The sequence below is a fragment of the Streptomyces resistomycificus genome (genome assembly GCF_001514265.1).
Lineage (GTDB): Bacteria > Actinomycetota > Actinomycetes > Streptomycetales > Streptomycetaceae > Streptomyces > Streptomyces resistomycificus.
This window is the reverse complement of record NZ_KQ949004.1, coordinates 114305-169901: the sequence shown is the minus strand read 5'-3', so window position 1 is coordinate 169901 and position 55597 is coordinate 114305. Positions and strand designations below refer to the sequence as shown.

General features: G+C 72.4%; 51 protein-coding genes and 1 tRNA gene (2 of these 52 cut by a window edge). 25 read left to right on the top strand and 27 right to left on the bottom strand.

The window, feature by feature from the left end; all coding sequences use genetic code 11:
* Positions 1 to 139, bottom strand: the 5' portion of a protein-coding gene (locus AQJ84_RS36610; RefSeq protein WP_030044610.1) for a hypothetical protein. 650 nt of this gene lie to the left of the window's left edge; the window shows 139 of its 789 coding nt (coding positions 1-139); the start codon lies at positions 137 to 139; its stop codon lies off the left edge, out of view.
* Positions 140 to 377: 238 nt separating this feature from the next.
* Positions 378 to 1433 carry an LLM class F420-dependent oxidoreductase gene (locus AQJ84_RS36605; protein WP_030044611.1) on the bottom strand — a complete coding sequence of 352 codons (1056 nt, stop codon included), beginning with the start codon at positions 1431 to 1433 and terminating at the stop codon, positions 378 to 380.
* A gap of 392 nt (positions 1434 to 1825) precedes the next feature.
* On the opposite strand from AQJ84_RS36605, the gene AQJ84_RS36600 reads away from it, so the two are divergent.
* Both AQJ84_RS36600 and AQJ84_RS36595 read left to right on the top strand, forming a co-directional pair.
* Positions 1826 to 2809 carry an aldo/keto reductase gene (locus tag AQJ84_RS36600; protein WP_030044612.1) on the top strand — a complete coding sequence of 328 codons (984 nt, stop codon included), beginning with the start codon at positions 1826 to 1828 and terminating at the stop codon, positions 2807 to 2809.
* A complete protein-coding gene (locus tag AQJ84_RS36595) occupies positions 2806 to 4938 on the top strand; it encodes a helix-hairpin-helix domain-containing protein (RefSeq protein WP_053193064.1) in 2133 nt (710 codons plus the stop codon). Before AQJ84_RS36600 ends, AQJ84_RS36595 begins: the two co-directional genes overlap by 4 nt.
* Positions 4939 to 5043: 105 nt before the next feature.
* Here AQJ84_RS36595 and AQJ84_RS36590 read toward each other — a convergent pair whose 3' ends face one another.
* Positions 5044 to 5751: a hypothetical protein gene (locus tag AQJ84_RS36590; RefSeq protein WP_030044613.1), complete on the bottom strand. Its 708-nt coding sequence runs from the start codon at positions 5749 to 5751 to the stop codon at positions 5044 to 5046.
* Positions 5752 to 5798: 47 nt separating this feature from the next.
* Between AQJ84_RS36590 and AQJ84_RS36585 the strand changes: the two genes are divergently transcribed.
* The gene (locus tag AQJ84_RS36585; protein WP_005485166.1) at positions 5799 to 5987 is read left to right on the top strand and encodes a DUF5703 family protein; all 189 of its coding nucleotides are present in this window, start codon (positions 5799 to 5801) and stop codon (positions 5985 to 5987) included.
* Between the two features lie 69 nt (positions 5988 to 6056).
* On the opposite strand, the gene AQJ84_RS45020 is transcribed toward AQJ84_RS36585, so the two are convergent.
* The 3 genes from AQJ84_RS45020 to AQJ84_RS36570 all read right to left on the bottom strand — a co-directional run bounded on the left by AQJ84_RS45020 (position 6057) and on the right by AQJ84_RS36570 (position 8773).
* Entirely contained in the window at positions 6057 to 6830 is a 774-nt protein-coding gene (locus tag AQJ84_RS45020) for a chaplin (protein ID WP_030044614.1), read from the bottom strand.
* 227 nt (positions 6831 to 7057) lie between these two features.
* On the bottom strand, positions 7058 to 7291 hold the full coding sequence (gene chpH / locus AQJ84_RS36575; protein WP_053193065.1) for a chaplin ChpH: 234 nt from the start codon (positions 7289 to 7291) through the stop codon (positions 7058 to 7060).
* Positions 7292 to 7447: 156 nt separating this feature from the next.
* The gene (locus tag AQJ84_RS36570; RefSeq protein WP_030044616.1) at positions 7448 to 8773 is read right to left on the bottom strand and encodes a M20/M25/M40 family metallo-hydrolase; all 1326 of its coding nucleotides are present in this window, start codon (positions 8771 to 8773) and stop codon (positions 7448 to 7450) included.
* Positions 8774 to 8973: 200 nt separating this feature from the next.
* Between AQJ84_RS36570 and AQJ84_RS36565 the strand changes: the two genes are divergently transcribed.
* From AQJ84_RS36565 to AQJ84_RS36550, 4 genes are all read left to right on the top strand, one after another.
* Positions 8974 to 9058 (top strand) — tRNA-Leu (locus AQJ84_RS36565).
* A 271-nt stretch (positions 9059 to 9329) separates the two neighbouring features.
* Positions 9330 to 13202, top strand: coding sequence for a Pls/PosA family non-ribosomal peptide synthetase (locus AQJ84_RS36560; protein WP_053193066.1), 3873 nt, complete (start codon positions 9330 to 9332; stop codon positions 13200 to 13202).
* A gap of 68 nt (positions 13203 to 13270) precedes the next feature.
* Positions 13271 to 14614: a M1 family metallopeptidase gene (locus AQJ84_RS36555; RefSeq protein WP_053193068.1), complete on the top strand. Its 1344-nt coding sequence runs from the start codon at positions 13271 to 13273 to the stop codon at positions 14612 to 14614.
* Positions 14615 to 14627: 13 nt separating this feature from the next.
* A complete protein-coding gene (locus AQJ84_RS36550) occupies positions 14628 to 15002 on the top strand; it encodes a YchJ family protein (protein WP_030044620.1) in 375 nt (124 codons plus the stop codon).
* 3 nt (positions 15003 to 15005) lie between these two features.
* On the opposite strand, the gene AQJ84_RS36545 is transcribed toward AQJ84_RS36550, so the two are convergent.
* Positions 15006 to 15707 carry a FadR/GntR family transcriptional regulator gene (locus tag AQJ84_RS36545; protein ID WP_030044621.1) on the bottom strand — a complete coding sequence of 234 codons (702 nt, stop codon included), beginning with the start codon at positions 15705 to 15707 and terminating at the stop codon, positions 15006 to 15008.
* A 143-nt stretch (positions 15708 to 15850) separates the two neighbouring features.
* Between AQJ84_RS36545 and AQJ84_RS36540 the strand changes: the two genes are divergently transcribed.
* Together AQJ84_RS36540 and AQJ84_RS36535 are read left to right on the top strand one after the other, a co-directional pair.
* A complete protein-coding gene (locus tag AQJ84_RS36540) occupies positions 15851 to 16369 on the top strand; it encodes a gluconokinase (RefSeq protein ID WP_030044622.1) in 519 nt (172 codons plus the stop codon).
* Positions 16370 to 16427: 58 nt separating this feature from the next.
* Complete coding sequence (locus AQJ84_RS36535; RefSeq protein ID WP_030044623.1) at positions 16428 to 17825, top strand: GntP family permease; 1398 nt, start codon at positions 16428 to 16430, stop codon at positions 17823 to 17825.
* A 33-nt stretch (positions 17826 to 17858) separates the two neighbouring features.
* Here AQJ84_RS36535 and AQJ84_RS36530 read toward each other — a convergent pair whose 3' ends face one another.
* The 4 genes from AQJ84_RS36530 to AQJ84_RS36515 form a co-directional block, all read right to left on the bottom strand.
* Positions 17859 to 18479, bottom strand: coding sequence for a cytochrome b/b6 domain-containing protein (locus AQJ84_RS36530; protein ID WP_030044624.1), 621 nt, complete (start codon positions 18477 to 18479; stop codon positions 17859 to 17861).
* Positions 18463 to 19239 carry a molybdopterin-dependent oxidoreductase gene (locus tag AQJ84_RS36525; RefSeq protein WP_030044625.1) on the bottom strand — a complete coding sequence of 259 codons (777 nt, stop codon included), beginning with the start codon at positions 19237 to 19239 and terminating at the stop codon, positions 18463 to 18465. Before AQJ84_RS36525 ends, AQJ84_RS36530 begins: the two co-directional genes overlap by 17 nt.
* A gap of 157 nt (positions 19240 to 19396) precedes the next feature.
* Positions 19397 to 20938, bottom strand: a complete 1542-nt coding sequence (locus tag AQJ84_RS36520) for an APC family permease (RefSeq protein ID WP_030044626.1) — start codon at positions 20936 to 20938, stop codon at positions 19397 to 19399.
* A 27-nt stretch (positions 20939 to 20965) separates the two neighbouring features.
* Complete coding sequence (locus tag AQJ84_RS36515) at positions 20966 to 21910, bottom strand: hypothetical protein (RefSeq protein ID WP_030044627.1); 945 nt, start codon at positions 21908 to 21910, stop codon at positions 20966 to 20968.
* Positions 21911 to 22798: 888 nt separating this feature from the next.
* Here AQJ84_RS36515 and AQJ84_RS36505 point away from each other — a divergent pair.
* The 7 genes from AQJ84_RS36505 (at position 22799) to AQJ84_RS36475 (ending at position 28737) form a co-directional block, all read left to right on the top strand.
* A complete protein-coding gene (locus tag AQJ84_RS36505) occupies positions 22799 to 23686 on the top strand; it encodes a DMT family transporter (RefSeq protein ID WP_030045176.1) in 888 nt (295 codons plus the stop codon).
* Positions 23687 to 23719: 33 nt separating this feature from the next.
* Positions 23720 to 24235, top strand: a complete 516-nt coding sequence (locus tag AQJ84_RS36500; RefSeq protein ID WP_030045175.1) for an NUDIX hydrolase — start codon at positions 23720 to 23722, stop codon at positions 24233 to 24235.
* Positions 24236 to 24539: 304 nt separating this feature from the next.
* On the top strand, positions 24540 to 24932 hold the full coding sequence (locus AQJ84_RS36495; RefSeq protein ID WP_030045174.1) for a YidH family protein: 393 nt from the start codon (positions 24540 to 24542) through the stop codon (positions 24930 to 24932).
* A complete protein-coding gene (locus AQJ84_RS36490; protein WP_030045173.1) occupies positions 24929 to 25261 on the top strand; it encodes a DUF202 domain-containing protein in 333 nt (110 codons plus the stop codon). The genes AQJ84_RS36495 and AQJ84_RS36490 overlap by 4 nt, the downstream gene beginning before the upstream one ends.
* Positions 25262 to 25906: 645 nt before the next feature.
* Positions 25907 to 26203 carry a hypothetical protein gene (locus AQJ84_RS36485; RefSeq protein WP_030045172.1) on the top strand — a complete coding sequence of 99 codons (297 nt, stop codon included), beginning with the start codon at positions 25907 to 25909 and terminating at the stop codon, positions 26201 to 26203.
* 281 nt (positions 26204 to 26484) lie between these two features.
* Positions 26485 to 27507, top strand: a complete 1023-nt coding sequence (locus tag AQJ84_RS36480) for a phosphotransferase family protein (protein WP_030045171.1) — start codon at positions 26485 to 26487, stop codon at positions 27505 to 27507.
* A 6-nt stretch (positions 27508 to 27513) separates the two neighbouring features.
* Positions 27514 to 28737, top strand: a complete 1224-nt coding sequence (locus AQJ84_RS36475; protein WP_053190158.1) for an acyl-CoA dehydrogenase family protein — start codon at positions 27514 to 27516, stop codon at positions 28735 to 28737.
* A gap of 52 nt (positions 28738 to 28789) precedes the next feature.
* Here the strand turns inward: AQJ84_RS36475 and AQJ84_RS36470 are convergent, their stop codons facing one another.
* Genes AQJ84_RS36470 through AQJ84_RS36460 form a run of 3 tightly spaced genes read right to left on the bottom strand, consistent with a single transcriptional unit; the run spans position 28790 to position 31842 of the window.
* On the bottom strand, positions 28790 to 29383 hold the full coding sequence (locus AQJ84_RS36470; protein WP_053190192.1) for a TetR/AcrR family transcriptional regulator: 594 nt from the start codon (positions 29381 to 29383) through the stop codon (positions 28790 to 28792).
* 24 nt (positions 29384 to 29407) lie between these two features.
* Positions 29408 to 31072 (bottom strand): class I adenylate-forming enzyme family protein, encoded by a 1665-nt coding sequence (locus tag AQJ84_RS36465; protein WP_053190193.1) that lies wholly within the window; start codon positions 31070 to 31072, stop codon positions 29408 to 29410.
* Positions 31069 to 31842: an SDR family oxidoreductase gene (locus AQJ84_RS36460; protein ID WP_053190159.1), complete on the bottom strand. Its 774-nt coding sequence runs from the start codon at positions 31840 to 31842 to the stop codon at positions 31069 to 31071. Before AQJ84_RS36460 ends, AQJ84_RS36465 begins: the two co-directional genes overlap by 4 nt.
* 172 nt (positions 31843 to 32014) lie before the next feature.
* Between AQJ84_RS36460 and AQJ84_RS36455 the strand changes: the two genes are divergently transcribed.
* Positions 32015 to 33256 carry an exo-beta-N-acetylmuramidase NamZ family protein gene (locus AQJ84_RS36455; protein ID WP_053190160.1) on the top strand — a complete coding sequence of 414 codons (1242 nt, stop codon included), beginning with the start codon at positions 32015 to 32017 and terminating at the stop codon, positions 33254 to 33256.
* A gap of 102 nt (positions 33257 to 33358) precedes the next feature.
* The gene (locus AQJ84_RS36450; RefSeq protein ID WP_030045164.1) at positions 33359 to 34702 is read left to right on the top strand and encodes a hypothetical protein; all 1344 of its coding nucleotides are present in this window, start codon (positions 33359 to 33361) and stop codon (positions 34700 to 34702) included.
* Between the two features lie 18 nt (positions 34703 to 34720).
* Here the strand turns inward: AQJ84_RS36450 and AQJ84_RS36445 are convergent, their stop codons facing one another.
* A complete protein-coding gene (locus tag AQJ84_RS36445) occupies positions 34721 to 37519 on the bottom strand; it encodes a penicillin acylase family protein (protein ID WP_030045163.1) in 2799 nt (932 codons plus the stop codon).
* A 220-nt stretch (positions 37520 to 37739) separates the two neighbouring features.
* On the opposite strand from AQJ84_RS36445, the gene AQJ84_RS36440 reads away from it, so the two are divergent.
* Both AQJ84_RS36440 and AQJ84_RS36435 read left to right on the top strand, forming a co-directional pair.
* Positions 37740 to 38342: a hypothetical protein gene (locus tag AQJ84_RS36440; protein ID WP_030045162.1), complete on the top strand. Its 603-nt coding sequence runs from the start codon at positions 37740 to 37742 to the stop codon at positions 38340 to 38342.
* Between the two features lie 162 nt (positions 38343 to 38504).
* Positions 38505 to 39230 carry a 3-keto-5-aminohexanoate cleavage protein gene (locus AQJ84_RS36435; protein WP_030045161.1) on the top strand — a complete coding sequence of 242 codons (726 nt, stop codon included), beginning with the start codon at positions 38505 to 38507 and terminating at the stop codon, positions 39228 to 39230.
* Here the strand turns inward: AQJ84_RS36435 and AQJ84_RS36430 are convergent.
* Positions 39188 to 39913 carry a hypothetical protein gene (locus AQJ84_RS36430; RefSeq protein WP_053190161.1) on the bottom strand — a complete coding sequence of 242 codons (726 nt, stop codon included), beginning with the start codon at positions 39911 to 39913 and terminating at the stop codon, positions 39188 to 39190. The genes AQJ84_RS36435 and AQJ84_RS36430 overlap by 43 nt on opposite strands.
* Before the next feature lie 148 nt (positions 39914 to 40061).
* On the opposite strand from AQJ84_RS36430, the gene AQJ84_RS36425 reads away from it, so the two are divergent.
* Positions 40062 to 41138 (top strand): RNA ligase (ATP), encoded by a 1077-nt coding sequence (locus AQJ84_RS36425; protein ID WP_030045159.1) that lies wholly within the window; start codon positions 40062 to 40064, stop codon positions 41136 to 41138.
* Positions 41139 to 41268: 130 nt separating this feature from the next.
* Here AQJ84_RS36425 and soxR read toward each other — a convergent pair whose 3' ends face one another.
* Entirely contained in the window at positions 41269 to 41742 is a 474-nt protein-coding gene (gene soxR / locus AQJ84_RS36420) for a redox-sensitive transcriptional activator SoxR (RefSeq protein ID WP_053190162.1), read from the bottom strand.
* Positions 41743 to 41845: 103 nt separating this feature from the next.
* Here soxR and AQJ84_RS36415 point away from each other — a divergent pair, with 103 nt between their 5' ends.
* Positions 41846 to 42307, top strand: coding sequence for a MaoC family dehydratase (locus AQJ84_RS36415; protein ID WP_030045157.1), 462 nt, complete (start codon positions 41846 to 41848; stop codon positions 42305 to 42307).
* Positions 42308 to 42352: 45 nt separating this feature from the next.
* On the opposite strand, the gene AQJ84_RS36410 is transcribed toward AQJ84_RS36415, so the two are convergent.
* From AQJ84_RS36410 to AQJ84_RS36400, 3 genes are all read right to left on the bottom strand, one after another.
* Positions 42353 to 42976 carry a TetR/AcrR family transcriptional regulator gene (locus tag AQJ84_RS36410; protein WP_030045156.1) on the bottom strand — a complete coding sequence of 208 codons (624 nt, stop codon included), beginning with the start codon at positions 42974 to 42976 and terminating at the stop codon, positions 42353 to 42355.
* A 106-nt stretch (positions 42977 to 43082) separates the two neighbouring features.
* Positions 43083 to 43370, bottom strand: a complete 288-nt coding sequence (locus AQJ84_RS36405) for a YiaA/YiaB family inner membrane protein (protein WP_030045155.1) — start codon at positions 43368 to 43370, stop codon at positions 43083 to 43085.
* Positions 43371 to 43430: 60 nt separating this feature from the next.
* Positions 43431 to 44582, bottom strand: a complete 1152-nt coding sequence (locus AQJ84_RS36400; protein WP_030045154.1) for an acyl-CoA dehydrogenase family protein — start codon at positions 44580 to 44582, stop codon at positions 43431 to 43433.
* A gap of 77 nt (positions 44583 to 44659) precedes the next feature.
* Here AQJ84_RS36400 and AQJ84_RS36395 point away from each other — a divergent pair, with 77 nt between their 5' ends.
* From AQJ84_RS36395 to AQJ84_RS36385, 3 genes are all read left to right on the top strand, one after another.
* The gene (locus tag AQJ84_RS36395; RefSeq protein ID WP_053190163.1) at positions 44660 to 45301 is read left to right on the top strand and encodes a TetR/AcrR family transcriptional regulator; all 642 of its coding nucleotides are present in this window, start codon (positions 44660 to 44662) and stop codon (positions 45299 to 45301) included.
* Between the two features lie 46 nt (positions 45302 to 45347).
* The gene (locus AQJ84_RS36390) at positions 45348 to 46058 is read left to right on the top strand and encodes an ArsR/SmtB family transcription factor (RefSeq protein ID WP_037804740.1); all 711 of its coding nucleotides are present in this window, start codon (positions 45348 to 45350) and stop codon (positions 46056 to 46058) included.
* Positions 46059 to 46134: 76 nt separating this feature from the next.
* Positions 46135 to 47091, top strand: coding sequence for a DMT family transporter (locus tag AQJ84_RS36385; RefSeq protein WP_030045151.1), 957 nt, complete (start codon positions 46135 to 46137; stop codon positions 47089 to 47091).
* Here AQJ84_RS36385 and AQJ84_RS36380 read toward each other — a convergent pair.
* The 7 genes from AQJ84_RS36380 to AQJ84_RS36350 all read right to left on the bottom strand — a co-directional run.
* Positions 47083 to 48405 (bottom strand): MFS transporter, encoded by a 1323-nt coding sequence (locus AQJ84_RS36380; protein WP_030045150.1) that lies wholly within the window; start codon positions 48403 to 48405, stop codon positions 47083 to 47085. The genes AQJ84_RS36385 and AQJ84_RS36380 overlap by 9 nt on opposite strands.
* Positions 48406 to 48530: 125 nt before the next feature.
* On the bottom strand, positions 48531 to 49610 hold the full coding sequence (locus tag AQJ84_RS36375; protein WP_030045149.1) for a Zn-dependent alcohol dehydrogenase: 1080 nt from the start codon (positions 49608 to 49610) through the stop codon (positions 48531 to 48533).
* An 11-nt stretch (positions 49611 to 49621) separates the two neighbouring features.
* A complete protein-coding gene (locus AQJ84_RS36370; protein WP_030045148.1) occupies positions 49622 to 51010 on the bottom strand; it encodes an aldehyde dehydrogenase family protein in 1389 nt (462 codons plus the stop codon).
* Positions 51011 to 51158: 148 nt separating this feature from the next.
* Complete coding sequence (locus AQJ84_RS36365; RefSeq protein ID WP_030045147.1) at positions 51159 to 52499, bottom strand: ABC transporter ATP-binding protein; 1341 nt, start codon at positions 52497 to 52499, stop codon at positions 51159 to 51161.
* A gap of 174 nt (positions 52500 to 52673) precedes the next feature.
* The gene (locus tag AQJ84_RS45180; protein ID WP_079022585.1) at positions 52674 to 53807 is read right to left on the bottom strand and encodes a class F sortase; all 1134 of its coding nucleotides are present in this window, start codon (positions 53805 to 53807) and stop codon (positions 52674 to 52676) included.
* Positions 53794 to 54378 (bottom strand): hypothetical protein, encoded by a 585-nt coding sequence (locus AQJ84_RS36355; protein WP_053190164.1) that lies wholly within the window; start codon positions 54376 to 54378, stop codon positions 53794 to 53796. Before AQJ84_RS36355 ends, AQJ84_RS45180 begins: the two co-directional genes overlap by 14 nt.
* A 100-nt stretch (positions 54379 to 54478) precedes the next feature.
* On the bottom strand, positions 54479 to 55597 hold the 3' portion of the coding sequence (locus AQJ84_RS36350) for an MFS transporter (protein WP_030045144.1). The gene runs 120 nt beyond the window's last position; 1119 of the gene's 1239 nt are visible here — the last part of the coding sequence; its start codon lies off the right edge, out of view; it ends in the stop codon at positions 54479 to 54481.

The window sequence follows — 55597 nt, the reverse complement described above, 5'->3', positions numbered from 1 at the left end:
CGCCCGCGGGGACGAGCGCGGCGATGCGGGCGTTCTCCCAGCCGCCCTGGGACTCCCCACTGGCCGCGATGGAGCAGAACAGCCGGAACGACTCGTCGTTGTCGAGGATCTCCTGGAACAGACTCTTGGCCGAAAGCATCGTGAGCACCTCTCTGCAGGACTCTCCGCAGGATCCGCAAAGAACGAGTCAAATGCGGCGCGAGGGGTGCTGCAACAGCTGTGTCGGACAACTCCGCCAAAAGGAGGACGCCCGGAGTCACTCCTGAGGCGTAACCGTGCGGGCTCGGGCGCGTTGTTCTGTGTGACGGCCGTGGCGGGGAAGACCCCCGAGCCCCCACCACGGCCGCGGAACCCTCCGGTGGTCGAACCGGTTGCTCCTATGCGAGGCCGGCGCGCTCCATGGCCTCCGTGCCGGCGCGGAGCGAGGCGATCCGCTCGTCGAGCGTGAAGCCCGCGGGGGCGAGGGTGAGGGTGGTGACACCGACCGCCGCGTAGGCCTTCATCCGGTCCGCGATGCGGTCGACGGAGCCCAGGAGCGTCGTCTTGTCGATGAGGTCGTGCGGTACGGCGGCCGCCGCGCCCTGCTTGTCGCCGGACAGGTACCTGTCCTGGATCTCGGCGGCCTCCTGCTCGTATCCCATGCGCTGGGCGAGCTGGTTGTAGAAGTTCTGCTTCCGGCTGCCCATGCCGCCGACGTACAGCGCGGTGTACGGGCGGAAGGTGTCGGCGAGGGTGGTCACGTCCTTGTCGTCGCCGACGGCCAGGGGCAGGGTCGGGCAGACGTCGAAGCCGTCCAGGGTCTTGCCGGCCTTCTCCCGGCCCGCGCGCAGGTACTTGATCGCGGTGTCCTCGATGTGGTCGGCGGACGGGAAGATCAGCAGGGCGCCGTCGGCGATCTCACCGGTCTGTTCGAGGTTCTTCGGGCCGATGGCGGCGATGTACAGCGGGATGTGCTCGCGCTCCGGGTGCACGGTGAGCTTGATGGGCTTGCCGGGGCCGCCGGGGAGGGGGAGGGTCCAGTGTTCGCCCTCGAAGGAGAGGCGTTCGCGGGTCATCGCCTTGCGGACGATCTCCACGTACTCGCGGGTGCGGGAGAGGGGCTTGTCGAACTTGACGCCGTACCAGCCTTCGGAGACCTGGGGGCCGGAGACGCCGAGGCCCAGGCGGAAGCGGCCGCCGGAGAGGGAGTCGAGGGTGGCCGCGGTCATCGCGGTCATGGCCGGCTGGCGGGCCGGGATCTGGAAGATGGCCGAGCCGACGTCGATGCGTTCGGTCTGGGCGGCGACCCAGGTGAGTACGGTGGCCGCGTCGGAGCCGTAGGCCTCGGCGGCCCAGCAGACGGCGTATCCGAGGCGGTCGGCCTCCTGGGCGACGGCCAGATTGTCCGCGTCCATGCCGGCACCCCAGTAGCCGAGGTTGATCCCGAGCTGCATGCCGTTCCCCTTACCGATCAGTAACGTCCCTTGTGCGGAGACCATAGCGTGTGGGTGCCTGCGGCGGCCTGTGCGGGTGGACGGGGTGCGCGTAGCGGCTCGGGTTCGAGGGTGGCTCGGGGCCGCGTCGTGGGTCGGCGCCGCGTCGGGGGGGCCGCCCTCGGAACGTCGCGGAATCGGCTATCTCCCCACGCGGCCGTGTTGACGCGAACCCGCTGCGGGCGGACACCCCCCGACACGTCCCCTGCTCGTCGTACGCGAGTGCGGGACCCTTGTGGCGTCGGTCTGCGTCTTCAGCCTGTCCTCGTCTGCGGCAACGGCCCTGGTGCCGGCGGAAACTGGTTATCCACAGGCCCCCACACCGCAGGTTCTGGCCAGTAATCTCGGCGTTCATGGAGCAGAGGCATCTCGGCCGCACCGGCCTGCGTGTGTCCCGGATCGGGCTCGGCACTCTCACTTGGGGCCGGGACACCGACGAGCACGACGCGGCGGACCTCTTGAAGACGTTCTGGGAAGCGGGTGGGAGCCTCGTCGACACCGCGGACGTGTACGGGGACGGGGAGGCCGAGTACCTGCTCGGACGTCTCGTGGAAGGCCTCGTGCCGCGCCGCGACCTGGTCATCTCGACGAAGGCCGGCAGCGTGCCGGATCCGGATCGGCGGTTCGACGGGTCACGCGGGCATCTGCTCTCGGCGCTGGACGCCTCCCTGTCCCGGCTCGGCACGGACTACGTCGACGTGTGGCACATCCACGCCTTCGACCCGGACACCCCGCTGGAGGAGACCCTGCAGGCGCTGGACCTGGCGGTCAGCAGCGGACGGGCCCGGTATGCCGGGGTCTCGAACTTCTGCGGGTGGCAGCTCGCCAAGGCCGCCACCTGGCAGATCGCGGCGCCTGGCACCCGGACCCGGTTGGCCAGCACGCAGTTGGAGTACTCGCTGCTGCAGCGCGGAGTCGAGCGGGAGGTACTGCCGGCGGCGCTGGATCTGGGCATAGGCATGCTTCCCTCGTCGCCACTCGGACGCGGGGTGCTCACCGGCAAGTACCGGCACTCGACGCCCTCGGACTCCCGGGGCGCCTCGGATCATCTGGCGCCGTTCGTCGCCCCGTACCTCGACGACACCGCGACCCGCATCGTGGACGCCGTGACGACGGCGGCGGACGGGCTCGCGGTGACTCCGCTCCAGGTGGCCCTCGCATGGGTGCGCGACCGTCCGGGTGTGGCCGCGCCGATCGTCGGCGCGCGCAACTCGCAGCAGCTCACGGCGGCATTGTCAGTGGAGACCCTTAGTCTTCCTGACGAGATCTGCCGGGCGCTCGACGATGTGTCGGCGCCCGTGCACCGCTATCCCGATCACGACTGGAGCACGCTGTGAGCACGGAGCCGGAGCCCGCCGAGGACGCAGAGGCCGCCGAACCGGGGACGCCGGACGTCGCGGCGGAGGGCGGTCCAGGGGTGGAAGCGGCGCAGGGCGACTCCGAAGCCGCGGCGAAGCAGTCCGAGGCCGAGGCCGAGTTGGCCGCGCAGCGGCTGGAGCGGGAGCGGATCGAGAGGCGGAAGGCCGAGAAGCAGGGGCCCATCGCGGCCGGGACCAAACTCAGCGGGACCGCCGCCGACCTCCTCGCGGCCGTCCGGGCCGTGGAGAGCGGCGAGAAGCCCGTGGCCGCCGTCTTCGCCGAGCCCGGTCCCGCACCTCGCCGGCCGGCACCCGCGGCGAGGCCACAACCGGTGGCCGCCTCCCCGGTGGCCGTGGCCGCCGACGCGGAGACCGTCGAGGCCGCGCGGCGGGTGCTGACCGAGGGTGGTGCGCCGGACACCCTCGCGTCCCAGGTCGTCGCGGCCCTGGGCGAGGGGGCCGACGAACGGCTGCGGGACGACCCCTGGCAGTTGTTGCGGGTCACCGGTGTGCGGCCCGAGCAGGCCGACGGGTTCGCGCGGGCGCTCCTCGGTGACCAGTGCGCCCCGGACGACGAGCGCCGCGGTCGCGCGGTCACCGTGTGGCTGCTGGAGCAGGCCGCCCTCGCCGGGCACACCGCTCTGGAGATGGCCGCGCTCGTCTCCGCGCTCGGCCGCCAGGGCGTGCCGGATCCGGACGCGGCCGTTCAGGACACGATCGCCGAGGGCGACGCCCTGGTCTTCCAGGACGCCCTGGAGGAGTCCGGAGTGCCGGAGCATCGCGGCGAGGCGGAGGGGGACGGGGAGGACGGGGAGCGGCCGGTTCGGGTGCTGGTCGGGCTGGAGCGGTACGCCCTCGCGGAGGAGAGCCTCGCCGACGGCCTGGCCCGGCTGATCAACTCCGTGCCGAAGGAGGACGGTTCGGCCGCGGACTGGGAGCGGGCCGCCGCCTCGGCCGGGAGCTCCACCGCCGAGCTGATCCGGGCGGTCGCGGGCCATGGTCTGGTTCTGCACACGGGCGGAGAGGCCTCGCTCGCCGAACCGGCCGCGCTGCTGGGCGCTGCTCGGGAGCTGGGACTGCGTGCGTGGGCCGCCTTCCACGGTCCGGTCGGCCGCGACCGCTTCGCCGCTCGGGCGGCGGAAGGCGCCGGTTCCGGCGTCACCACCGTCGGCGGGCTGCTGTCCGGCCTCGAAGGGCCCGGCCGGGACGCCGACGGAGCACTGGATCTCGATGTGTTGGTGGTGCTGGACGCGCCGCAGCTGGACGTCGAGACGGCGGCGCTGCTCACCGAGTCGTTGCCGGACGGCGCCCGGCTGGTGCTGGCCGGTGATCCGGCGGTGCTGTGGTCCGTGGGGCCCGGCCGGGTGTTCGCGGATCTGCTGGCCGCCCGGATCTGCCCCCTGGTCACCTCCCGGCGTCCGGACCCGGGCCCGCTGGGCGAGCTGGTCTCCGGCGTCGGCATCGGCGAGCTCAACCAGGTCGAGGCCCCCGGCAAGGAGGTCGTGATCGTGCCGGTGCGGGACGCGGGCGAGGCCGTCCACCGGACCGTGCAGCTGGTCGCGGACTCGGTGCCCCGGGCGATCGGGATTCCTGCCGAGGAGACGCAGGTGATCACGCCGGGCCACGGCGGCGCGGCCGGCACCCGCGCGCTGAACGCGGCCCTCAAGGAGCGGCTGAACCCCGGCCCCGGCCGCTTCGGCGGTTTCGACCCCGGCGACCGCGTCGCCTACTCCCCCGCGCCGGGCCGAACGCTGCCGGGCCGCGTGGTCAAGGCCGACGCCGAGGGGCTGCACCTGTCGTGTGCGGGCGAGGCCGTCGTCGTACCGAAGGAGCGGGTGGAGCAGTCCGTACGGCACGGGTGGGCGCTGACCGCTCACCAGGCGCTGGGGGCCCGGTGGCCCGCGGTGGTCGTGGTGCTGCCCGGCGACGCCGTGCAGGCGCTCAGCCGGCCGTGGGTGTACACGGCGTTCGGCCGGGCGGACCGACACCTGTCCGTGGTCCACGGCGCTGACCAGGCGCTGGCGCGTGCCGTGGCCGAGATCCCGGCGAAGCCGCGCACGACCCGCCTGCCGGCGCTGCTCGCTCCGCAGGTCCCGGCCGGCGGCTGACCGAGACGCCGTCGCACGGGAACGGCGGCGGTCCCGGAGGGCCGATCCGGCCTCCGAGACCGCCGCCGCCACCGTGGTTCGGTTGGTGTCGCGGTGGGCGTTCGCTCAGCGATCCGTGTCCAGCCGCGCCGCCTCCGCTGTTTCCTCTGTCTCTTCCTCGTCATCGTCGATCTCGTCGAGGTCGTCCGTGTCCTCGTCGTCGATGTCGTCGGCTTCGTCGTCGTCGAAGACCGCGCTGACGTCGAAGCGGCACACCACCCGCTGCGCGTCGGCCTGCTCGAACGGGGCCTCCAGCCACTCACCGGGTTCGGCCGGTTCGTCGGCGGCCGTCACCCAGAGCGTGGAGTCGCCCTCCTCCAGGCCGAACTCCTTGTGCCGGGAGGCGATCTCGTCGGCCTCGAACTCGCCGAACAGGACGCCGAGCGCCCCGTGCACCGTGCCGGAGGCCTCGCCGCCCTCGTCGTCCGCCGCCTCGATCCGCTGTGCCTGTGCCAGCAGCCGCTGGGGCTCCGCCACGGCGTAGTCACGGCGGATCAGCACGCTGAGCGCGTTCGGCTCCTCGGGGCCGGTGTACGGCGGCAGCGAGTCCTCCGCGCCGGGGATCTCGAAGGGCGTGACCTCGTCGTAGCGGTCGTAGAGCAGCTCGTCGTACACCTCGGCGGCCGCGGCCAGCTGGTTGAACGCCTCGTAGACGGCAGGGTCGTCCTCCCCGGACCGGCGTTCGACCGCCGCCAGGTGGCGGTCGAGCGCGGTCTTGACCGCCTCGGCGGCGGCGCGTACCTCGGCAGCGGTGGGCTGCGCAGCATCAGACATAGTGCAGACGCTATCCGTACCAGGCCCCAGACCGCACAATAGATGCGATGCCGGAATACGAATTTGTCGACGTGTACGTGCCACGCGGGGTCTCCCGCAAGGACGCCACACGCCTGCTGACGGACCATGCCGAGTACGGACACTGGGAGTTGGACCGCCTGAGCCTGCTGCGTGACGGCAGCCGCAGGGTGCGGCTGCGTCGGCGGATCATCCGCCAGGTTCGCGCCACCTGGTGAGCTGAGGCGACGGAAACGGAGCGGGCCCCACCGAGGCAGGGCCCGCTCCGTTGCGCGTGTGCGCGTCCTCTACGCCGAGGCGCGCGCCTTGCGGTAGAGCAGCGAGCCCGCCAGCAGCGCCCCCGCGCCCACCGGGAGCGCCAGACCCATCGGCAGGTCACTGCCGGTGTGCGCGAGCTGCGCGGCACCCTTGGGCTGGGTGACGGTCTGGGTACCCGGCTGGTTGGGGTGCGAGTCGCCCGGCGGCGTGTTCGGGGCACCGGGAAGACCGGGCTCCACCGGGCTGCCGGGGTTGCCCGGCTGCTCGGGGCTGCCGGGCGGGGTCTCCTGGCCGCCTCCCGGAGGCACGCTCCCGCCGAAACCGTCTCCGTCGGAGCAGCCGTTGCCCGAGGTGGCGTTGCCGATCCCGATGATGTCGACGCTGTTGCCGCAGACGTTGACCGGCGCGTCGACGGGCACCTCGACATGGTTGCCCGAGCCGACGCCCGGGGAGCCTGCGGTGTGTCCGTCCGCCGACGAGCCCGAGCCGCCGGAGCCCCCGTGGCCTCCGTGCCCGCCGGAGTCGCCGTACCCACCGGGTGAGCCCTTGCCGCCGCTCTCGACGCCGGTGTTGACGCACTTGTTGCCCATCGCCGGGTTGAGGACCCCGACGACGTTGACCGTGTTGCCGCAGACGTTCACCGGCGCGTGCACCGGAGCCTGCACCGAGTTGCCCGACAGTACGCCGGGCGAGTTCGCGCTCGATCCGCTCGCGCCCGAGTCCGCGTGCGCGGCGCCGCCTGCGGCGATCACGCCGGTGGCGGCGGCCACGGTCATCAGGCCCTTGCGGGTGACCTGTCGCATTACTGAATCCCTGCCTTCGACCTTGTCCCGAATTCCCGAAGTTCGCATTCTCGACGTTCGAGATCTCGAGGATCAAGTTCTCGAAGTCCGCGTTCCTGCGTTCGAGTTCTGAGTTCGAGTCCTCGACACCGGAAAAGAACCGTTCCGAAAAGGCCGGTCGGCCCCGGAGCGCATGGCGCGCACTCCGGAGCCGACCGGCTCAGCCCTTCACGGGGCGAGGCACAACGTCAGTTGTTGATGCAGGTGTTGCCGAAGGCGGGGTTCAGCAGCCCGATCACGGAGACCGTGTTGCCGCAGACGTTCACCGGGACGTGAACGGGCACCTGGACCACGTTGCCGGAAAGAACGCCCGGGGAGTGCACGGCGGCACCCTGCGCACCCGAGTCGGCGACGGCCATGCCCGCGCCCGCGAGAACCAGACCGCCAGTGGCAGCCGCAGCGGCGACGACCTTCTTGATCATTATTCCTCCTAGTTGGCAATGCGATCCCAAGTAGCGGATCGCATCACCTGTAACGAGGAGGGAGTAATGGAGCTACGAGCTTATCGTCGCATTCACTCTTCCCAGTCGGTTCCGTACATTCGAGCGAATAGTGGAGTGTCGTTTCAGTGTGGCAATTCAGGACGCCTCGATGAACCGGTCCAGGACCCGCACGCCGAAACGCAGCCCCTCCACCGGCACCCGCTCGTCGACACCGTGGAACATCCCGGCGAAGTCCAGCTCCGGCGGCAGCTTGAGCGGCGCGAAGCCGAAGCCCCGGATGCCGAGGTCGTCGAAGGACTTGGCGTCGGTGCCGCCGGAGAGCATGTAGGGGATGGCCTTCGCGGTCGGGTCCTCGGCGATGAGCGCCGACTGCATCGCCGCCACGAGCGCCCCGTCGAAGGAGGTCTCCAGCGCCTTGTCGGAGTGCACGTCCTCGCGTCGCACCTTCGGGCCGAGGATCCGGTCGAGGTCGGCGAGGAACTCCTCCTCGTGCCCGGGCAGGAAGCGCCCGTCGACGTGCGCGGTGGCCTCGCCGGGGATCACGTTGACCTTGTAACCGGCGCCCAGCTGCGTGGGGTTGGCGGTGTTGTGCAGGGTCGCGCCGATCAGCTTGGCGATACCGCCCAGCCGGGCCAGGGTCGACTCCATGTCCTCCGGGTCGAGCTCGGTGCCGAGCGCGTCGCCGAGTTCGTCGAGGAAGGCCCGGGTGGTCTTGGTGACCCGCACCGGGAACGTGTGCCGGCCGAGCCGCGCGACGGCCTCCGACAGCTCGGTGATGGCGTTGTCCCGGTGGATCATCGATCCGTGTCCGGCGGTGCCGGCCACGGTCAGCTTCATCCAGTGCATGCCCTTCTCGGCCGTCTGGATCAGATAGAGCCGCCGCTCCTCGCTCACCGTGAACGAGAACCCGCCCACCTCGCTGATGGCCTCGGTGACGCCCTCGAAGAGATCGGGGTGGTTCTTGACGAGATGCTTGGCGCCGTACGTGCCGCCCGCCTCCTCGTCGGCGAGGAAGGCCAGGACGATGTCCCGGGGCGGCTTGCGCCCGCTGCGCAGCCGGTCCCGGACGACCGCGAGGGTCATCGCGTCCATGTCCTTCATGTCGACCGCGCCACGGCCCCACACGCAGCCGTCCGCGATCTCGCCGGAGAAGGGGTGGTGGGTCCAGTCGACCGCGTTGGCCGGCACCACGTCGGTGTGACCGTGGATGAGCAGCGCCGGCCGGGACGGGTCCTCCCCCTCGATGCGGGCCACGGTGGACGCGCGCCCCGGGTGCGACTCGAAGATCTGCGGTTCGAGCCCCACCTCGGCGAGCTTCTCGGCGACGTACTCGGCCGCCTTGCGCTCGCCTGGGCCCGAGTGGTCGCCGTAGTTGCTGGTGTCGATCTGGATCAGCTCACGGCAGAGGTCCACGACCTCGTCCTCGCCGGTGACGCCCCTGGCCCTGTCCGACTCGCTCACGCTGCTTCCTCCCGCGCCGTCACTGCTGGTGGTTCCCCTCATCCTCCCCCTCCCGGGGCTCCCACCCCAAGACCGGTCCCGGCCCGTCACACGTCGTTCACGCACGACCGGGGCGCTTCGGGGGGTGATCGGGGGGCACTCGAAAGCCTGGTAATGTTTCCTTCGTCGCCGCGGGGGCAACCCCGCACGACAGACACCTTGTCCGGGTGGCGGAATGGCAGACGCGCTAGCTTGAGGTGCTAGTGCCCTTTATCGGGCGTGGGGGTTCAAGTCCCCCCTCGGACACACGAGATGAGCGAGGGCCGCGATCACTGGATCGCGGCCCTCGCTCGTTGTGTGGGGCATCTCTCCCGAGCGTGAAGATCACCAGGTCAGCGCCCCGGCGCCGGTGCGCCGAACACCCCGAACGGCCTTGCCGGGTGGCTGACAGAAGGGGGCGAGCCTAGCGTCGTACTAAAATTTCCGGCTTGTTACGGGCTGGAGCCGGACAACCCCAGGCAGACCTGCGGGCCCCGCCAGCGCCCCGGAGGCTCCGGGATGGAGACGCGAGGACCCGATGGCAGCCATACACGAGAGCAGCGCTCTCGGTCTGCTCGACGAAGAGATCCGCGAACGGTTCGGCGATACGGCACGTTTCTCCGGGGGGCCGGCCGCCTCGCCGCGCACCCTCGTCGACGTCTTCGACGCCTCCGTACGGTCGTATCCCGACGAACTCGCCCTGGACGACGGGACGACACGGCTCACCTACCGGCAGCTCGCCGCCGAGGTGGAGGTCCTGCGGCGGACGCTCGACGCCGCCGGGGTCGGGCTGGGCGACCGGGTGGGCGTGCGGGTGCCGTCCGGCACCAACGAGCTGTACGTGGCGATCCTCGCCGTACTGGCCGCCGGGGCCGCCTACGTGCCGGTGGACGCCGAGGATCCCGACGAGCGGGCCGAGCTGGTGTTCGGGGAGGCGGAGGTGCGGGCCGTCGTCGGGGACGGGCTCGAGATCGCCGTCGTCTCCGAGAGCGGCCTTCCCGCGGCCCGGCCGGGCGTGGAGCACGACGCGTGGATCATCTTCACCTCCGGTTCCACCGGGAAGCCCAAGGGCGTCGCCGTCAGCCACCGCAGCGCCGCCGCGTTCGTGGACGCCGAGGCCTCGCTGTTCCTCACCGAGGAGCCGATCGGGCCCGGCGACCGGGTCATGGCCGGGCTGTCGGTCGCGTTCGACGCGTCCTGCGAGGAGATGTGGCTGGCGTGGCGGTACGGGGCCTGTCTGGTGCCGGTGCCGCGCGCGCAGGTCAGGAGCGGTGCCGATCTCGGGCCCTGGCTGGTCGAGCAGGAGATCACCGTCGTGTCGACGGTGCCGACGCTGGCCGCCCTGTGGGAACCGGAGACCCTGAACGACGTACGGCTGCTGATCTTCGGCGGTGAGGCCTGTCCGCCGGAGCTGACGCAGCGGCTGGTGACGGAGGGGCGCGAGGTCTGGAACACCTACGGACCCACCGAGGCGACCGTCGTGGCCTGCGCGTCGCTGATGAGCGGCGAGGAGCCGATCCGGATCGGGCTGCCGCTGGACGGCTGGGAGCTGGCCGTCGTCGACGAGGCCGGGGAGCCGGTGGCGATGGGCGGCAGCGGTCAGCTGGTGATCGGCGGGGTCGGGCTCGCGCGGTATCTCGACGCCGGGAAGGACGCGGAGAAGTACGCCCCGCTGGAGTCCCTGGGATGGGAACGGGCGTACCGCAGCGGGGACCTCGTCAAGGCGGAGCCCGAGGGGCTGGTCTTCCTCGGGCGGGCCGACGAGCAGATCAAGCTCGGCGGGCGGCGCATCGAGCTCGGTGAGGTGGACGCGGCCTTGCAGGCGCTGCCCGGGGTGGCGGGAGCGGCGGCCGCCGTGCGCACCGCACGCGGCGGCAACCAGCTGCTCGTCGGGTACGTCGTCACCCAGGACGGGTGGGACCACGCGGCGGCCGTGGAGAGGCTGCGCGCCGAGCTGCCCGCCGCGCTCGTGCCCCTGCTCGCGCCGGTGGCCGAGCTGCCGACCCGGACCAGCGGCAAGGTCGACCGCGGCGCCCTGCCCTGGCCGCTGAAGGAGCTGGAGACCGGCGGCCCGGCCGAGCAGCTCTACGGCACCGAGGCGTGGCTGGCCGAACAGTGGAGCGAGGTCCTCGGCATCCCCGTGTCGAGCGCGCGGGACGACTTCTTCGCGATCGGCGGCAGCAGCCTCGCCGCCGCCCAGCTGACCACCCGGCTGCGCTCGCGCTACCCGAGCGCCGCCGTGCTCGACGTCTACCAGCAGCCCGTGCTGCGCAAGCTGGCCCGGCGCCTGGAGGCGTCGGCGCAGGACGACGGCGCCGAGCGGCTGATCGCGCCGGTCCCGGTCCGCGCCCAGGTGCTGCAACTCCTGCTTCTCCTCCCCCTGTTCACCCTGCTCGGGCTGCGCTGGAGCGTGACGCTGGCCGCCCTCGGGAACCTGCTGCCCGCGTACGCCTGGCTGCCGACGGCTCCCTGGTGGGTCGTCGCGGCCGGCGCCGTCCTCCTCTTCACCCCGCCCGGGCGGCTCGCGATCGCCGCGGGTGGCGCCCGGCTGCTGCTGCGGGCGGTGCGGCCGGGGCGGTACCCGCGGGGTGGCGGCGTGCATCTGCGGCTGTGGGCCGCCGAGCGGCTGGCGGAGTTCAGCGGGGCGACCTCGCTGACCGGTTCGTGGCTGGAACGGTACGCGCGGGCACTCGGCGCCAAGGTCGGCCCTGACGTGGACCTGCACTCGCTGCCGCCGGTCACCGGCATGCTGAGGCTGGGGCGGGGCGCGGCGGTGGAGTCCGAGGTGGACCTGTCCGGCTGGTGGCTGGACGGCGACCGGCTGGAGATCGGGCCCGTCAGGGTCGGTGCGCACGCCGTGGTCGGCACGCGCAGCATGCTCTTCCCCGGCGCCCGAGTCGGCAAGCGTGCCGAGGTGGCGCCCGGCTCGGCGGTCACCGGTCAGATCCCCACCGGACAGCGCTGGGCGGGCGCGCCCGCGGTCAAGCTCGGCAAGGCCAAGCGGAACTGGCCGAAGGAGCGGCCGGTGCGCGGCACGTACTGGCGCGTGATGTACGGCGTGACCGGCTTCGCGCTCAGTGCGCTGCCGGTGGTGGCCGGTGCCGCCGCGCTCCTGGTGGGCCACTGGTTCGTCACCCCCGACCTGACCGCGAGCGGTGTCGCGCTCGCCCTCGTCCCGGCGACGCTCGCCTTCGGGCTGGCGTACGCGCTGCTGCTCCTGGTCGCCGTGCGCCTGCTGAGCCTCGGCCTGCGCGAGGGCACGCACCCCACACACAGTCGGATCGGCTGGCAGGCCTGGACGGTCACGCAGCTCATGGACCGCTCGCGGGAGACGCTGTTCCCGCTGTACGCCGGGCTGGCCACGCCCGTGTGGCTGCGGCTGCTCGGGATGCGGATCGGGCGGGGTGCCGAGGTGTCGACCGTGCTGGCGCTGCCGAGCCTGACGACGGTCGGCGAGGGCGCGTTCCTGGCCGACGACACCCTGACCGCGCCGTACGAGCTCGGTGGTGGCTGGATGCGGATCGGGCGCGCGGAGATCGGGCGGCGGGCCTTCCTCGGGAACTCCGGGATGACCGCGCCGGGACGGTCGGTGCCGGACGGCGGGCTGGTGGGTGTGCTGTCGGCGACGCCGAAGAAGGCGAAGAAGGGCAGCTCGTACCTGGGGCTGCCGCCGGTGAAGCTGCCGCGTGCGGCGGCCGGGGGTGACCAGAGCCGGACCTACGATCCGCCGGCGCGGCTGCTGTGGGCGCGTGGGCTGGTGGAGCTGTGCCGGATCGTGCCGGTGTTCTGCTCGGCGGGGCTGGCCGTGCTGACGGTGGCGGCGCTGTGTGCGCTGGGTTCGCCGGACGTGCTGGGCGCCTGGGCGGCGCTGGTGTCGGGGCTGGTGCTGCTGGGGACCGGGATCGCGGCGGCGGTGCTGTCCGTCGTGGCGAAGTGGGTGCTCGTGGGGCGGCACCACAGCGGGGAGCACCCGCTGTGGAGCTCGTTCGTGTGGCGCAACGAGCTGGCGGACACGTTCGTCGAGGTGGTGGCCGTGCCGTGGCTGGCCGGGTCGGTGCCGGGCACGCCGCTGATGACGGCGTGGCTGCGCGGGCTGGGGGCGCGGATCGGCCGGGGCGTGTGGGTGGAGAGTTACTGGCTGCCCGAGACGGACCTGGTGACGCTGGAGGACGCGGCGACCGTCAACCGGGGCTGTGTGCTGCAGACGCACCTCTTCCACGACCGGATCTTGCGGACGGATACTGTGGTCCTCCGTGAGGGCGCGACGCTGGGTCCTGGCGGAATCGTCCTGCCCGGCAGCACGGTCGGGGCCCGTACCACCCTGGGTCCCGCGTCGCTGGTCATGGCGGCGGAGTCCGTTCCCGACGACACCCGCTGGCTGGGCAATCCGATCGAGGCGTGGCGACCCTGAGCGCGGGCCACTCGGAGGGGGAGGGCGGCGTACCTAGTCCGAGCACAGCGCAGGGAGCAGACGCAGCAGTGACCGTTCAGCAGGCAGTGGGTCCGGACCCGTATTTTCCGGCCAACGGCGATCCCCGCTACCGGGTGCACCGCTACGAGCTCGCGCTGGACTACCGCCCCGGTCCCAACCGGCTGTCGGGGACGGCCCGGATCAACGCCATAGCCGGGCGGTCGCCGCTCGCCGAGTTCGTGCTGAACCTCGCCGACTTCAAGATCGGCCGGGTGCGGGTGGACGGCCGGCAACCGCAGTACACGCACCGGGGCGGGCGGCTGCGTCTGCGCCCGGCCAAGCCGCTGCGCGCCGGGGCCGCCTTCACCGTGGAGATCCACTGGTCGGGCAATCCCCGGCCGGTGAACAGCCCCTGGGGAGGGCTCGGCTGGGAGGAGCTGGAGGACGGGGCGCTGGTGGCGAGCCAGCCCGTCGGGGCGCCGTCCTGGTACCCGTGTAACGACCGGCCGGCCGACAAGGCCTCGTACCAGATCTCGGTCACCACGCCGTCCGCGTACGCGGTGGTGGCGGGCGGCCGCCTGTTGACCCGTACGACGAAGGCGTCGACGACGACCTGGGTGTACGAGCAGTCCGCGCCGACGTCCAGCTATCTGGTCGGGCTGTCGATCGGCAAGTACCAGACGGTGCTGCTGGGTGATCCGGGGCCGGGCGGGGTGCCGCAGCACGGGCACATCCCGGCGCATCTGCTGCCGGAGTTCTCCCGGGACTTCGCCCGCCAGCCCCGGATGATGGAGCTGTTCCAGGAGTTGTTCGGGCCCTACCCGTTCGACGAGTACGCGGTCGTGGTGACCGAGGAGGAGCTCGACGTCCCCGTCGAGGCACAGGGGTTGTCGCTGTTCGGCGCCAACCACGTGGACGGGGCGCGGGGTTCGGAGCGGCTGGTCGCGCACGAGCTGGCCCACCAGTGGTTCGGCAACAGCGTGTCCATCGCCGACTGGCGGCACATCTGGCTCAACGAGGGGTTCGCGAAGTACGCGGAGTGGCTGTGGTCGGAGCGCTCCGGCGGCCGTACCACCCACCAACTCGCCGCCGCGGCGCACCGGTTGCTGTCCTCGCTGCCCCAGGATCTGCGGCTCGCCGACCCCGGCCGCAAGGCCATGTTCGACGACCGGCTCTACGAACGCGGCGGCCTCACCCTGCACGCACTGCGGTGCGCGATGGGCGACGCCGACTTCTTCCGGATGCTGCGCGGCTGGGCCTCGCAGCACCGGGGCGGGGCGGTGAACACGACGACGTTCACGGCGCACGCGGCGCGGTTCGCGGCGGAGCCGTTGGACGAGGTGTTCGAGGCGTGGGTGTACGGGGCGGCGCTGCCGCCGCTGCCCCTGCCGGAGCGGCGGGCGGCCGTCTAGCACAATGGCGGGCATGACCAAGCGCTCCTGCCCGTGCGGGCTGCCCCAGGCCTACGACGCGTGCTGCGGCCGCTACCACTCCGGTACCGCCGCCCCCACCGCCGAGGCCCTCATGCGGTCGCGCTACTGCGCCTTCGTGCGGCAGGACGAGGGGTATCTGCTGCGGACCTGGCATCCGCGGACGCGGCCGGCGCGGGTCGAGTTCGATCCGGGGATGCGGTGGGCGGGGCTGGAGATCCTGGACACGAGTGACGGATCGGCGTTCCACTCCGTGGGGACCGTGACCTTCCGTGCCTCGTTCCGGGGCGGTTCGCTGCATGAGCGGAGCCGGTTCGAGCGGGTGGCGGGGGCCTGGGTGTACGTGGACGGGGAGTTTCTCGACGGGTAGGGCCTACGGGGCCAGGATGTCGAGTTCCTCCAGGGCGCCGACCGTGATCTGACGCGTGAGTTCCTCGGCGCGGGCCGCGTCGCCCGCGCGGACCGCCTCCGCGACCTGGACGTGGAGGGTGACGGCGGCCGGGAGCGGGTCTTCGAACATGACCTCGTGGTGGGTGCGGCCGGCCAGGACTTCGGCGACCACGTCGCCGAGACGGGCGAACATCTCGTTGCCTGAGGCGTTGAGGATCACGCGGTGGAAGGCGATGTCGTGGAACAGGTAGCCCTCCAGCTGGTGGCCGCGTGAGTGGGCGACCATGCCGAGGGCGCACTCGGTGAGCTCGGCGCACTGCTCCGCGGTGGCGTGCTTGGCCGCGAGGCCCGCGGCGACCGGTTCGAGGGCCGAGCGCAGCACCGTGAGGGAGCGCAGCTGGCGTGGGCGGTCGGCGCCGGCCAGGCGCCAGCGGATGACCTGGGGGTCGTAGACGTTCCACTCGTTCGTGGGACGGACCGTCACGCCCACCCGGCGGCGGGACTCGACGAGGTGCATGGACTCCAGGACCCGGACCGCCTCGCGCATCACGGAGCGTGAGACGTCGAAACTCTGGGCCAGTTCGTCGGTGCGCAGGACACTGCCCGGCGGGTACTCGCCGGCCGTGATGGCGGGACCGAGGGAGTCCAGTACTTGGCCGTGCAGCCCCCGGCCCGAAGTGCTCATGCACTCAGCGTACGGGGCACGTCACACTCTTAAAAAGTCAGACTTATTCATCACAGGGTCTTGAATTCGTCGTACCTAATGGGTTTCAGTGTGGCCGACGTCAGATGTCGACGTCGGATGTCGAGGAAGACAGCGAGGCAGTGATGCGTACCCCTCACGTCGTCGTGGTGATGGGCGTCGCCGGCACGGGCAAGACCACGATCGGTCCTCTGCTCGCCGCCCGGCTCGGCGTCCCGTACGCCGAGGGCGACGACTTCCACCCCCCGGCCAACATCGACAAGATGTCGGCCGGGACCCCGCTCGAGGACGCCGACAGGTGGCCGTGGCTCGACGCCATCGGCGGCTGGGCGCACGGTCGGGCCGGGCTCGGCGGGGTGGTCAGCTGTTCGGCGCTGAAGCGGTCCTACCGTGACCGGCTCAGGGCCGCGGCGCCCGACGTGGTGTTCGTGCACCTCGCCGGCGACCGGACGCTGATCGAGGACCGCATGACACATCGGCAGGGCCACTTCATGCCCACCGCGCTGCTGGACTCCCAGTTCGCCACGCTCCAGCCCCTGGAGGCGGACGAGGCGGGCGTCGCCGTGGACGTCTCCGGCAGCCCGGAGGAGATCACCGAACGGGCCGCCGAGGCGCTGAACGCCCTTCCCGACGTACGTCAGTAGGACCCCCCTCCAGCACCACCCCTCCCCCGTCCCCGTACCTGCAAGGGAATCTCCACCCGTGACCAGACTCAGCGTCGAGATGCTGGCAGCGGACGCACCCGAGCCGATCACCTCGGCCGGTCACGCTCAGCTGGGCATCGCCGTCCTGGCGGGCATCGCCGTCATCGTTGTGCTCATCACCAAGTTCAAGCTCCACGCCTTCCTGTCACTGACCATCGGGTCACTCGCCCTCGGCGCGTTCGCCGGGGCGCCGCTCGACAAGGCCATCGCCAGCTTCACCACCGGGCTCGGGGCCACGGTCGCCGGCGTGGGCGTGCTGATCGCGCTGGGCGCGATCCTCGGCAAGATGCTCGCCGACTCCGGAGGCGCCGACCAGATCGTCGACACGATCCTCGCCAGGGCCGGCGGCCGCTCGATGCCGTGGGCGATGGTGCTGATCGCCTCGGTGATCGGTCTGCCGCTGTTCTTCGAGGTCGGCGTGGTGCTGCTGATCCCCGTCGTGCTGATGGTCGCGAAGCGGGGCAACTACTCGCTGATGCGGATCGGCATCCCGGCGCTCGCCGGCCTGTCCGTGATGCACGGCCTGGTCCCGCCGCACCCCGGACCGCTGGTCGCGATCGACGCGGTCCAGGCCAACCTGGGCGTCACGCTCGCCCTGGGCGTCCTCGTCGCCATCCCGACCGTGGTCATCGCCGGTCCGGTGTTCTCGAAGTTCGCCGCCCGCTGGGTGGACGTCCCGGCCCCGGACCGGATGATCCCGCAGCGCGCCTCCGAGGAACTGGAGCGGCGTCCCGGCTTCGGCGCCACCCTGGTCACGATCCTGCTGCCGGTCGTCATGATGCTGGCCAAGGCGTTGGTCGACATCGTCATAGACGACCCCGAGAACACCCTTCAGCGGGTCTTCGACGTCGTCGGTTCCCCGCTGATCGCCCTGCTCACCTCCGTGCTGGTGGGCATCTTTACCCTGCTGCGGCCCGCCGGGTTCGCCAAGGAGCGGGTCTCTCAGCTGGTCGAGAAGGGCCTCGCGCCGATCGCCGGCATCCTCCTGATCGTCGGCGCCGGTGGTGGTTTCAAGCAGACGCTGATCGACTCCGGCGTCGGCCAGATGATCCTGGACATCTCCGAGGACTGGTCGATCCCGGCGCTGCTGCTGGCCTGGCTGATCGCGGTGGCGATCCGGCTCGCGACCGGTTCGGCGACCGTGGCGACGATCTCGGCGGCCGGCTTGGTCGCCCCGCTCGCGGCCGACATGTCGACGACCCACACGGCCCTGCTGGTCCTGGCCATCGGCGCCGGCTCGCTGTTCTTCAGCCATGTCAACGACGCCGGGTTCTGGCTGGTGAAGGAGTACTTCGGCCTGACCGTCGGCCAGACCATCAAGACCTGGTCCGTGATGGAGACGATCATCTCGGTGGTCGCGGGCGGCGTCGTCCTGCTGCTCTCGCTGATCATCTAGCCACCGTCCGGGAAACACCCCCTGGGGCAGCCGCTACGGCCGCCACAGGGGGTGTTCGCGTTCCGCCCACTCGCGGCTGACCGAGCCGGTGCGCATGCCCCGGCGGGCCTCCGGGTCACCGAGAGCCATCCCGATGTGTCCGGCCAGGACGATGCCGATGGTCAGCGCGAGCCAGTCGTGCACGAACGTCGCGCTGGTACGCCACATCAGCGGGGTGAGGTGGGTGAACCACATGATCAGGCCGGTGCCGAGCATCACGAGGGTGGCTCCGGCGATCCAGGCGGCGTAGACCTTCTGACCGGCGTTGAACTTGCCCGCCGGGCGCGCCTCGGGGCGCCGGTCGCGGCGCAGCGCGGCGCGCAGCCAGACCCGGTCGTGCGGGCCGAAGCGGTTGAGGAAGCGCACGTCGGCGCGGAAGGCGCGGGAGGCGAGGCCCGCCAGGACCGGGACGGGCAGGGCGAGGCCGGCCCATTCGTGGATCCGGACGACCAGCTCGCGGCGGCCCACGAGTTCGGCGAACTGGGGGACGTAGAGACAGGCCGCCGTGACGACGCAGACGCCCATCAGGAAGGCGGTCGTGCGGTGCACCCAGCGTTCGGCCCGGCCGAAGCGGCGGATCCGGGTGGGCGCCGGGGTGTCAGCTCGTAGGCTCATCGTCCCGTCCGTTCGAACGGCCGACCCAGGCGTCGATGTCGTAACCCCGCTTCTCCCAGTAGCCGGGCCGCACGTCCTCGGTGAGGGTGATGCCGGAGAGCCACTTGGCGGACTTGTAGAAGTACATGGGGGCCACATAGAGGCGGACCGGGCCGCCGTGGGAGTGGCTGAGGTTCTTGTCCTGCATGCGCAGCGCGACCAGGACGTCCGCGCGGCGGGCCTGCTCGAGGGTGAGGCTCTCGGTGTAGGTGCCGTCGAAGCAGGTGAAGCGCACTGCCCCGGCCGTCGGGCGCACTCCCGCGGCGTCCAGGAGCCGGGACAGGCGTACCCCCTCGAAGGGCGTGCCGGGGACCCGCCAGCCGGTGACGCACTGGACGTCCTTGACCATCCGGGTCTGCGGCAGCGCGCGCAGGTCTGCCAGGGAGTAGGTCCTCGGGGTGTCGACCAGACCGTCGACGGTGAGCTGGTAGGTGTCGGCGTTCTTGCGGGGCACCGAGGAGGCGACGGAGTAGTAGCGGAAGCCACCGCCGTTCGGGAGCAGGCCGGTGAGGCCGGTGGGGTCCTTGTCGGCGGCGCTGCCGAGGAAGGCCTCGAGACCGCGTTGCAGGGTGGGCGCGGCGACGACGCCGAGGGCGCCGAGGCCGAGGGTGCCGAGCAGGACCCGGCGGCCGACGGGTGTGCCGCGCGCCTCGGGTTCTTCCGCCGCGTCCCGCGTCTCGGGCCGGTCCCGGCCGGGCCCGTCGGGCTGTTCGGAGTTCACCTCTCCATTCGAGCACCCGCGACCTGGGGCGTGCCAGGGGCTGCGGGTGCTCGTCAGACTTCCGTCATCACTTCTTACGTGAATCTCAGCCGGCTGGGACGTCGCGGGCGGCACGTCAGCGCGAACCGCCTACGACGCCTGCGCCATCGCGGCGCCGCTACGACGCCCGGTCAGCCGCCTTCTCCAGCTGGAACGCCTCGTTGCCGAGCCCGATGCGGGCGTGCGCCTCGGGCGCCTTGGCCCGCAGGACCAGACCCTGGACCAGACCGGCGGCCAGGGCGAGGCCGATGATGCCGGGCAGGACCCAGCTCAGGGCGGAGCCGGGGCCGGCGCCGACCAGGACGTCGAAGTCCTTGACCGTGTAGCCGGCGATCACCAGCAGGGCCAGACCCGCGAGGGCGGAGGTCACCAGTCGCCAGGCCTGGGCGCCCGCGGCGCCGCGGCGGACGAAGAACACCACGACCGAGAGCGACGCCGCCGCCATCAGGAGGATCACGCCGAGCGCGCCGATGTTGCCGCACCAGGTGAACAGCTGCAGGACGGGTGCGGTGGGGTCGCCGGCCGGCTTGTCGTCGGCGAGCGCGAAGGCGGCGACGACCACGACGGACACGGCGGTCTGGAGCAGGGAGCCGGTGCCGGGGGCGCCGCTCGCGCCGGTGGTCCGGCCGAAGGCGGCGGGCAGCAGGCCCTCGCGGCCCATGGCGAAGGCGTACCGGGCGACGACGTTGTGGAAGCTGAGCAGGGCGGCGAACATGCCGGTCACGAACAGGATGTGCAGCACGTCGGTGAAGGTGCCGCCGAGGCGGGACTCGGTGAGGGAGAAGAGCAGTCCGGCGCTCTGTTCCCGCGCCTGGCCGACGATCGCCGACGGGCCGGCGGCGACGGTGAGGGCCCAGCTGCTGAGCGCGAAGAAGACGGCGACCCCCCCGACCGCGAGGAACATCACGCGCGGCACCAGGATGTGCGGACGGCTGGTCTCCTCGGCGTACACGGGCGCCTGCTCGAAGCCGAGGAAGGCGGCGATGCAGAAGCACAGGGCGGTGCCGAGGCCCGCGCCGGTCAGCGTGTCCGGGTTGAAGGCGTGCAGCGACAGGCCCTGCGGGCCGGGGTCCGCGACGGCCGCGACGTCGAAGACGACGACCAGGATCACCTCCACGACCAGCAGGACGCCCAGCACGCGCGCGTTGACGTCGATCTTCAGCCGGCCCAGCGCGCCGACGACCAGCGCGGCCGCCACCGCCGGTATCCACCACGCGACGTCCAGATCGGTGTAGGTGGCGAACAGGCCCGCGACCTCGAAGCCGAAGATGCCGTAGATGCCGACCTGGAGCGCGCTGTACGCGACGAGGGCGACCAGGGCCGCGCTCGCGCCGGCGGTGCCGCCGAGGCCGCGGGAGATGTACGCGTAGAAGGCACCCGCGTTGTGGACGTGCCGGCTCATCTCCGCGTAGCCGATGCCGAAGAGGACCAGGACGACGCCCAGGGCGACGAAGAGAAGCGGCTGTCCGACGATGCCCATCACCGCGAATGTAGTGGGCATGACACCCGCGACGACCATGAGAGGTGCGGTCGCGGCGAGGACGGAGAGCAGCAGGCCGCCGGTGCCGAGGCGGTCCGAGCGCAGGGCGCGCTCCTGGCCCTTGAAGGTGCTGATGCGGTCACCGGGTGGGGTGGCCGTGCGGGAACTGCCCGTCGTCATGGGAGACCTTCTTCCGGGGATGGGGACTTACGCCGTGCCGAGCGCGCCGGCGCGGGCGGCACGGAAGGCGGGGTGGGGGTCGCGGTCGAGGTAGGACCACGGCGCCGGGGTCACGTGTTCGCCGATGCGGTGGAACAGGGCGGCGGCCTCGGCGGGCCGGCCCTCGCACACCTTGGCGTGGGCGAGGAAGTTGAGGTCGACCAGTCGGCGGGGGTGGCCCTCCTGCTCCCACTCCAGCCACCAGTCGAAGGCCGCCTTCATCACCTGCCGGGCCCGGCGCCCGCTCCAGTGCCCGGAGGCGGCCGGGTCGGCGGGCTCGTGCCCGGCGGTGGCCAGCACGCGGTACCGCTCGGCGTGCGCCACGACCGGGAGGATCGCGAGCGGGGAGTCGGCGGGCGCCTGCTCGGCGGCCCAGTGGGCGAAGTCGTACACCTCGTGCAGGGGGTCGGGACCGGTGCCGGAGCTGCGCTCGGCGAGGCGGGCGACCATCAGGTGGTGGGCGTGGTGGTGGTCGGCGTACCGCGCCCTGACCTCGCCGAAGAGCCGGGTGACCTCCTGGCCGTCGCCGAACTCCCGCTCCAGGATGAGCAGGCCGAGCCAGGGTGTGGGGTCGGCGGGCGCGAGCGCGGCGGCGGTGCGGCAGGCCTCCCGGGCCCGCGCCGGCGTCTCCTTGCCCCGCAGTGCGCGCTGGACCTGGGAGAGGGCGAGCAGGACGGTGGCGTCGGCGGAGTCGGGCTCGGCCAGCAGCCAGTCACCGGCCCAAGCGGCGCTGTAGGGCTCGAGGGCGAGGACTGTCACCCGATGTCCCCGCCGGTCCCAGTCGTCCCCGGTCCGGGCGAGCAGGGCGCGGGCGGCCTGCCATCGCCCCTGCCCCAACGCGGCCCGCGCGGCGGCGAGTTCGACGTCGTCGAGGGCGGCGTCGAAGGAATGGGCGGCGGCGCGCTTACGGCCGAGGCCGGGCTTTCGGATCACGTCAGCTCCGCGGAGCTGCGCCTCGGGGCGCAGATGAGTGGGGGGATGGGGGTGGGGATGGGGGTGGGGGTTCGGATGAGGGTGGGCGGGGGTGATGGGGTCGGGCGGGGCCACGGGGGTGGGGCTGGGAGGGGCCGCAGTGGGGTGGCCGGGCGGGACCACGGTGGGGTGGCGGGGCGGGGCCTCGGCGGTGGGGCCGGGCGGAGTCACGGCGGTGGGGCCGGGGAGCGCTCCCGCAGCGTCGCCAGGAGGTGCCGCGGCCGGTCGGCCGGCCGGGGCGACGGCCGCGCGGCCGGCCGGTGCCACGGCCGGTCGGCCGGCCGGTGCCACGGCCGCGCGGCCGGTCGGTGCCACGGCGGTGGGGCCGGGCGGAGCCGCTAACGGGGAGTGTGCGTCCGCGCCCTCCGCCCATGTGTGCTCGGGACGACAGGCCTGCGGCCCGAGGGGTGGCGGGGGTGGGGACACCGCGGGAACTTCCTCACGCGACGCGGCTCGTCGTCGGTACACGGCGACACGGCGGCCGGCCATTTGGTCTGGACGTTTCGGCTTGCCATCGACTGATCACGCACAGCCAACCCCCAGCCAACGCTTTCCGTCAAGGGGCGAACCGGTGTTACACGCGTCAACCTCCGTGACGCGAGGGGGACTTGTGGGAGCCGGAAGGACGCGGGCACGGATCGCCGCCCCTGTCTGTGGCCTGCGCCATGGCGCCGGACCGCGAGGCACCGCACCATGGCGGGACGGTCCCACGCCCGTCCCCTGTCTACCGGGGCCGCGGACCGGGTCAACCGCCCGGTTCCGGGTACTCCAGGAACACACCGGTTCCTGGGGCCCTACAGTCGGCGCCTACGCTCCCCGTGGCCCGGCCGGATGATCGAGGTACCCAGCGTGTCGGTTCTGGTTCTTGTTCTCGCCGTGAGCGCGGCCTGCTGTCTGGGCTTCGGGTTCGTGCTCCAGCAGAACGCCGCCCGGCAGGCCCCGCTCAGCGACTTCCTCTCGCCGCGGCTGCTGCTGGACCTGATGAAGGTGCCGCGCTGGCTCGGCGGCATCGGGCTGATGGTGGCGGGCATGGCCCTCGGCGCGGTCGCGCTGAGTCAGGGCGAGATCTCCCTGGTGGAACCCCTCCTCGCCACGAACCTGCTGTTCGCCCTCGCCCTGTCCCGCAAGCAGAGCAAGCAGCCGCTGGGCCGCCAGGGCTGGGCGGGCCTCACGCTGCTCGCGGGCGGGGTGACCACGTTCATCGTGGCTGGCGAACCGCGCGGCGGCACCGCGGTCACCGACCCGCTGCGCCCTTGGCTGATCATCGGCGTGATGGTCGGCCTCGCCCTGCTGTTCACGGCGTACGCCAAGCGCTCCCGACTGAGCTCCGCCCCGGTCCTGCTCTCCCTGGCCGCCGGTCTGCTCTACGGCGTGCAGGACGCCCTGACCCGGGTGAGCGGTCAGCGCTTCTCCGAGGGCGGCCTCGTGGAGCTGCTGACCGGCTGGCAGCCGTACGCCGTGCTGGTGCTCGGTGTCACCGGCCTGATCCTGGTGCAGAGCGCGTTCGAGACCGCTCCTCTCCGCATGTCGCTGCCCGCTCTGACCGCGGCCCAGCCGCTGGCCGGGATCATCTGCGGCGTCGGCTTCCTCGGTGACCGGCTGCGCACCGACACGGGCGCGCTGGCCTGGGAGGCCGCGGGGCTGGCGGCGATCGTGGTGGGCATCGTGCTGCTGGGGATGCACCCGGCGATGCCGTGCACGCAGACCGAGCGGGCGCGGCAACTGCAGACGAGCTGACGGAGCGCCGTCGGCGGCTGCTTGGATGGGGCGATGAGCGCTGCTGACGAGATCCTCGACATCGTCGACGAGAACGACCAGGTCATCGGAGTGTCCCCGCGCGGCGAGGCGTACGCGAAGGGCCTGCGCCACCGATGCGTCTTCATCCGGGCCCGGGACGCCGAGGGCCGGGTCTTCGTGCACCGCCGCACGCCTACCAAGCTGGTCTTCCCCTCCCTGTACGACATGTTCGTCGGCGGCGTGGTCGGCGCGGGCGAGTCCTACGACGACGCCGCTCTGCGCGAGGCCGAGGAGGAACTGGGGGTGAGCGGGCTCCCGCGTCCCGAGTTCCTCTTCAAGTTCCTCTACGACAACGGCGCCGGACAGACCTGGTGGTCGGCGGTCTACGAGGTCCGCTGCGATCTCCCCGTGGACCCGCAGGTCGAGGAGGTCTCCTGGCACGACTTCCTGCCGGAGGACGAGGTGGAGCGCCGGCTCACGGAGTGGGAGTGGGTGCCGGACGGCCTGGCGGCCCACGACCGGCTGAAGGCCTACCGATCGATGGGCTGAGCCGGCGGACCGGGCCCGGCTTGTGCGTGGCCCCGCTCAGCGGGTTGCTGCCCGGGGCCGCCCGGTAGGGGCTCTCCCGTCCGCCGGGTCGGCGCCGAACGGCTCGGGTTCGCGCGCGGAGTCCTCCCAGCACAGACCCAGACAGGCGGGTCAGAACCCGGGCAGGTCGAGCAGCCGCTCGGCCGGGGCGATGCCGTACCCCGGCTCGGCGTACCGGGCCAGTGGCGTGGGGACGTCCATGGCCCGAACCGTAGCGGGGAGCACCGACAGCGGTCCTCTCCGCGGCCCCGGTAGGGTCCTGGACGTGATCGGTTTCGCACGCAACGTCCGGCTGTGGTTCGCCCCCCAGGAGATCCGGCAGGAGGGCGGCACACCCGACTACCGCTTCTCGCTGGCGAACGAGCGCACCTTCCTGGCCTGGCTGCGCACCGCGCTCGCGCTGATCGGCGGCGGCTTCGCGGTGGACCAGTTCCTGCCGGACCTGCGCTGGGGCTGGCGGGTGGGGCTCGCGCTCGCACTGCTCGCGGCGGGTGTGCTGTGCTCGCTGCGCGCGGTCAACCACTGGGTGCGCTGCGAGCGGGCCATGCGCCGGGGCGAGGACCTGCCGGTGTCCCGGTTCCCGGCGCTGCTGAGCCTCGCGGTCGCGGTGGTGGCCGTCGCGATGGTCGTCGTGGTGCTCGTCGGGTGGGAGGGGTGAGCGGGACGGCGGCCCGGGACGCCTCGGACCGGGACCCCGGACTGCAGCCCGAGCGCACCCGGCTCGCCTGGCGGCGCACGACGCTGGCCTGCACCGTCACCGCCGTACTCGCCGTGAAGGCCACACTGCACAACGGGCTCTCGGCGACCGGGATCTTCGTCTGCGCCCTGTGCTGTGGTCTCTGGCTGGCCTTCCTCCTGATCTCCCACCACCGCATCCGCACCCTCGCCGCCACGAGCAGCCCACAGGCCCTGACCCCACGCCACGCGGCGGCGGGCGCACTGCTCACGCTGGCTCTGGCGGTGTGTGGGGCGGCGCTGGTGCTTTAGGGGACGGCACCGGCGGCCCAGGGGCTCTGGATCCCGCGCCGGGAGGCGGGCGAGCCAGTTGCCTGGGAGGGCGAGCCAGCGGCCCGAGGGTCGCGAGTCAGTGGCCCGGCGCACGCCCAGGCGGAAAGCCGGCTGGGCGAGCCGGTGGACGACCAGGCCGAACGGTCCGGCGCAGGCCCAGGCGGAAAGCCGGTGAGGGCTGGCGCAGGCCTTAGGTGGAAGGCCTGTGGGGGCGAGCCGGTGGCATGGGAGGCCGGGCCAGCGGACGGCCCGGCCGGACGGCCCTGCGCAGGCCCAGGCGGAAAGCCGGTGAGGGCTGGCGCAGGCTAGGCGGAACTCCGGCGGGGGCCCGCCGCATGCCCAGGCGAAGGCCCCGGCGCAGACGCGGATCGCCGGACCGGTCAGCGCACGGTCCGGGCACTCCGCGTCGAGGCCCGCCCTAGGGAGCTCGCGGAACTCCGTAGGCGACCTTGGGCAGCTCTTGGTGGGCGAACCCGGCGGTGTCGTCCTAACGTCGAGGTGGCGGGCTCATGGGCCCGCCCCACAGGGGTACCCGAACGCCACACAGGTCGGAATCGTCCGACATACGGCGTTCGCGTGGCAGCCTGTCCGACGTCATCACCCGCACCTCCGAAGGTGAGCACCATGACCACCCTCCACCAGGAACACACCGCCCACTCGCACGCGCACGGCCCTGACTGCGGCCACACCGAGGTGCCGCACGGCGACCACGTCGACTACGCGCACGACGGGCACATGCACCGCGAACACAGCGGCCACTGGGACGAGTGCGAAGCCGACGGGCACGTGTCGCACGAGGGGCACGACCACCGGCACGGACAGGACTGCGGCCACGCCAGCGTCCTGCACGGCGACCACGTCGACTACCTCCACGACGGCCACCGGCACGCCGAGCACGAAGGCCACTGGGACGACCACTGACCGGAAGGGCCCGAACGGCCCGAGCTGCACCCAGGGGCCGTAGCGGCCCCGTCGGCGCATGACCGGAAAACGCCTTCCGACAGCTCCCCGCCCCCACGGGCGGGGAGCTGTCGGCCTATGGTGGCCCCGATCACGTTCGCCCCCCGCTCTGGACGACATACCGACCGGTCGGCATCATTGGTCAGGTCCGGTTCACACCCGTGGACCCGCGCACATGCGCACGCACACCCGCCTGCGCACGCGAACGCACGCGCACGCACCCGCACACGTAAGGAGCCTCGATGAGCCCCGACCATCCGCCCGGACTCGATCTCGACCGGCTGCGCGGCCTGCTCGACCGTGAGCGGCCCGGCCTGGTGCACGGCCCCCTCAGCGGCCGGCTGATCGAGGGCGGACGGTCGAACCTCACCTACGCGGTCACCGACGGCACCTCGAAGTGGGTCGTCAGACGCCCTCCGCTGGGGCACGTCCTGGCCACCGCGCACGACATGCGGCGCGAGCACCGGGTGATCAGCGCCCTGCACCCGACGAACGTGCCGGTGCCGCGTCCGGTGCTGCTGTGCGAGGACGAGGAGGTGCTCGGGTCGTCCTTCTACGTCATGGAGTTCGTGGACGGGACGCCGTACCGCACGGCGGACCAGCTCGCCCCGCTCGGCCCGGAGCGCACCCGGGGCGCCGTGCTGTCCCTGGTGGACACGCTGGTGGAGCTGCACGCGGTGGACCCCGCCGAGGTGGGACTCGGCGACTTCGGCCGCCCGGAGGGCTTCCTGGACCGGCAGTTGCGGCGCTGGGGCAAGCAGCTGGACGCCTCCCGCAACCGCGAGCTGGCCGGCATCGACGAGCTGCACGCCGCGCTCGGCCGGCAGCTGCCGCACTCCCCCGCCCCGGCCGTGGTGCACGGTGACTACCGGCTCGACAACGTCCTGATCGGCGAAGACGACAAGATCAAGGCGATCCTCGACTGGGAGATGTCGACCCTCGGCGACCCCCTCACCGACCTGGGTCTGCTGGTGATGTACAGCATGCCGCTCGGCATGACCGACTCCCCCGTGTCCACCACCGCCGAGGCGGCGGGGCACCCCTCCCCCGCCGAGCTGATCGAGCGGTACGCGAGCCGCTCGGGACGCGATGTCTCCGCGGTCTCCTGGTACACGGCGTTCGCGTGGTTCAAGCTCGCCGTGATCCTGGAGGGCATCCACTACCGCTACACCCTGGGCCAGACCGTCGGCCAGGGCTTCGACCGCATCGGTGACCTGGTCCCCGTCTTCATCGGGCACGGCCTGACCACTCTTCAGGAAGGCTGACAGAACATGGACTTCGCGTTCGACGCACGCACCGAGGAGCTGCGCGCCAAGCTGCTCGCCTTCATGGACGAGTACGTCTACCCGGCCGAGGCCGTGGCGGAGGAACAGCGCGCCCGGCTGGCCTCGCCGTGGGACATCCCGGCGGTGGTCGAGGAGCTGAAGGCCGAGGCACGCCGGCAGGGCCTGTGGAACCTCTTCCTGCCCGACACCGAGTACGGCGCCGGACTCACCAACCTCCAGTACGCCCCGCTCGCCGAGATCACCGGCCGCTCCCCGCAGCTGGCGCCCACCGCGCTGAACTGCGCGGCTCCCGACACCGGCAACATGGAGGTGCTGACGCAGTTCGGGGACGAGCAGCAGAAGAAGCAGTGGCTCGAGCCGCTCCTGGCCGGTGAGATCCGTTCGGCGTTCGCGATGACCGAGCCGGAGGTGGCCTCCTCGGACGCCACCAACATCACCACGCACATCGAGCGAGCCTCCGACGGCACGGACGAGTACGTCATCACGGGCCGCAAGTGGTACATCTCCGGGGCGATGAACCCGGACTGCAAAATCTTCATCGTGATGGGCAAGACGGACCCGGACGGGGACGACATCCGCCGCCAGCAGTCCATGGTGCTGGTCCCCCGCGACACGCCCGGCGTGACGGTGAAGCGGGCCATGCGGGTCTTCGGCTACGAGGACCACTCCCACGGCGGTCACGCCGAGGTGGTCTTCGACCACGCGCGCGTGCCGGTGACCAACCTGGTCGGCGAGGAGGGCGGCGGTTTCGCCATCGCGCAGGCCCGCCTCGGTCCCGGCCGCATCCACCACTGCATGCGGCTGATCGGCATGGCGGAGCGGGCGATCGAGCTGATGTGCCGGCGGGCGGTGTCCCGCGACGCCTTCGGCAAGGCGCTGGCGCAGCAGGGCGTCGTCCACAACTGGATCGCCGACGCGCGGGTCACCGTCGAGCAGCTGCGGCTGCTGGTCCTGAAGACGGCCTGGCTGATGGACACGGTCGGCAACCGGGGTGCCCACGCGGAGATCCAGGCCATCAAGATCGCCACGCCCCGTGCGGTCGTCGACATCATCGACAGGGCCATCCAGCTGCACGGCGCGGGCGGCGTCAGCCAGGACTTCCCCCTGGCCGAGCTGTACGCCGGCGCCCGGACCCTGATGATCGCCGACGGTCCGGACGAGGTGCACCAGCGGTCGCTGGCACGCCGGGAGCTGAAGAAGTACCTGTGAGGTGACGCGTGTGGGGCGGCTGCCGGTGGCAGCCGCCCCACACGCGTGCGCGTTACGGCCGCAGCGCCCGCAGCAGCAGGTCCGCGAGGTGGTCGGCGACCTCCTGCGGGCTCATCGGCCCGTCGGGCCGGTACCAGGTCGACAGGTGGTGGACGGAGCCGAAGTGGTAGTCCACGACCAGGTCGGCGGGGGTCGCCTTGGAGAAGACGCCGGTCCGCTGGCCCTCCTCGACGAGCGCGCGGAAGCGTTCGTGGTAGCGCCGGCGTTCGGCACGCACCTGCTTGTGCTTCTCGGGGCTCAGGTGGTGCATCGAGCGGAAGAAGATCGACGCGTCGTCGAGGTTGTCGATGGTGGTGACGACGACGTCGGCCGCCGCGCCCCTGAGGCGTTTCTCGATCGGCTCGTCGGCGTTCGCGAACGCGTCGAGTCTCTCCTGCTGGACGCGCAGCACGCGCGCGTACACCTCGTGCAGGAGGTCGTCCTTGGAGCCGAAGTAGTGGTAGAGGGCACCCTTGGTGACGCCCGCCGCCTCGACGATCTCCTGCACCGAGGTGCGGTCGTAGCCCCGCTCGGCGAAGAGCCGGGTGGCGGCGGCAAGGAGCCGCTGCGGCACAGGTGTCCCGTCACCGTCCATCGTCCTGGGCACTGCCGCCACCTGCCTTTCCGATTGCTACTCCGTGTCGAGCGTCCGGGAACGCAGTTCCCGCCGCAGGATCTTCCCACTTGCCGTCTTCGGCAGGTCGGGCAGGATCTCCACCTGGCGCGGGTACTTGTAGGCGGCCAGTCTCTCCCTGCAGTACGCGGCGAGTGCGTCGGGGTCGGTTTCGGCACCCGGACGGAGGCTGATGTACGCCTTGACGGTCTCCCCGCGGTACCCATCCGGTACCCCCACGACGGCCGCCTCGCGCACCGCGGGATGGGTGTAGAGCACGTCCTCGACCTCGCGCGGCCACACCTTGAAGCCGGACGCGTTGATCATGTCCTTCTTGCGGTCTACGACGTACAGCCAGCCCTGCGGGTCCATGAAGCCGATGTCGCCGGTGCGCAGCTCCCCGTCCGGGAAGGTCTCGGCGGTGGCGTCGGGCCGCCGCCAGTAGCCGGGGACGACCTGGGGCCCTCGCACGAGGATCTCGCCCTGCTCGCCGAAGGGCACCTCGGCGCCCTGGTCGTCGACGATCCGTACGACCGTGTCGGGGCCGGGCGCGCCCACGGCGAGCGTCCCGGAGACCGGGTCGACGGGCGCCTCCAGCGCGGGCGGCACGGAGGCGCAGGGGGCGGTGCACTCGGTGAGCCCGTAGCCGTTGCGGATGTACGGTCCGAAGCCGGCCCGGAACTTCTCCACCAGGGCGGGCGGCAGGGGTGCGCCGCCCGAGGAGATGTTCACGAAGGACGCGAAGTGCTCCGGGGTGACGCCGGGGTGGGCGGCCAGGGCCATGAAGGCGGTCGAGGGGCCGACGGTGTAGTGCGGCCGGTGTTCGGCGAAGGCGTCCAGGACGACCCCGGCCTCGAAGCGGTACGCCAGGACGAGCGTGCCCGCGCTGTTCAGGCACGCGCCCAGCTGGCAGACCATGCCGGTGATGTGGAACAGCGGCGCCAGCGCGAAGTAGACGGGTGCCTCGGGCAGACCCAGGCCGGTCCGCTGCCGCTCGGCGTTGTACATGATGTTGGCGTGCGTGTTGGTGGCGCCCTTGGGGGTGCCGCTGGTGCCCGAGGTGTAGCTGATCAGCGCGATGTCCGGGGCCCCGGGGTCGCGGCCGTCGGGCGCCTTGTGGCCGGCGCGCGCGACGGCCGTGAGGTCGTCGGCGTCACAGGCCTGCGGAAGCCGCTCGAAGGTCAGCACGCGCGCGTCCTGGCGGGTCTGGAAGTCCAGCTCGCATCCGGTCAGCACGATCCGTACGGACGAGTCGGCGGCCGTGTCGCGCAGATACGACTCCCAGGCCCGGTCCGAGCAGACCAGCGCCGTCACCTCGCCGTCCCGCAGGACGTGGCCGACCTCCCCCGACTTGTACATGGGGTTGACGGGCACCACGGTCGCGCCCGCCTTCCAGGCCCCGAGCAGGGCGACCACGAAGTGCGGCGAGTTCTGCAGCAGGATCGCCACCCGGTCGCCGCGCTCCAGGCCGCGGGCGGCGAGGTGACCGGCGACGGAGTCGCTCAGCTCGTCGACCTCGCGGTAGGTGAGGCGGCCGTCGAAGTAGGCGAGGAAGGCGCGGTCGGGCGTCTCGGCCACGGCCCGGCGCAGCGCGTGGACTAGGGAGTCGGGCGGATCGACGGGGGCGCGCTGGGCGTCGTCGAGCAGGGCGAGCCAGGGCTTGGCCGCGTAGGGGGAGGTCACGGCGTCGCCTCCCACTTCTGCTGGAGGTGGTTCATGTTCGTCAGCCAGCGGTCCGGCTCCGCGGACCTGGCCTGGTAGTACGCGGCGACCTCGGGGTGCGGCAGGATCAGGAAGCGGTCCTCCTCGATGCCCTTCACGAGGGCGTCCGCCACCTCCTCCGGGGCGATCGCGGTGGGCTGGAGCACCAGGTCGCCCGCGCTGCCGGTGGCGGCCAGCATGTCGGTGCGCACGCCCTGCGGACAGATCGCGTGGACCTTGAGACCGCGGTGGCGGTACGTGAGCGACAGCCACTCGGCGAAGGCGTAGGCCCCGTGCTTGGTGACGCTGTAGGGCGCGGCCCCGATCATGGTGAGCAGTCCGGCGGCCGAGACGGTGGAGACGAAGCGGCCGCTGCCGCGCTCCAGCCAGGCCGGCAGCAGTTCGTGGGCCGCGCGGACGTGCGCCATGACGTTGACGTCCCAGGACAGCGCCCAGGGCCGCTCGTCGAACGGCCCGTCCAGGTCCGCGCCCTCGAAGGCGACGCCCGCGTTGGCGCAGTAGACGTCGACCGTGCCGCCGAGTGCCTCGCGGGCCTCGGCGACGATCGCCGAGGCGTCGCCCGGGACGGCGATGCCGCCGATCTCCTCGGCGACCGCCTTGGCCCGGTCGGCGTCCAGGTCGTTGACGACGACCCGGGCTCCCTGGGCCGCGAAGCGGCGGGCCAGCGCGGCTCCGATACCGCCCCCCGCTCCGGTGACCACCACTCCCGCATCCTGCACGGCTTCCACCATCGGTCTCCTTCGACGCGACAAGGATCTCCCCCCGCGACGCCAGACTAACCGGTCGGTATGTTGCGGTGGAAGGGGTCTCGGGCCTCCGGCGCGGTCCGGTTCGTTCCGAACGGCGCGGGTGCGCGCTAGCGTGCGTGGCCATGACACCCGCCGGGAGCACGGAGGTCACCGCATGAAGCTGTCCAGACGAGGCCTGCTGTATGCCACCACCGCGGCCGTGACGGCGGGTTCCGCCGCGCCGGCGACGGCGGCCGGGCGGGGCGGGGGCCGGCTGCGCACCGGTTTCGAGCGGCTGGCCGCCGACGGCTACGCCCCGCTCGACGGGCAGCGCGTCGGCGTCGTGACCAACCCGACCGGCATCACCAGGGACGTGCGCCACATCGTCGACGTCATGCACGCCGACGAGCGCGTGCGTCTCACCGCCGTCTTCGGGCCCGAGCACGGCTTCCGGGGCACCGCGCAGGCGGGCGGCTCCGAGGGCCGCTACGACGACCCGGCGACCGGCCTGCCCGTCTACGACACGTACCTGAAGAGCGGGCGGCCCCTCGCCGACGTCTTCACCGCCTCCGGCGTGGACACCGTCGTCTTCGACATCCAGGACGTGGGCGCGCGCTTCTACACGTACATCTGGACGCTGTACGACTGCATGGAGGCCGCCCGGCTGGCGGGGAAGCGGTTCGTGGTGCTGGACCGGCCCAACCCCGTGACCGGGCGGGCGGCGCTGGGGCCCGTGCTGCACCGGGAGTTCGCGACCTTCGTCGGACGGCAGCCGATCTCGCAGGCGCACGGGATGACCGTCGTGGAGCTGGCGCGGCTGTTCAACGGGGAGTTCCTGGACGCGCCGGTGGAGCTGGACGCCGTCCTGATGAGCGGATGGAAGCGGTCGCGGTGGTACGACGACTCGGGGCTGCCGTGGGTGCCGCCGAGCCCGAACATGCCGACGCCGGACACCGCCCTGGTCTACTCGGGGACGTGTCTCTTCGAGGGGACGAACCTGTCGGAGGGGCGTGGCACGACCCGACCCTTCGAACTGCTCGGCGCGGAGGGCGTGGACGGGCGGTGGGCCGCGGCGGCGAACGGACTCGGGCTGCCCGGCGTGCACTTCAGGGAGGCCTACTTCGCGCCCACCTTCTCCAAGTTCCAGGGCAGAACGATCGGGGGCGTGCAGGTCCACGTGCACGACCGGGACGCCTACGACCCCGTACGCGCCGGGATCGGCCTGCTGGTGACCGCCAGGAGGACGTGGAGCGGCTTCGCCTGGCGGCCGGACAACTGGATCGACAAGCTCACCGGCTCCACCCTGGTGCGCACGATGATCGACGCGGGCGCCGGCCCGGACGAGGTGGTGGAGGGCTGGCAGGAGGAGCTGGCGGCGTTCCAAAGGACGCGGCGGAGGTACCTCGTCTACCGATGAGCCGCTGAACCACCCGGATGAGTCATGACGTATGGCCAACTCCCGCCGGCAGCAGGACGATGCGCGCACAACGCACCACTTCGGGGGACGAGGGGGCCTGTCATGGCGGATGCGGCAATGAGCGTGAGTCCGTACTGGGAGCTCACCTTCGACGCCGACGGGGACACGGACGGCGGGAGGCGGGACCGGCTGTTCGCCGGGCTCGGCCGGCACGACGTGCGGGACCTCGTGGTCTTCGCGCACGGCTGGAACAGCGACCGTTCCGGGGCGAGGCGGCTCTACAGCCGTTTCCTCGCGCCGTTCCCGTCGCTCGCCCCGTCGGCGAGGATCGGGTACGTCGGGGTGGTGTGGCCCTCGATGCGGTTCTCCGACGAGCCGATCCCCGACTTCCCGCGGGCCGTGGCCGCCGAGATGCCGCCGCGGCCGGCGCTCGACAAGGACACCCGCCACGCGCTCCTGGAGACCTTCCCCGGCCGGGCGACCGTCATCGACCAGATCGCCCGGATGCTGGACCAGCAGCCGCGCGAGGAGAGCGAGCTGGAGGAGTTCGGACGGCTGGTGCGGCTGCTGGTGGACGTGGTGCCGCCGGGACCGCAGGTGCTGTTCGCGGCAGACACCCTGGCGGGAGGGGTGCCGCAGGACGAGCCCGTGATGTTCTCGGGGCCGGCGGCCCAGGCCTGCGAGGAGTTCGCTCGGGCGCTGGCGGGCGCACGGTCCCCGGGTGGTGCCGCACCGTTCTCGCTGCCCGATCCCTGGGAGGGGGCGCACGAACTGCTGCGGCAGGCGACGTACTACGCCATGAAGCGGCGCGCGGGGACGGTCGGCGAGCGGGGGCTGGGGCGGGTGGTGGGGCAGCTGGCCGCGCGGGCGCCGGGCGTGCGGGTTCACCTCGTCGGACACAGCTTCGGCGCACGACTGGTGTCGTTCGCACTGCGGGGGCTGCCGGAGGGCGTGCGCAGCGTGAAGTCCGTGACCCTGCTCCAGGGAGCCTTCTCCCACTACGCGTTCGCGTCCCGGCTGCCGCACGACCCGCGCGCGGGAGGCGTGCTCCAGGGGCAACAGCTGCGCATCGACGGCCCTCTGGTGTGCTGCCACTCCCGGCACGACTCGGCCCTCGGCACCGTCTACCCGCTGGCCTCCCGGATGGCGGGCCACGACCGGGAACTGGGGGTGGGCGACGGTGGGGAGGTGACGGCGGACTTCGACCTCGGGCGCTCCCTGCGGGCCAGGTGGGGGGCGATGGGGTACGGGGGCCTGCAGGCGGTGCCCGGTACGCGGACCCTGACGCTCGCCGACGCGCTGCGGGCGCGGCTGCCCGCCTCGGGGTGCGTGAACGTCGACGCCGCCCAGGTGGTCAGACGGGGCGGGGCGCCGTCCGGCGCGCACAGCGACATCCTGCACCGGGAGTTGGCGCAGCTGGTGGTGGCGGCGGGCCGCATCGGCTGACCCGCCGCCACCCGGGCGTCACCGGTGGGACGTGAACTCCACGACCTGCTGGTACGTGGGCCGGTTCTGCCAGCTGACGTTGTGGTGCTTGATGCCGCCCAGCGTGCGCTGGACGATCGAGTCGGCGCACCACTGGTCGCCCGCCGAGCACAGGTCGTCGCCGGGGTAGACCTGGGCGGCGGTCCTGCCGGCCGCCTCCTTCAGGGTGCTGATCAGGATGTTCCGGCAGGCCGTGAGGCTGCCGCCGCCGCAGTACTCCCGCGCGAGCGGCCCCTGGACCGACTCGCCCAGAACGGACCGGATGTCCTTGTCGACGTAGCTCCACCAGCCGTACTGGAAGGAGCTCCCCGCGTGCGCGCCGGTCGGGCCGTGGGCGGACGAGGGGGGCTCGTCGACGGGCAGGTTGGCGGTGAAGGCGGTGTAGAGGTCGCTGCCGAGGCCCGGTTCGAACTCGGCCTTCACCAGCAGCGGCCACCACGCGTCCAGGATGCGGATCGCGTCGGCGTCGGCGTACTTCTTCGAGCCCGCCGACGTCTCGGTGCGTCTGGCGCCCGCCGTCACCCAGGCCTGCAGCCTGCTCACCGCCGCCGCGGCCGCCGAGTCGGTCACCGTCGAGCTGTTGACCACCTTGAGCAGGTCCGGCAGCACGTCCTCGGCCCGCAGGTCGGCCAGCCCGGCGTCGGCCATCGCCTTCACCAGCGAGGCCCGGGTGACCCCGCCCGCGGCGACCAGCTTCCTCACCCGGTCGTCCAGGAGGTTGCCCCGGTGGACCGAGCCGTCACCCCAGGAGGCGGTCGCGTAGTCCTTGGCCTGCTTGTTGTTCCAGGAGATGTAGTAGTCCTGGTCGGTGGAGTGGGGATGGGCCGAGGGTGGCGTGTACCGGGCCGTGTTCGTCGCCGGGTCCCAGTCGCGCCACTCGTAGGACGGCCGGGCCCAGACCGGGAACTCGGCGTCGACGCCGCTCGCGCGCACCGGGTTGTCGCCGCTGTTGTAGTACGCGGTGTGCTCGGAGTCGGCGTAGAACCAGTTGAAGGTGTAGTTGATGTGCTGCACCGCGCTCTGGAAGGTCTCCGGGCCCTTGACGTAGTCGGGGTCGTTGAGCATCTGGAAGCCGATGATCGAGTCGGCCTCGTGCAGGTAGGACGAGCGCAGGGTGGTGTAGGCGACCTTCTTGCCGCCGACCGTCGCACGGTGTTCCACCGGGCCGTACTTGGTACGCCACACGCGCATCGTGTACGAGCCGGCCGCGGTGGGGTCGGCGGTGGTCGGCGTCCAGGAGTTCTTCCGCTCGATCTTCTCCATGGCGGTGCAGGTGCCGCGGTACAGGTAGTGGTAGTCGTCCTGGCACAGTTCCACGGCGTAGGAGTCGATGATGTCCTGGCCGGAGGTGGTGGCGCTCCACGCGTAGTCCTGGCCGCGGCCGAGTTCGACGTACATGCTCAGGCCCGCGAAGGAGGCGCCGCGCGCGCTGAGGCCGGGACCCTGGATCTCCTGGAGCATGAGCAGCTGCGGCGCGAAGTAGCCGGTCTGCGGGCCGAAGACGGCGACCGGGTTGCCGCTCGCGGTGTGCTCGCCGCTCACCACCAGGGCGTTGGACATACCGCGCTTGGCCGAGCTCACGGCCGACTTGGCCACGGCCGTGGACCGGGTGGTGGCGCTCGAGGTGGCCGCGCTTCCGGTGCGGTCGTAGACCAGCTGCTCCTCGGTGACCGAACCGGCGTCCGGCAGTGCCTCGCCCTGCGGGTCGGCGGGCTTGGCGGCGTAGGGGAAGCTGCCGTCCCGCACGGTGAGGACCGCCTCGGGGTCGTTGCGCTCGCGGAAGGACTCCCAGACCTCGGTGCCCTCGCTGACGCCGTACTTCTCCTGCGCGGCCAGCAGCGACAGCGCGTTGTTGACCTCGCCGCCGCCCCCGGAGCCGAAGAGCGCGCCGATGACGGAGGCCAGGGCGACCAGGTCGGTGGGTTTGAAGTGGTCGATCGTGCCGGCGTTGGTCACCGAGTCCTTGTGGCCGGTCAGGACGTACTCGCCGGGGAAGGAGCGGCCGCTGTCGGAGGCGTCGATGTAGGCGTTGATGCCGGCGACATAGGCGTTGACGTCGGCGAGGGCCTGCTCGCCGCGGGCGCCGGCCGACTCGACGGCGTTGTCTATCTGGGCCTGCAGGTCGGCCTCGGTGTAGGGGGCGTTGCGCCAGAACTGCTGCTCCAGGCCCTGGTTGGAGGGGTCGCCGCCCGCGAAGGAGGTGAGCTCCCCGCGTCCGACGTGACGGAAGACGTCCATGAGCCACAGCCGGTCCTGGGCCGCCGCATAGCCGGCACCGAACTCCGTGCCGTATCTGGTGGTACCGGTGATGTGCGGTACGCCCGTCTTCTTGTCGCGCACGATCGTCACGTCACCGCGACCGGCGGGCCTGACGGTGGAGGCGACCTGGTCGGCGGCGACCCCGAAGGACGCGTCGTTGAAGAAGTTGTTGATCGTGGCGTTGGTGAGGGTGGGATGGCCCTTGGCCAGGTTGGCGTACGGGCCGAGCTGGTCCTCGGCGTGCTCGGGCTGGCTGCCGAAGGCCTGGTTCAGCAGGATCTGCGCGAGGGTGGCGTTGCCGTTCTGGCCGGGCGGCAGGATGTCGGAACACTGGCCGCCGCAGTGGTCGTTCGCCGCGGCCGCCACCGCGGTCACCGCCCCGGTCGACGCCACCGCTCGGGAAAGCGGCGACAAAAGACCGGCAATCAGGACGCATACGAAAGCCGACATCAGGAACCCGGGGAATCTGCCGGGAGTTCTCAGTCTGTCGAGGGCGGTGCGTGAGGTGCGCCGTGGCATGGCAGCTCCTACCGACGGGGGTGGGCCGGACGTTACCGCCGGTATCCCCGGGATTGAAGATGAACATGCGTCACTTTTTCGAGTCGGTGCCGCCGCTTATGGGGGCCATCGGAAATCGGATGGAGCCGAATCGCTTGTCGATACGTCTATTCGGCGACGTCCGTTCGACGACGCCGAAGTGACCGAAGTGCAGGTGCAGGTGTGACGGAGGTGCAGGGCGATGGCCGGTTTCCGGAGTCTGGCGAGACAGGTGCGCGATCCGCGGTGCGATCTGGCGCTGCGGCGCTATTCGCTGCGCAAGTGCCTTGAGCGGTTCGCTCCTTACGGGCACAGGGCGACCTGGGACCATCTGTGCTCCCGGGCCGGGTTCGGTCCCGAGGACCGGTCCCCCGACCCAGCGCGGCTCGTGGCCGCACTGGAGGAGTTGGAGGAGGCGCGTTCGGTCTGGCTGGCCTACGAGGTCGAGTTCGCCGAGCGACGCAAGAAGGAGAAGCACGACGGGCTGCGCAGGCCGGGCAGCGTGGACGACTGGCACCGGCTGACCTGGGGCGGTTTCGGAGTCGCCTGGTGTGACGATCCCCGGGTCCACCCCGATGAGCCACTGGCGGAGGTACTGCGCCGGCTCATCTCCGCGCTGGAGCGGGAACCGGGCGCCGAGTGCCCGGTGTGCGGCGGGGAGCGCCTCGTCTGGAAGTACGAACTGGACCACGAGCCATCGACGGGTCCGGTCTGCACGGACTGCGGGATTCTCGTACCGCGGCCGGTGCTCACACCCGAGGCCCTGGCGGACGCCAGGCGCGGACGGTTGCTCGTGTCGGCCTGACCGAACTGACCGCACACTGACCGAACACCGACCCAACACGGACCGAACCCACCGAAGCGAACCCAGGAACCGCGCGTGCGGGGGTGCGCCGGGGATGCCGCACCCCCTGTCAGGCCTGTCTGTCCGAGGGCCGTTGTCAGTCGTGACTGGCACCATCGAGACATGCAGGTGTGTCTGAACGGGCCTCGTGGGGCCGCCGACGGCGCGATGGTGCCGCTCACTCCGCAGGCGATCGCCGACTCCGCGGCCGAGGCCGTCGCGGCCGGGGCGACGGACGTCCATGTCCATCCCAAGACGCCCTGCGGCCAGGACAGTATGTCGCCGCGTGTGGTCGCCGCGACCCTCGAGGCGATCCGCGCGCGGGTGTCGGTGCCGGTCGGCGTGACCACCGGCGCCTGGGCGGAGCCGGATCCGGTGGCCCGCGTCGAGCGCGTCCGGAGCTGGACCGTGCTGCCCGACCACGCCTCGGTCAACTGGCACGAGCCGGGCGCCGAGGAGGTGGCCGCCGCGCTGATCGAACGCGGGGTGGGCGTGGAGGCGGGCGTCTGGTCGGGGACGGAGGGGGCGGCGAGGTTCACGGGCTCGCGGCTCGGGCCGAAGGTCCTGCGGGTGCTGGCGGAGGTGATGGACCCGGGCGCCGGGACGGCCGAGGACACCGCCCGGGCCCTTCTCGCCGACCTGGGTCGCGCGCACGGCCGCCCACTGCTGCTGCACGGTGAGGACGCGAGCGCCTGGCCGGTGCTGCGACTGGCGGGACGGCTGGGGCTGGCGACCCGGATCGGCCTGGAGGACACCCTGACTCTGCCGGACGGGCAACACGCCCCGTCCAACGCCCGGTTGGTGGCTCAGGGCCGGCTCCAGTACGGGTGTGCGCAACGCTCCTCGTAGGGCAGCGGCAACAGGCCGGCGCGTATCGAGAAGTGCGGATGGCCCAGGGCGAGGAGCCGGGCGGCGCCGGGCCCGGACAGCCAGGCGCGCAGTGCCGCGACACCCGCCTCCTCGACGTCGCCGTCCCACCACCGGAACGGGGAGCAGTCGGAGACCAGGTCGTAGAGCCAGGCGTCGGCGCAGCGGACGAAGTGCGTGTCGGCCACCGGGTCCGAGGGCCACCCGTCGAGGAACGGTGTCACCGTTCCCAGGATGGTGGCGCAGGTCTCGAAGACCTCGGAGGCGGCGTACGGCGGCTCGGGCGTCGCGAGGACGTCCCGCCACCAGGCGTGCACGAACGCCTCGACGGCGGCCGCCTGCTCGGCGGGCCAGGCACGCCAGTCCACGCGGCTCAGGGGGTGGCGGCCCCAGCCGATGCCGCCGTCCAGGGTGCCGTCGGCCATCGCGTGCGCCGTCTGCGGCAACAGGCGCCGGGTCACGGCGGCGTGGTCGGCGAAGTGGAGGGGGTCCTTGAAGAGGAACCGGCGCAGGAGATCGCCGGGCACACGGGTGTACGGCGTGCGCAGCATCGCCGTCTCGTCCGGGTCGAAGCAGTGCTCGCAGCCGGTCTCCGTCGGACTGGCGAAGCCGTTGAAGACCGTGTCGATGTCCGCGAGCGCGGCGGCGAGAGCGGGTGAGGACAAGGGAGTTCGTCCTGTCGGGACTCCGTGCGCGATGTCGCCACCGGCCGAAGACGCCGACGGTACCAGCCGCTAATCCGCTCGCTCCACCCTTTTCGCACCCGGACAGTGGGAGGCGATGAGACCCGCCTGAGGAACCGAGGAGTCCCCGATGTCGACGCTCCGCGTCACCGCCGAAGTGCTGACCGTTCACGAGCACCCCAACGCCGACGCGCTCGAACTGGCCCAGGTGGGTCTGTACCGGGCCGTCGTCGCCAAGGGCGCGTACCGCACCGGTGAGGCCGCCGTGTACATCCCCGAGCAGGCCGTGCTTCCCGCCGGGCTGATCGAGGAGTTGGGGCTGACCGGGCGGCTGGCGGGCGGCAACCGTGACCGGGTCAAGGCGGTGCGGCTGCGCGGTGAGCTGTCGCAGGGGATCGTGTGCCGGCCGGTGGCTCTGGCCGACGTCGACCTCGCGGGGGCGGCGGCGGAGGGGACCGACTTCACCGAGCGGCTCGGGATCACCAAGTGGGTGCCGCCGGTGCCGACGGCGATGGACGGCGACGTGGAGGCCGCGCCCGACCTGCTGCCCTGGGTCGACATCGAGAACATCCAGCGGTATCCGGACGTCTTCACGCCCGGCGAGCCGGTGGTGGTGACCGAGAAGCTGCACGGTTCGGCCTGCCTGCTGACGTATGTCGCCGCCGAGGGACGGGTGTACGTCTCCTCCAAGGGGGTGGGCGCGAAGTCGCTGGCCCTGAAGGAGGACACGCGGAACGTGTACTGGCGTGCGGTGCGGGGGCACGGGGTAGCCGCGTTCGCGGCGCGGGTCGCCGAGCGGCTCGGGGCGCGGCGCGTCGGGGTGTTCGGGGAGGTGTACGGCGCCGGCGTGCAGGACCTGACGTACGGCGCGGACGGCCGACGGGACACGTTGGGCTATGCCGTGTTCGACGTGTCCGTGGAGGTCGGCGGGGCGGTGCGGTGGCTGGACTCCGCGGAGGTGGTCGAACTGGTCGGCGAGGAGCTGCCGTTGGTGCCTCGGCTGTTCGAGGGGCCGTACGACATCACGCGGGTTCTGGAGGTCGCGAGCGGGCGGGAGACCGTGTCGGGGCGGGAGCTGCATCTGCGGGAAGGCGTGGTGATACGGCCGGCCTGCGAGCGGTACAGCCCGGTGACCGGGGGGCGGGCCGTCGCCAAGGCGGTGAGCCCCGCGTACCTGACCCGCAAGGGAGGCACCGAGTTCGAGTGAGGGCCGCAGCCGGGCCGGCGGGACCGCCACCACAGGCGGTCCCGCCGCTACCCCTGGGGTCCCGCCGCTGCCCCTGGCCGTTCCGGCGCCACCTCTGGCGGTCCCGCCGCTACCCCAGTCGGTCCCGCCGCTACCCCAGTCGGTCCCGGCGCTGCTCCGCCATCAGCCTCGAACCCGTCAGCCGATCGCCGAACACGTCGTCCGGGTTGGACAGGACGCAGGTGTCGAGGGAGAGGCAGCCGCAGCCGATGCAGTCGGTGAGGTGGTCCCTCAGACGGTTGAGCTGCTTGATGCGCTCGTCCAGTTCGGAGCGCCAGGCCTCGGAGAGACGGGCCCAGTCCTCGTGGGTGGGGGTGCGCTCCTCGGGGAGCTCGGCGAGAGCCTCACGGATCGTGGCGAGAGGGATGCCCACACGCTGGGCCGCACGGACGAAGGCGACCCGGCGCAGGGTGTCCCGTGAGTAGCGGCGCTGGTTGCCCGTGGTGCGGCGGCTGCTGATCAGGCCCTTGGACTCGTAGAAGTGCAGGGCGGAGACGGCGGCGCCGCTGCGCGCGGCGAGCTGGCCGACCGTGAGCTCGTGGATCTTCTCGTGAATCTGGGGCACCCCTCGAAGCCTACCCACCCCGCTTCGGCCCCCGTCCGTTGACATGAGGTCCACGGCCGACCATGCTAAGCAGTCGCTTAGACTAGTGCGAGGAGGCCGGGACATGGCAGAGCCGAGGATCTTCACGGGCGCGGACGACCTGAAGGCGGCGGTGGGCGAGCAGCTGGGACACACCGACTGGCTGGAGGTCGACCAGAAGCGGATCGACCTGTTCGCCGAGGCGACCGGCGACCACCAGTGGATCCACGTGGACCCGGAGAAGGCGGCCGCGGGGCCCTTCGGCACGACCATCGCGCACGGCTACCTCACCCTGTCGCTGCTGCCGCTGTTCGGACCGCAGCTGATCAAGGTCGAGGGCGTGAAGATGGGCGTCAACTACGGCACCAACAAGGTACGTTTCCCCGCCCCCGTCCCGGTCGGCTCCCGTCTGCGCGCCACCGCGCGGATCACCGGCGTCGAGGACGTGGCCGGCGGCGTGCAGGTGGCCGTCGCGTTCACCCTGGAGCGCGACGGCGGCGACAAGCCGGTGTGCGTCGCGGAGTCGGTGTCCCGCTACTACTTCTAGGCCCGGACCGGCGGCCCGGTACGCCCACCCCGTGACGACCGGCGCCTACCCGACCCCCACCATCCGCAGCACGAGGTCGGCGTAGAGCGCGCCGACCTCGTCGGGCGTCCAGGGGCCGTCGAGGCTGAACCAGCGGGCCACGTCGATACACAGGGACAGCACGGCGAGGGTGGTGCCCTTGACGTCCAGGACGTCGAACTCGCCGGACGCCACGCCGTCCTCGATGATCGCGCGCACCTCGGCGTCGCACTGGCGGCGCAGCGCGAGGATCTCGGCGCGGGCGTCGGGGCCGAGGGAGTCGAGTTCGTACTGCACGACACGTGCGGTGGTGCGGCCGCCCGCGTGCCAGCGGACGAAGGAGCTGACCGCGTCGGCGAGACGCTCGGTCGCGGTGCCCTCGCCCCGGGCCGCCACCCGCAGGATCTCCAGGGCCTTCGCGTGGCCGATCCTGCTGATGCGGTGGAGGAGTTCTTCCTTGGTCTTGTAGTGGATGTAGAGCGCGGCCGGGCTCATGCCGGCCCGACCCGCGATGTCACGGGTCGTCGTGGCGTGGTAGCCGCGCTCGGCGAAGGCCTCCACCGCGGCGACGAGCAGTCGCCGGGCCGCGTCGGGCGTCACCTCGCCCCACGCCGACGTCTGGCCGTCGGCCGTCTCCTCCGCCGTACTCATCACTGGCCCCTCTCCACTGGCACGACCCACACCATACCGTTGAAGGTGAGCGAGCGCTTAGCCTGCTGGTCCGGGCGGGCCCGGGTCCGCCCGGCCCGCCCGCGGCTCAGAGCTTCTCGAAGGGGTCGTGCTCGGCGAGCAGCTTCTCCAGCCGGGCCTGGTCGACCCTGCTGACGATCTGGCCCGCCTCCTGACGGTCCCGGATCACCTTGGCCAGGGTGAAGGTGGAGGTCACCAGGTACAGGACGGCGATCGCGAGGAAGCCGCGCACCCACGCGTCGCCCTGGAGGTTGTAGATGCCGACGGTGGTGGCCGCCATGGCGACCGCGAACGAGGCGACGGCCTGGCCGTAGAAGGCCGCCGTGCTCTGCTGCTTGACCTGTGTCTCACTCATGGGAAAAGAATCGACGGACATGGCCCGCGCCACATCCGTCGAAGTACTCAGGACGGGTACTCAGAAGGCCGAGACCCCCGTCAGCGCCCGCCCGATGACCAGCTTCTGGATCTGGCTCGTGCCCTCGTAGAGGGTCATCACGCGGGCGTCCCTGAGGAGTTTGCCCGCCGGGTACTCGTCGATGTAGCCGTAGCCGCCGAAGACCTGCAGGGCGTTGTTCGCGGCGCGCACCGCCGCCTCCGAGGCGAAGAGCTTGGCCTTGGAGGACTCGGTGGCGAAGGGCAGGCCGCGGTCGACGAGATCGGCGACCCGCCAGGTCAGCAGGCGGGCCGCGTCCACGTCGACGGCGATGTCACTGATCAGCTCCTGGACGAGCTGGTGGTGGGCGATGGTCTTCCCGAACTGTTCGCGCTCCCCCGCGTACCGGACCGCCACGTCCAGCGCGGCCTGGGCGATGCCGACGCAGCCCGCCGCCACCGACATCCGGCCCTTGGCCAGGGCCGACATGGCGACCGAGAAGCCCTTGCCCTCCTCGCCCAGCATCGCGGAGGCGGGCACGCGGACGTCCTGAAGGACCAGTTCCGCGGTCGCCTGGCCGCGCAGGCCGAGCTTGCCGTGGATGGTGCGGCGGGTCAGGCCGGGGGTGTCGGCCGGGACGAGGAAGGCGGAGACGCCCCGGTGGCCGGGAGCGTCGGTGGAGCGGGCGAACAGGAGCACCACGTCGGCCCAGGTGCCGTTCGTGATGAACATCTTGGTGCCGTTGAGGACGTACTCGTCGCCCTCGCGCACGGCCCGCGTGGTCAGGTTGCCGGCGTCGGACCCGGTGCCCGGCTCGGTGAGGCCGAAGCAGCCGACGTACGCGCCGGAGGTCAGCCCCGGCAGCCACCGCCGCTTCTGCTCCTCGCTCCCCCGGGCGGCGATCGTCTTGGCGACCAGCCCCAGCGAGACGGAGACGATCCCGCGCACGGACGAGTCACCGCGGCCGAGCTCCTCGGTGACCAGGCAGTACGCGAGGTGGTCGCCGCCCGAGCCGCCGTACTCCTCGTCGATGGTCAGCCCCAGGAAGCCGACCTCGCCGAGCTTCCTCACGATCGAGCGGTCGACCTCCTCGGCGCGGTCCCAGGCGATGACGTGCGGTGCGATCTCCCGGTCCACGAAGTCCTTCGCGAGCTGCCGCATGGCAGTCTGCTCCTCGCTGAGCTCCAGGTTCACGCCTAGTCCACCCCACTTGAAGGCCGTACCTTTAAATTAGCACTGCTAGTTTCTGTCCCCGCCCTACTATGTGCGCCATGGCCCGACCGCGCAAGCCCCTCCTGAGCACCGACCGGATCGTCGGGACGGCTCGTGTGCTCGTGGACGCGGAGGGCCTGGCTGCCGTCTCCACGCGTCGGCTCGCCGCCGAGCTGGGGGTCAGCGGGCCCTCTCTGTACAACCACTTTCGCACCAAGGACGAGATCCTGGAGGCGGTCGCGGACTCGGTGAGCGCACAGGTCGACCTGTCGATGTTCGAGGCCGGCCGGGACTGGCGGACCGCCTTGCACGACTGGGCGATCTCCTACCGGGCCGCGCTGCGCGACCACCCGAACATCGTCCCGGTGCTGGCCCGCGGCCCCGGGCGCCGCCCGGCCGGCCTCCGCCTCGCCGACGCGGTGTACGGCGCGATGGTCGACGCGGGCTGGCCCCCGGCTCAGGCCACCTCGATCGGCGCGCTGATGCGGTACTTCGTCATGGGCTCCGCGCTCGGCTCCTTCGCCGGCGGCTTCGTGGACGACGCGAGCGCGTACGACCCCGCCGACTACCCGCACCTCGGGCAGGCCCACCTGCTCGCCGAGCAGCAGGAGAAGATCGACGAGCGGGCCTTCGAGACGGGGCTGACCGCGCTGCTGGACGGGCTGGCGCAGCAGTACGAGCAGGTCCGGCGGGCGTCCTAGGACACTTCGGCCGGCGCCGAACCGTCCGTGTCCCATGCTGGACCGCATGACCACGAAGGACGCGCGGGCGGCGCGGCTGGCCCGCCTCGCCGGACTGATCGCCGACGAGACCCGGGCGGCGTGCCTGCTCGCGCTGCTCGACGGGCGGGCGTGGACGGCCGGTGAGCTGGCGCGGCACGCGGGTGTCGCCGCCTCGACGGTGAGCGAACACCTGCACAAGCTCGTCGCGGGCGGGCTGCTCGCCGAGGAACGGCAGGGACGGCACCGGTACGTACGGCTGGCCGACGCGCGGGCCGCCCAGCTGGTGGAGGACCTGGCCGCACAGACCGGGCCGGAGGTGGCCGCGCGGCCGCGCAACCTGCGGGAGGCCGGCGCCGGGTCCGCGATGGCCCGGGGCCGCACCTGCTACGACCATCTCGCCGGGCGGCTCGGCATCGCGGTCACCGACGCGCTGACCGGGCGTGAGCTGCTGCGGCAGGACACCGGGTTCGCGCTCACCGACACCGGCATCGCCTGGTTCGACACGAACGGCATCGGCCTCGACCGCACGAGCCGCCGCCCGCTGGCCCGCGCCTGCCTCGACTGGACCGAGCGCCGCCCCCACCTCGCGGGCGTCGCGGGCGCGGCCCTGTGCCGGCACGCCCTGGACCGCGGCTGGTGCGTGCGGATCGGCTCCGAGCGGGCGGTGAAGGTGACGGCGACGGGTGAGCGGGCGCTGTCGCGGCTGCTGGGGATCGAGGTGGCGGCGCTGTGCTGAACCCCGCCCCGGCCGGGGCACCCCGGCCGAAATCCGCGAGCTTCCCGTCCCTTTCCCTCCTAGCCTCGGGAGCATGATGAACACCACCCCGTCCGCCCCCGCCCGTCGCGCGGAACTGCTCGCCGCCGGTGCGGCCACGGTCACCGTGGTGCTGTGGGCGTCCGCCTTCGTCTCGATCCGCAGCGCGGGTGGGGCGTACTCGCCGGGCGCGCTGGCGCTCGGCCGGCTGCTGGCCGGCGCCCTGACGCTGGGGGTGATCTGTCTCCTGCGGCGGGAGGGGTTGCCGCCGCGGTCGGCGTGGCGCGGGATCGCGATATCCGGGGTGCTGTGGTTCGGCTTCTACATGGTGGCCCTGAACTGGGGCGAGCAGCAGGTGGACGCCGGCACCGCGGCCCTGGTCGTGAACATCGGGCCGATCCTGATCGCCCTGCTCGGCGCCCGACTGCTCAAGGACGCGATGCCGCCGCGACTCCTCGCGGGGATGGCCGTGTCGTTCGCGGGTGCCGTCACGGTCGGTCTGTCCATGTCGGGCGAGGGCGGGTCCTCGGTGCTCGGTGTGGCGCTGTGTCTGCTCGCCGCGGTCGGCTACGCGGGCGGTGTGGTCGCGCAGAAGCCCGCTCTGGGCCGGGCCAGCGCGTTGCAGGTGACGACGTTCGGGTGCCTGGTCGGCGCGGTGATCTGTCTGCCGTTCGCCGGTCAGCTCGTGCACGAGGCCGCCGACGCACCGGCCTCGGCGACGCTCAACATGGTCTACCTGGGCGTGTTCCCGACCGCGCTGGCCTTCACCACCTGGGCGTACGCCCTGGCCCGTACGACCGCCAGCCGGATGGGCGCGACGACGTACGCCGTGCCCGCCCTGGTCGTCCTGATGTCGTGGCTGACGCTCGGCGAGGTGCCGGGGCTGCTCACGCTGGCGGGCGGGGCGCTGTGCCTGGCGGGCGTGGCGGTGTCGCGCTCGCGTACGCCGAAGCCCGCGGCTCCGGGAGCGGTACCGGAGCCGCGGGCCGGGAAGGCGGCCGGGCCGTCAGCGTGAACGGGCCCGGTCCGCGAGGACCTTGATGGACAGCAGGGCGATCACCGCCAGCCCGATGATGTAGCCGGACACCGCCATCGAGGTGCCGGTGGTCTCCAGGAGCAGCACCATCACGAAGGGCGCGAGCCCGCCGCCGCACACGGCCGCGATCTGGTAGCCGAGGGAGGCGCCGGTGTACCGCATCTCCGGCGTGAACAGCTCGGCGAACAGGGCTGCCTGCGGTCCGTACATGATGCTGAGGAAGCAGCTGGCGACGAAGGTGCTCACCGCGAGCCACAGCAGCGAGCCGGTGTCGATCAGCAGGAACATCGGTACGGCCCACAGCGCGATGCCGGCCGCTCCGAACGCGTAGATCCGGATCCGGCCGACCCGGTCGGAGAGGGCCGCGGAGGCGGGGATCAGCACCAGCTGGGTGAGGCTGACGCAGAGCGAGACGGTGAGCACCGCGCCGCGCTTCATGTCGAGTTCGCGGGTCGTGTAGTCGAGGACACCGGTGATGAGGATGTAGAAGGTCGCGGTGTTCACGGCGAAGGAGCCGCCGGCCAAGAGGACGGTGCCGAGGTGGTCGCGCATGATCGTGCGCAGCGGGGAGCTCTGCTCGGACTTCTCCTTCTCGGCCAGCGCCTTCTCGGCCTCCCGGAACTCGGGGGTCTCCTCGACCTTGGTGTGGATGTACCAGGCGAGCACCAGCACGAACAGGCCGATGAGGAACGGGACCCGCCAGGCCCAGGCCGCGAACTCGCCGTCCGTGGTGAACGCGCCGGCCAGCAGGAACACCGAGTTGGCGGTGACCACGCCGATGGGGACGCCGAGTTGGACGACGCTGCCGTAGACACCGCGCTTGCCCTCGGGGGCGTACTCGGTGGCCAGCAGCATGGCGCCGCCCCACTGCGCGCCGACCGCGACGCCCTGGACGACGCGCAGGGCGACCAGCAGGATCGGGGCGGCGACGCCGATCGTGTCGTACGTCGGGAGCAGGCCGATGCCGGTGGTGGCCAGGCCCATGAGGGTGAGCGCGAGGACCAGCATGGGCTTGCGGCCGCGCTTGTCACCGAGCTGGCCGGCGACGATGCCGCCGAGCGGACGGGCCAGGAAGCCGACCGCGAAGGTGGCGAAGGAGGCGAGGACGCCGGCGGTGGGGCTGCCCGCCGGGAAGTACAGGTCGCCCAGGACGAGGGCGGCGGCTATGCCGAAGACGAAGTAGTCGTACCACTCGACGGCGGAGGCGAGCGCCGCCGCGGTGGCCACGCGGCGGCGGTTGGCCTCGGGGAGGGCCGTGGTGGGGACGGGGTGAGCGGGTGGTGCTGTGTCCATGCGTGCACACTCCGGTGGGTGCGGTGGGGACGATCCCCGGAACATACTGACCGGACGGTATGGGGTCAACGGTTGGGCGCGAAGGTTGCCCGGAGCACCGAGCGCTCCGGGCAGCCCCGTGCGGGTCAGAACACGACCAGCGCCCTGCCGCCCTTGCCGGCCAGCATGTTCTCGAAGGCGGCCGGGATGCCCTCCAGGCCGATCCGTTCGGTCACCAGCGCCCCCAGGTCCAGACGGCCCGCCCGGACGTGTTCGGCGAGGACCGGGAGGTCGCGTGCCGGGTCGCAGTTGCCGTAGACGCAGCCCGCCAGGGTGCGGCCCCAGTGGAAGATCTCCAGGGCGTTGAAGGTGACCTGCTGGTCCTTGCCGCCGATGCCGACGACCGTCGTACGACCACCGCGCCGGGTGGAGTCCCAGGCGGTGCGGATCGTGGCCGCGCGGCCCACGCACTCGACGGCCACGTCGACGCCCTGCCGGTCGGTGAGGCCGCGGATCTCGCGGGCGGTGGTGTCGGAGGCGATCACGTAGTCGGTGGCGCCGGCGGCCCGCGCCAGCTCCTCCTTCGCCGGGGAGACGTCGACGGCGACGATCCTGGAGGCGCCCGCGATCCGGGCCGCCTGGAGTGCGGCCAGGCCCACTCCCCCGACGCCGTACACGGCGACCGTCTCCCCCGGGCGGACCTGCGCCGAGTGGTGGACGGCGCCGTATCCGGTGAGGACGGCACAGCCGAGGAGTGCCGCGTCGGTGAGGGGGACACCCTCGGGGGCCGGGAGGACACAGCTGGCCGGCACGACCGTCTCCTCGGCGAACGCGGCGACGTTCAGGCCCGGGTGGAGGTCGGTGCCGTCGGCGGTCCGGGCGTAGACGTCGGCGGCGCCGTTGAGCGCGTTGGCGCACAGCCAGACCTCGCCGAGCGAGCAGGCGTGGCACCGGCCGCAGGACGGGGCCCAGTTGAGGACCACGCCGGCGCCCGGGCGGATGCCGGTGACCCCTTCGCCGACGGCGACGACCGTGCCGGCGCCCTCGTGGCCGAGGACGGCCGGGACGGGGACGCGCATGGTGCCGTCGGACAGGGACAGGTCGGAGTGGCAGACCCCGGCGGCGGCGAGGCGGACCCGGACCTGACCGGGTCCGGGGTCCGGAAGGTCGATGGGGGCGATCTCCAGCGGAGCGCCCACGGCGGGGAGTACGGCGGCACGAACCACGGGAACGCTCCTCAGAACTGCAGGGACTTGGTCTGGAGGTACTCGGCGAGACCGTGCGCGCCGAGTTCGCGGCCGACGCCCGACTGCTTGTACCCGCCGAAGGGGGCCAGGGGGTTGAAGCGTCCGCCGTTGATGTCGACCTGCCCGGTCTCCATCCGGCGCGCGAAGGCCACCGCCTCGGCCTCGTCGCCGGCCCAGACGGCACCCGCGAGGCCGTAGACGGTGCCGTTGGCGATGCGCAGGGCGTCCTCCTCGTCCTCGTAGCGCAGGATCGACAGGACCGGGCCGAAGATCTCCTCCTGGGCGACGGTCATCTCGGGGGTGACGTCCGCGAGGACCGTGGGGCTGACGAAGTAGCCCCGCTCCCGCGGGGATCCGGGGCCGCCGGCGACCAGCCGGGCGCCCTCGGCCACGCCCTTCTCGATGTACCCCAGCACCCGCTCCCGCTGCTTGGCGTTGACGACCGGGCCGATGCGCTCGCCGTACTTTGCGGCGGCCTCGGCGGCGAGCTCGACGGCCTCGTCGTACTGCTCCCGGTGCACCAGCATCCGCGTCCAGGCGCTGCACGTCTGGCCGGAGTTGGACATGACGTTGGCGACGCCGACGTTGACCGCCTTGGCGAGGTCGGCGCTCGGCAGGATGACGTTGGCGGACTTGCCGCCCAGCTCCAGGGCGACCTTCTTGATCGCCGCGCCGGCCGTCGCGCCGATCCGCCGGCCCACGGCGGTCGAGCCGGTGAAGGAGACCAGGTCGACGCCCGGATGCTCGGCCAGGGCCTGCCCGGCGACCGGGCCGAGCCCGGTGACCAGGTTGAAGACACCGGCCGGAACGCCTGCCGCGTGCACCGCCTCGGCGAACAGCTGAGCGACGAGCGGGGTGTCCTCGGCGGGCTTCAGGACCACGGTGCAGCCGGCGGCCAGGGCCGGGGCGACCTTGGCGACGATCTGGTGGAGCGGGTAGTTCCAGGGCGTGATCGCGCCGACCACACCGACCGGCTCCTGGTGCACGGTCGAGTTGCCGACCTTCTCCTCGAAGGCGTGTGTCGCCGCGAGTTCCGCGTAGGAGCCGGCGACGGCGATCGGCACGCCCGCGTGCACGGCCTGCGAGAACTTCAGGGGCGAACCGAGTTCGGCGGTGACCGTCTCGGCGATCTCGTCCTTGCGCGCGGCCAGGGCGTCCCGCAGGGCGGCCAGGCGTGCGGCCCGCTCGGCGGGAGCGGTCGCCGCCCAGGCCGGGAGCGCGGCACGGGCGGCCCGTACCGCGTGGTCGACGTCCGCGGCGGTGCCCGCCGGAACCCGGGCGATGACCTGCTCGTCGACCGGGTTCACGACCTCGATCACATCCGGGCCGGTGGCGGGGCGCCACTCGCCGTCGATGTACATGCCGTCGTGTGCCTTCATCGTGCGTCCTCCCGGGCGGGGCTGCGTCGTCCGCTCCATAAACTAGCGGCGTTAGTTTTTCAACGCCAGACATCCCAGGAGATCATGCGCGCCGTGGACCGGAAGCCGGCCCCTGTCCGCGCACGTGCGGGCACCCCTCCGTCGGCGCTCACTCCTCCAGATCAGGCAGTCGTGCCGGTGCCGGGCAGATGCGTTCGCCGTGCTGGTCGAAGACGAACAGGTGGGCGATGTCGACGAGGAGGGGGACGTGCATCCCCCGACGGAGGTCGATGTCGGGAGTGGTGCGGACGACCAGGTCGCCGGGGAGGCGGCCCTCGGGCGACCCGGGTGCCGGGTCGCCGTCCGGCGGGTCGTCCAGGACCACCACCGGGCCGGCGCGCAGGGCGCCCGCCCGCTCCCGGAAGCGGTCCAGGACGGTGCCGCCCTCGCGGCGCCGCCGTCCGGCGGGACGGGCGGCGGGGCGCGGGGCCTCCAGCTCCGGTACGACCGCGGGACGGGAGCCGGTGTCGAAGTGGACGAGGACCTCGTGGCCCTGGAACTCCACGTGCTCCACCAGGCCGCTGATCGCCACCTCGCCGGGGCGCGCGGCGGCCGGCTGGGCGATGCGGACGGCCTCCGAGCGCAGGCCGACGATGACCTCGCGGCCCTGCTGGACCCGGAGCAGCTGGTGGTCCAGGCACAGCGGTTCGGGCAGCCTCAGGTACTGCTTGCCGAGGCTGATGGTCATCGCGCCGTCCAGCGGGGCGCGGACCAGGCCGCGCAGCAGGTTGATCCTCGGGGTGCCGATGAAGGCGGCGACGAAGACGTTGCGCGGCAGCGCGTACACCGAGCGCGGGGCGTCCAGTTGCTGGAGCACCCCGCCGCGCAGGACGGCGACCCGGTCGCCGAGCGACATCGCCTCCGACTGGTCGTGGGTGACGTACACCGTGGTGACGCCCAGCTGGCGGGTCAGGGCCGTGATCTCGGCGCGCAGGTGGTTTCGGAGCTTGGCGTCCAGGTTGGACAACGGCTCGTCCATCAGGAAGGCGGAGGGGTGGCGGGCGATCGCCCGGCCCATCGCCACGCGCTGGCGTTCCCCGCCGGAGAGCTGGGCGGGCAGGCGGTCGAGAAGGTCCTCGATGCCGAGCATGCGGGCGGTGGCGTCCACCCGCGGGGAAGGGTCCTCGCCGGGCGCCTCGATGCGCAGCGGGAATCCGATGTTGGCGCGGCTCGTCATGTTCGGGTAGAGGGCGAAGTTCTGGAACACCATCGCCATGTCCCGCGCGGCGGGGAGCAGGTCGTTGGCGTACTCGCCGTCCAGCAGCAGCTGCCCCTCGGTGATCTCCTCCAGGCCGGCGATCATCCTGAGCACGGTGGACTTGCCACAGCCGGAGGGCCCGAGCAGGACGAGGAACTCGCCGGGCTCGATGTCCAGCGACAGCCGGTCCACCACGCGGACGCCTCGCTGGTAGGTCTTGCTCACGTCGTGCAGGGAGATGGCGCGTGTCATGGCAGGTGCCCCCGGGGCTCACTGAGCGAACGCTGGTGCTCCGCGGTCGGACGCCACGTGCGGGTCGCAGGGGGCGTGTGGGTCACGGAAGCTAACGGATTGTGTGCGCCCGGGGAAGACGCTGTGCGGGATCCGGGGCCGCGGTCCAGCAGGTGAGAAAGCGGAAGACCGAATTCAGTGCGCGGCGGCGGCCGGGCGCGGTTCGCGGATGCCCGTCAGATGCGCGTAGGCGACGACGTTGCCCGAGTAGCCGGTCCTGCGGTCGTAGGTGCCGCCGCAGGTGATCAGCCGGAGTTCGGGGCGTCCGCGGGGCCCGTAGACCTCCCGGCTGGGGAAGCGCGCCTTCTCGTACTTCCTGACGGCGTCGACCGTGTAGACGGCGGTACGTCCGTCGGCCCGCCGCACCTCGACGAGACGGCCGGGCCTCAGCTGGGTGAGGCCGGCGAAGACCGCGGGACCGCTGTCGGTGTCCAGGTGTCCCACGGCGACGGCTGTCCCCTGTTCGCCCGGGGTCGGGCCGTCCGCGTACCAGCCGGCCAGGTTCGGATCGTCGTCGGGCGGCGCGGGAAGACGCCGCTCGCGATCCAGCCGCAGGTCCGTCACCGGGGCGTCGATGCCCAGGTAGGGGACGGTGATCCTGGTCGCCCGGGAGCGTGGCAGGGGCGCCGGGGAGCGGTGTGGCGCAGGCGCCGGGGGGCGACGGGCGGCCGTGGTCGGCGGGTGCTGGGGGCGCGCCCCGCGGGCATCGGACCGGGCTCCGGGCGCAGGCGGCTTCGCTCCGCCGACGTCCGGTGCGGCCGGCCTCGCCCCTCCGGCGCCGGGCGGAGGCGGCTTGCCGGTGGCGGCGTCCGGCGAAGGCGGCCTCGCCCTCCCGGCGTCGGGAGGGAGCTGCTTCGCCCCTTCCTCACCCAGCCCGGGCCTCGGAGTTCCGTGCCGCCCGCCCGCGTCGGTGCGCGCCCGGGGCGGTGGCCGCTTGGCCCCGGCGGCATCGCCCTGGGGCCCTTTCGGCCGCACCGCACCCGGCTCCGCGCCGGTGCCGGCACGGGCGGGCGCCGGCGACCCCTGCGGCGCGGTGCCGGTCGTCTGCCGCCGCACCGGCGCCTCCGGTACATCGGCACCCGCCCCCTGGACCCCGGGGGCGCCCGGCGAAGCGGTGACGACCGCGTCGCCGGGCTTCTCGTCGTTCGCGCACCGGACGCCGGTCACCACCAGGCAGACGGTCAGGGCGGCCGTCCTCGTCAGGCGGTAGGCGCGCGTGCGGTGCCAGGGCCTTCGGGTCCGCCTGCGGGTCTGCCTACGCGGCGCCATGCGAGCGGCGACGGAGCCGGAACCAGGCCACAGCGCCGACGGCGGCCAGGCCGACGCCGGCGGCACCGGCCACCGGGGTGAAGGCGTCGGCACGCGCGAGCCCGCCGCCACCGGCGGGCGGACCGCCGTTGGGCGGTGCGGCGGCGAGGCCGACCTTGTCCTGGCAGTCGACGTTGAACAGCTTGCTCTTGCCCGCGGGATTCCCGCCGGGGACGACCTTCCAGCTCAGCTTGTACTGCCCCGCCGGCAGCGACAGGTTCCCGGTGACGCCCGCCCCGTTGGCGAGGGTGGCGACACCGGAGAGGGTGGCGGTGGTACCGGCCTGCGCGACCCGCGGCTCGACGGTCCAGTTGATGCCCTGGGCGACGTCGAAGTTGAAGGCTTCGAGGTAGAACAGACAGACCTTGGGCTGGTTGAGCCGTGCGGCGGCGGCCGTGCCCACCATGTGCGCCTTGATGTCTCCGTTGTCACCGGGGGCGGCGACGGCCGTGGGGGCTCCGAGGAGCACGGCTGCGCCGACGGTGAGCGCCGTCAAGGCGGCGGCTCTGCGCGGACGGGACGAGGTCGACATACGAGGCCCTCCGAATCAGGTGATTGTCATACAAATCTCGCTTCACCTGACTCAATGTCATGCCGGGCCCTCGAAGCGCGCAGGCGGCGCCGACGCTCCGTCAGATATCGCCCTTACGGCTCAAGGAACGGCGGAGACGACGACCTGCGGAGGTCGCCGCGCCGCCCTCCGCGGGCTTGGCCGGTGCGCGCAGCGCGACCCCCGAGGACACCAGCAGCAGCGCACCGAGCATCACGAACGGCGCGGCCACGCCCGCGACCCCCGCGATCAGGCCGGCCGCGGCGGGCGCGGCGACCTGGCCGAGGCGGTTGCCGGTCAGGCGCAGGGCGAGGGCCGTGGAACGGGCACCGTCGGGGGCGGCCTGCACGACCGTCGTCATGGACAACGGCTGTCCGACGCCGAGGCAGAAGCCGAGGACGGCGAGCATCAGGGCGAGCGCCCACACCGGCACCGGCAGCGCGATGCCGGCACACAGCACGGCCGCCGACAGGCAGGTGACGGTGAGCAGTACGGTCCGGCCCAGCAGCCGCAGCAGGGGCGTCAGCACCAGGCGGCACGCGATGGTGGCCGCGGCGCGCAGGCTGAGCAGGAGGCCGACCACGGACGGGGCGATCCCCCGGTGCTCGCCGACCACCGGGAGGTAGGCGGTGAGGATGTCGGTCGCGGAGAGCACGGCGAGGCTGACGAAGATGCCCGCCGGTACGCCCCGGGCGCGCAGGATCCGCCGGACGGGGACGTGGTCGCCTTGCGCCGCCGGGGACTTGGACGTCGTACGGTCCTCTATGCGCCACAGCGAGGTGAAGGCGACCGCCGCGCCCGCGCCCGCCACCACCAGCGCGAGCGCGCTGGTGCCCGCCATGTCCCGGCCGCCGATCAGGAAGCCGGCCGCGATCGGGCCGACCAGCTGGCCGAGCGAGGCGCCGATGGTGAAGTGGCCGAAGTTGCGGTCCTGTTCGTGCGGGGCGGACTGGCGGGCCACCAGCGACTGGGCGCCGATCACGAAGCAGAGGTGGCCCAGGCCCATGACCCCGCTCCAGACCGCCATCGCCCACAGGGAGCCGGCCAGGCCGCTGAGCGCGCAGCCTCCGGCTATCAGGACCACGCCGACCGGCAGCAGCGGCGCGCAGCGGCCGTGGTCGGTGCGGCGGCCCAGCGGTACTGCGGCGAAGAGCGGCAACAGGGCGTAGACGCCCGCGATGACACCGATCGCCCGCTCGTC

What these genes read in the sequence shown, in the direction of transcription:
- AQJ84_RS36485 (WP_030045172.1), top strand. Translation starts at nt 25,907, where the DNA reads ATGACCACCCTCCACCAGGAACACACCGCCCACTCGCACGCGCACGGC.
- AQJ84_RS36385 (WP_030045151.1), top strand. Translation starts at nt 46,135, where the DNA reads ATGAACACCACCCCGTCCGCCCCCGCCCGTCGCGCGGAACTGCTCGCC.
- AQJ84_RS36445 (WP_030045163.1), bottom strand. Translation starts at nt 37,519, where the DNA reads ATGCCACGGCGCACCTCACGCACCGCCCTCGACAGACTGAGAACTCCC.
- AQJ84_RS36415 (WP_030045157.1), top strand. Translation starts at nt 41,846, where the DNA reads ATGGCAGAGCCGAGGATCTTCACGGGCGCGGACGACCTGAAGGCGGCG.
- AQJ84_RS36450 (WP_030045164.1), top strand. Translation starts at nt 33,359, where the DNA reads ATGGCGGATGCGGCAATGAGCGTGAGTCCGTACTGGGAGCTCACCTTC.
- AQJ84_RS45180 (WP_079022585.1), bottom strand. Translation starts at nt 53,807, where the DNA reads ATGGCGCCGCGTAGGCAGACCCGCAGGCGGACCCGAAGGCCCTGGCAC.
- AQJ84_RS36440 (WP_030045162.1), top strand. Translation starts at nt 37,740, where the DNA reads ATGGCCGGTTTCCGGAGTCTGGCGAGACAGGTGCGCGATCCGCGGTGC.
- AQJ84_RS36590 (WP_030044613.1), bottom strand. Translation starts at nt 5,751, where the DNA reads ATGTCTGATGCTGCGCAGCCCACCGCTGCCGAGGTACGCGCCGCCGCC.
- AQJ84_RS36355 (WP_053190164.1), bottom strand. Translation starts at nt 54,378, where the DNA reads ATGTCGACCTCGTCCCGTCCGCGCAGAGCCGCCGCCTTGACGGCGCTC.
- AQJ84_RS36380 (WP_030045150.1), bottom strand. Translation starts at nt 48,405, where the DNA reads ATGGACACAGCACCACCCGCTCACCCCGTCCCCACCACGGCCCTCCCC.
- AQJ84_RS36540 (WP_030044622.1), top strand. Translation starts at nt 15,851, where the DNA reads ATGCGTACCCCTCACGTCGTCGTGGTGATGGGCGTCGCCGGCACGGGC.
- AQJ84_RS36435 (WP_030045161.1), top strand. Translation starts at nt 38,505, where the DNA reads ATGCAGGTGTGTCTGAACGGGCCTCGTGGGGCCGCCGACGGCGCGATG.
- AQJ84_RS36550 (WP_030044620.1), top strand. Translation starts at nt 14,628, where the DNA reads ATGACCAAGCGCTCCTGCCCGTGCGGGCTGCCCCAGGCCTACGACGCG.
- AQJ84_RS36460 (WP_053190159.1), bottom strand. Translation starts at nt 31,842, where the DNA reads ATGGTGGAAGCCGTGCAGGATGCGGGAGTGGTGGTCACCGGAGCGGGG.
- AQJ84_RS36560 (WP_053193066.1), top strand. Translation starts at nt 9,330, where the DNA reads ATGGCAGCCATACACGAGAGCAGCGCTCTCGGTCTGCTCGACGAAGAG.
- AQJ84_RS36410 (WP_030045156.1), bottom strand. Translation starts at nt 42,976, where the DNA reads ATGAGTACGGCGGAGGAGACGGCCGACGGCCAGACGTCGGCGTGGGGC.
- AQJ84_RS36520 (WP_030044626.1), bottom strand. Translation starts at nt 20,938, where the DNA reads ATGACGACGGGCAGTTCCCGCACGGCCACCCCACCCGGTGACCGCATC.
- AQJ84_RS36475 (WP_053190158.1), top strand. Translation starts at nt 27,514, where the DNA reads ATGGACTTCGCGTTCGACGCACGCACCGAGGAGCTGCGCGCCAAGCTG.
- AQJ84_RS36480 (WP_030045171.1), top strand. Translation starts at nt 26,485, where the DNA reads ATGAGCCCCGACCATCCGCCCGGACTCGATCTCGACCGGCTGCGCGGC.
- AQJ84_RS36365 (WP_030045147.1), bottom strand. Translation starts at nt 52,499, where the DNA reads ATGACACGCGCCATCTCCCTGCACGACGTGAGCAAGACCTACCAGCGA.
- AQJ84_RS36530 (WP_030044624.1), bottom strand. Translation starts at nt 18,479, where the DNA reads ATGAGCCTACGAGCTGACACCCCGGCGCCCACCCGGATCCGCCGCTTC.
- AQJ84_RS36545 (WP_030044621.1), bottom strand. Translation starts at nt 15,707, where the DNA reads ATGAGCACTTCGGGCCGGGGGCTGCACGGCCAAGTACTGGACTCCCTC.
- AQJ84_RS45020 (WP_030044614.1), bottom strand. Translation starts at nt 6,830, where the DNA reads ATGCGACAGGTCACCCGCAAGGGCCTGATGACCGTGGCCGCCGCCACC.
- AQJ84_RS36600 (WP_030044612.1), top strand. Translation starts at nt 1,826, where the DNA reads ATGGAGCAGAGGCATCTCGGCCGCACCGGCCTGCGTGTGTCCCGGATC.
- AQJ84_RS36500 (WP_030045175.1), top strand. Translation starts at nt 23,720, where the DNA reads ATGAGCGCTGCTGACGAGATCCTCGACATCGTCGACGAGAACGACCAG.
- AQJ84_RS36405 (WP_030045155.1), bottom strand. Translation starts at nt 43,370, where the DNA reads ATGAGTGAGACACAGGTCAAGCAGCAGAGCACGGCGGCCTTCTACGGC.
- chpH (WP_053193065.1), bottom strand. Translation starts at nt 7,291, where the DNA reads ATGATCAAGAAGGTCGTCGCCGCTGCGGCTGCCACTGGCGGTCTGGTT.
- AQJ84_RS36370 (WP_030045148.1), bottom strand. Translation starts at nt 51,010, where the DNA reads ATGAAGGCACACGACGGCATGTACATCGACGGCGAGTGGCGCCCCGCC.
- AQJ84_RS36390 (WP_037804740.1), top strand. Translation starts at nt 45,348, where the DNA reads ATGACCACGAAGGACGCGCGGGCGGCGCGGCTGGCCCGCCTCGCCGGA.
- AQJ84_RS36455 (WP_053190160.1), top strand. Translation starts at nt 32,015, where the DNA reads ATGAAGCTGTCCAGACGAGGCCTGCTGTATGCCACCACCGCGGCCGTG.
- AQJ84_RS36585 (WP_005485166.1), top strand. Translation starts at nt 5,799, where the DNA reads ATGCCGGAATACGAATTTGTCGACGTGTACGTGCCACGCGGGGTCTCC.
- AQJ84_RS36425 (WP_030045159.1), top strand. Translation starts at nt 40,062, where the DNA reads ATGTCGACGCTCCGCGTCACCGCCGAAGTGCTGACCGTTCACGAGCAC.
- AQJ84_RS36605 (WP_030044611.1), bottom strand. Translation starts at nt 1,433, where the DNA reads ATGCAGCTCGGGATCAACCTCGGCTACTGGGGTGCCGGCATGGACGCG.
- AQJ84_RS36395 (WP_053190163.1), top strand. Translation starts at nt 44,660, where the DNA reads ATGGCCCGACCGCGCAAGCCCCTCCTGAGCACCGACCGGATCGTCGGG.